Source organism: Nocardioides hwasunensis, from assembly GCF_014779665.1.
Lineage (GTDB): Bacteria > Actinomycetota > Actinomycetes > Propionibacteriales > Nocardioidaceae > Nocardioides > Nocardioides hwasunensis.
The window spans coordinates 169763-227433 of record NZ_JACXYY010000004.1 but is presented as its reverse complement, the minus strand read 5'-3'; the positions used below and the strand labels follow the sequence as shown (position 1 = coordinate 227433).

Sequence of the window (57671 nt, the reverse complement as noted above, 5' to 3'; positions counted from 1 at the left end):
CACCGGCCGACCTCACCGACGAGCCGGCCGTGCTGGCCGGCGCTGCGCGCGAGCACCTGCGGGAGAAGTTCCTGCGCGCCAAGGTCGCCGTGAGCGGTGCCAACTTCGCCGTCGCCGACACCGGCACGCTGGTCGTCGTCGAGTCCGAGGGCAACGGCCGGATGTGCCTGACGCTGCCCGAGGTGCTGGTCAGCGTGGTCGGCATCGAGAAGGTCGTCGCGACCTGGGGCGACCTCGACCCGATGCTCCGGCTGCTGCCGCGCTCGTCCACCGGCGAGCGGATGAATCCCTACACCTCGACGTGGTCGGGCGTGACGCCGGGCGACGGCCCGCAGGAGGTGCACGTCGTCCTGCTCGACAACGGCCGCACCCGTGCGCTCGCCGACGACGTCGGTCGCCAGGCGCTGCGGTGCATCCGCTGCTCGGCCTGCCTCAACGTCTGCCCGGTCTACGAGCGGGTCGGCGGGCACGCCTACGGATCGGTCTACCCCGGCCCGATCGGGGCGATCCTCAACCCGCTGCTCAACGGGGTCTCCGACGAGCAGACCGCTTCGCTGCCGTATGCCTCCTCGCTGTGCGGCGCCTGCTTCGAGGTCTGCCCGGTCCGGATCGACATCCCGTCCGTGCTGGTCGACCAGCGTGCCCAGGTCGTCGACTCCCACCGCGGCGACCGGATCCCGAAGGCCGAGGCCGTCGCGATGAAGGCCGCGGCCTGGACGTTCTCCGACGCGAGGCGTCTCGGCCTGGCCGAGCGCGCCTCCGGTCTCGCCGGCCGCGTCATGGGCCGCTTCTCCCGTACGACGCTGCCCGGCGGTCGCACCGCCGCCGGCCGCCTGCCCGGCCCCGCCGCCGGGTGGACCGGGGCCCGCGACCTGCCCGCCCCGCCGAAGGAGTCCTTCCGCGAGTGGTGGGCCCGGACCGACGGCGGCACCCACGACGACCAGGACGAGTCCGGCACCACGAAGGGTGGTGGCTCATGAGCGCCCGCGACGACATCCTCGGTCGCGTCCGTGCGGCCCTCGCCGACGTGTCACCGGCCGTCTCCGTGCCCGCCGCACCGCGGGCGCCGGACCGCGGCGACCTCGTCGCGCTCTTCGACGAGCGCATCGCCGACTACCGGGCCGTCGTCACCCGTTGCACCCGGACCGGGCTCGAGGAGGCCGTCGCTGCGGCGCTGGGCGGGGCGCGCGCGGTCGTACCTCCCGGTCTCGGGCTCGAGGTGGCTGGAGCAGTCGTCGACGACGGCCTCTCGGCCGCCGAGCTCGACGCGATCGACGCGGTGATCACCCGGGCCGCCGTCGGCATCGCCGAGACCGGCACGATCGTGCTGGACCACCAGCCCGACCAGGGCCGACGGGCGATCAGCCTCGTGCCCGACCTGCACGTCTGCATCGTCGACGCGAGCCAGGTCGTGGCCGACGTGCCCGACGCGATCGCCCTCCTCGACCCGGCCCGGCCGCTGACCTGGATCAGTGGACCCTCGGCGACGAGCGACATCGAGCTCGACCGCGTCGAGGGCGTCCACGGCCCCCGCACCCTCCACGTGCTTCTCGTCGAGTGACCGTGGTGTTCGGATCGGACCTTTGTGGTGACCGCGTCAGCATGAGAAGGGTGCCGGTCGTCGGGCCGTGGCCGAAGCCGGTCATCTCGTCGGCACCTCTGGCGTGATGCTGGTCACTCCTCCTAGGTTTGTGAAACGTTCAAATCACCACAGACCCGTTGGAGGACGAACGATGATGGCACTTCACAGGTTGCGACACATGACGATGGCTGCGCTCGTGGGAGCGGTGGTGGCCACGGCGGGCGCGGTCGTCCCGTCCGACGCGAGCAGCCCTCCGGCAGCCCCGTCCGCGACGAGCGCGCCCTTCCTGGAGGCGCTCGACCTCCTGGTCGACGGGCGGACGAACCCCCTCGGCAACGACACCGCGAAGCCCAGCCTGAGCTGGCGTCTCGACTCCGACGCCCAGGGCGCCCGCCAGTCGGCCTACCGTGTCGTCGTCACCACCGACGCCTCCGACCTCGGCTCCGGTCCCTACCTCTGGGACAGCGGCCGGATCGAGAGCAACGAGTCCGTCGGCATCCCCTACGACGGCCCGGCGCTGCGACCGGCCACGCGCTACCACTGGGCCGTCCAGGTGTGGGACGGGGCCGGCCAGGCCTCCGGCTGGAGCGAGCCCGGCTGGTGGGAGACCGGACTGCTCGACGGAGACTGGGGCGGCTCCGAGTGGATCAGCCCGGACACCGCGGGAGCGCTCACGTGGGACGACTTCACTGTCGGCGTCGACTTCACGATCCGCAGTGGGGCGGCCGGACTGCTGCTCCGCGCCAAGGACGCCGACAACCTCTACATGTGGCAGGTCAGCACCGCCGTCGACGCGAACAAGGTCGTGCTGCGCCCCCACGTACGCGTGAACGGCCAGTTCCGCAATCTCGGTGAGGTCGACCTCGCCCCGACGCTGACCCCGACCAACGTGGCCGGCGAGCACCACCTCGAGGTCCGGGTCGAGGGGGACAGCTTCACCACGTTCATCGACGGGACCCAGGTCGACCAGAGGACGGACACGAGCCTGAGCGGCGCCGGCACCCTCGGCATCCGCCACGACCGCACGAACAACCAGGACGAGCGCGCGACCTACGACAACCTGGTCGTCGAGGCCCTCGACGGTGAGGAGCTTTACAGCGAGGACTTCTCGACCGCACCGGTGGCCGCCTTCCCGACCCTCCCGGTCGTCGACGGACAGCTCGCGCCAGGAGGCGGTCTCACGCTGATGTCCCGTACGCCGGAGGCGCCGCTGCTGCGCCACGACTTCACGCTGGCCAAGAAGGTCGCCAGCGCTCGCGCCTACGTCTACGGCCTCGGTCTCTACGAGCTCAGCCTCAACGGCAAGGTGGCGGACGACCGCAGGCTGACCCCGACCAGCGGTCAGTACGAGAACAACCTGTTCTACGACACCTACGACGTCACCGAGGCCGTGCGGCAGGGGGACAACGCGGTCGGCCTCACCCTCGCGAACGGCTACGGGTCGCGCTACAACGGCTACGCCTGGCGCTACCTGGGGGACAAGAAGGCGCGGATGCTGCTGGAGGTCACCTACGACGACGGCAGCACCGAGACGGTCGCCACCTCCGCCGACTGGACCTGGTCGACCGGCGCCGTGGTCGCCAACGACATGTACGACGGCGAGGTGTACGACGCCCGCGCCGAGCACACCGGGTGGGACACCGCCGGCTACGACGAGGCCGCCTGGCTGCCGGTCACGCAGGTCGACGGCCCGGCCGCCCCACTCGTCGCCAACCCCGGCCCGGACCGACGCGTCGTCGACACGCTGCGCCCGGTCTCCGTCACGAAGGTCGCCGACGGCGTCTTCGTCTTCGACCTCGGCCAGAACATCTCCGGCTGGACGCGGCTGCGGGTCCAGGGGTCGGCCGGCACGGCCGTCACCATGCGCACCGCCGAGGAGGTCCACGGCGACGGTCGGCTCGACACCCGCACGAACCGGAGTGCCAAGGCCACCGACACCTACGTCCTGAAGGGCGGTGGCCCCGAGAGCTGGGAGCCGCGGTTCGTCTACCACGGCTTCCGCTACGTCGAGGTGACCGGATACCCGGGCACCCCGACCCTCGCCGACCTCGACGGGCGAGTCGTCCAGGCCGACGTGGCGTCGACCGGGATGTTCGAGTCCTCCGACGCCCTGTTGAACAAGATCTGGGAGAACAACCGCTGGGCGATCCGCAACAACTCGATGAGCACGCCGACCGACACCCCGGTCCGCGACGAGCGCACGCCCCCGGCCATGGACGTCCAGGCCTACAAGGACGCGGCCGTGCGTGACTTCGACATGGGCCCGTTCTACGCCAAGTACCTCCTCGACCTGCCGCCCGGCGTCGGACTGCCGCAGGACGCGCACAAGTCGCAGTACCCCGACATGGCGGGTGGCCAGGTCTCCCTTGCGTGGACGCTCTACGAGCAGTACGGCGACCTCGCCACCCTGCGCCACAACTACCCCGCGATGAAGGCTTTCGTCGACCGCAACGTGGCCGACTTCCCGGGCTACGTGTGGACCGCCGACACCGGGCTGGGTGACTGGTGTCCGCCCGTGCACGGCGACCAGGCCAACGGCGGCATGGGTGGGCCGGGTGCTGGCGCATGCGGCAGCGAGACTCAGATCGTCAACACGGCTCTGTGGTTCGTCCAGGCGCAGGACACCGCCAAGGCGGCCGAGGTCCTCGGCAGATCTGCGGACGCCGCACACTTCGCCGAGGTCGCCGACCGGGTGCGAGACGCGTTCAACGACCGATTCCTCAACGCCGCCGGTGACACCTACGGCAGCGGGCGGATGACCACGAGCGTCCTGCCGCTCGCGTTCGGCATGGTTCCCGACAAGTTCCTCGAGCCGGTCGGCGACAAGCTCGTGCGCACGATCATGGAGGACAACGGCGGACACCTCGACACCGGCATCTTCGGCACCCGGCACCTCTTCGACGCCCTCCAGGCCATCGATCGCGTCGACGTGGCGATGACTGTGCTCGGCAAGCGCAGCTATCCGAGCTTCGGCTTCATGATCGACAACGGCGCGACCACGCCTTGGGAGCAGTGGATGTACGACGCGGGGATGATCACCCACGACCACGCCATGTTCGCCGGGATCAGCTCCTCGCTCTACACGGGGCTGGGCGGGATCACCTCCGACACGTCGGCGTACGCGGCGGTCACGATCTCGCCCGAGGTGCCGAAGGCCCTGGAATGGGTCAGGGTCGAGCAGGACACCGTGCGCGGCACGGTCGGCTCGTCGTGGCGACGCACCGACGACGGACTGGTCCTCGACGTGAGGGTCCCGGCCAACACCACCGCGACGGTGGAGGTCCCGACGCTGGGACGCGACCTCGGTGACGTGACGGCGCCGGACGGTGCGGTGGCGCAGGGCGAGACCGACGGCCGCGCGGTCTTCACAGTGGGCTCCGGAGACTACCGCTTCGTCGTCGGGTCGAAGGTCGGCCCTGACCCCGAGCCGACTCCCGAGCCGACGCCGGGACCGACACCTCCCACGACTCCACCGACGACGCCACCGACGACTCCGCCCACGACCAACCCGACCCCGGCGTCGCCGGTGGTGGAGCCGAAGGTGTCGGTCAGGTCGAAGGTCCGGGCGGGCACGAAGCTGCGGATCCGGGTGCGTGACCTGCTGGTGAACAAGGTCCGCATCACGCTCGGTGGCAAGAAGCTGGGCACGGCGAAGGTGAAGGACGGGCGCATCTCGGTCAGCCGCAAGGTGCCGAAGCGACTCAGCGGCAAGACGGTGCTGCGGATCCTGGACCGCAGGGGTGAGGTGATCGCCCGGGCCACGGTCCGCGTGGTGAAGAAGCGCTAGCCGGCGCCCGTCGCCAGCTGACGCAGGACACAGGGGCCGTGCCGGGTGGCACGGCCCCTTCCTGTGCAACCGATGGCCGCTTCCGGTCATCTGGTCTCCAGCCGTTGTGAGCGTCGTCACGCCGTCATAGGTTGCTCGGGCTGGAACGTTTCAAGACGTCGCCGGCACCTCGACCGCCGACTCTGGAGAAGCCGTGCCCGTGACCGCACCACGTCCTGCTCGTCCCCGTCCCACAGCTGTCCTCACGGCCCTCGCCGTCCTGCTCGCCGGGCTCACCGGCGTCAGCCTCTCGCTCCCGGTCGCGGCGAGCGCCGCCGGGGCCGTGTCCCTCACCGACCTCGAGGTCGAGCGCAAGGCCACCCCGATCGGCATCGACCTCGAGCGCCCGCGCTTCGGCTGGGTGATCGAGTCCGAGACGCGCGGCGTGGTGCAGGAGTCCTACCGCGTCCGGGTCGCCACCGAGGCCGAGGGCCTCGACGGCGAGCTCGTGTGGGACAGCGGCACGGTCCAGGACCCGCGGTCCTTCGACGTCGAGTACGACGGTCCCGCACTGGCCTCGACCACGGGCTACGTCTGGGACGTGCAGGTCGTGACCAACGCCGGCACGGCGCGCGACGCGAGTGAGTTCCGCACCGGATTCGTCGACCAGGCCGACTGGGACGGCGCTGCCTGGATCGGGGCACCACCTGTCGACCCCTCGGCCGGCTGGACCGACTACACCGCCGAGTTCGAGTTCTCCATCCAGCAGCACGCTCTCGGTGTCTTCATCCGTGCCAACGGCCTCAACAACGCGCTGATGTACCAGGTCTCCACGACCGGCTCCACCCCGACTCTCCGGCCGCACACCCGTGTCAACGGCGGCTACGCGCTGCTGCAGGAGGTGCCGATCTCCTCGATCAGCAAGGCCGACCTGCTCACCGGCAAGCACACCCTCACGATGACCGTCAGCCCCGGCGCGGACAACACCCGGGTCCGGGTCGTCACCCTGCTCGACGGGACGCAGATCGACACCCGCGAGGTCACCGGCGCCGCCGCCATGCAGCGTGGTGTCGTCGGCTTCCGGTCCAACACGCACGCGGGCACCAACGAGCAGTTCACGGTCTTCGGGGCCACCGTCACCCGCGCCGACGGCACCGTCCTGCTCGACACCGACTTCTCCGACGGCAACCCCTTCGAGGGCGGGACGCTGGTCGGCCAGGAGCTGCGCTTCACCAGCTCCACCGAGACCCTGCTGAAGGGCCCGGACCAGCCGGCCCCGCTCATGCGCAAGGAGTTCTCGGTCTCCCAGCCGGTCGCCCACGCCACCCACTACGTCGCCGCCGGCGGCTATGCCGACGTGACCCTCAACGGCGAGCGGATCAGCGACGACACCCTCTCTCCGGGCTTCACCGACTACGACGACACCGTGCAGTACGTCGGCACCGACGTCACCGACCAGGTCATGCAGGGCGACAACGTGCTCGGCATGGAGCTGGGCCGCGGCTTCTACGGCATGCTGGGCGGCAACGTCTGGAACTGGCAGAGCCCGCCGTGGCACGGCGAGCCGCGCGCCCGCGGCGTCCTCGTGATCGAGTACGCCGACGGCACGACCGAGCGCGTCGTCACCGACGACAGCTGGACCACCCGCGGCGGCCCGACCCGCCTCGACGACCTCTATGCCGGGGAGCGCTACGACGCCCGCTACGAGGTCGACGACTGGGACACCGCGGCGTACGACGACTCCGACTGGGACGCAGCGGCCGTGGTCGACGCCCCGAAGGGCGAGCTGGTCAACCAGCGCCAGCAGCCGATCCGGGTCACCCGCGAGCTGAAGCCGGTCGGGATCACCGAGCCCGTCGACGGCGTCTACGTCGTGAAGTTCCCCAACGTCATCGCCGGTCGCACGAAGGTCACCGTCCAGGGCCCCGAGGGCACCACCATCAAGACGGCGCACGCCGAGAAGCTGCGCGCCGACGGCCGGGTCAACCTCGACAACAACGGCGGCTTCCAGCTCGGCTTCCAGACCGACTCCTTCACGCTGGCCGGCACCGGCGCGCCCGAGACGTTCGAGCCGCGCTTCTCCTACAAGGGCTTCCAGTACGTCGAGGTCACCGGCTGGCCCGGCGACCAGGCGCCGCCGCTGAGCGCCTTCACCGCCGAGTGGCTGCACACCGACGCGGAGCAGACCGGTGATTTCGAGAGCTCCAGCGACATCATGAACCGCACCCACGACATCGTGGTGAACACGCTCTACAACAACATCCACGGCATCCCGACCGACACCCCGATGTTCGAGAAGAACGGCTGGACCGGCGACGCCGCCGTCGGTGCCGAGATGTTCATGATGAACCTCGACACCCACGAGCTCTTCGCCAAGTGGATGCGCGACCTCGACGAGACCCGCGAGGGCAACGGTGCCCCGATGGTCATCGCGCCGAGCTCGGGCAACTGGGGCGTCTGGGGTCCCTCGCAGCCGTGGCACGCGGCGTACGTCATGACGCCGTGGTGGCTCTACCAGTACGGCGGCGACGAGCGCGTGATGACCGAGCTCTACGACAACATGAAGAAGTACGTCGACCTCGAGTACGGCCGGCGCCAGCCCGACGGGCTCGTCATCAGCAACCGGCTCGGCGACTGGGTGAGCCCGGAGGCCAGCCCCGGCGGCGGTCACGCACCCGGCGAGGACCAGCGTGTGGAGGGCAGTGCCTACCTCTACCTGATGCTCGACTCGATGGCTCGCACGGCGAGGCACCTGGGCAAGACCGCGGACGCCACTGAGTTCACGACCCGTGCGGGCGTGGTGAAGGACGCCTTCAACGCCGCCTACCTCGACGGTGACCGCTACCGCGGCGCAGGCCAGGACGGCAACCGCTTCCGCCAGGTGCACAGCGTGCTCGCGCTCGCCTTCGGCCTGACGCCCGACGAGGAGACAGAGGAGGCCGTCGCGGCCCGCCTCGCCGCCGACGTCGAGCAGCGCGGCTACCACCTCGACACCGGCACCCTCGGCACGAAGTACCTGCTGCCGGTGCTGACCGAGCACGGCTACGCCGACGTCGCGGTGAGGCTCGCCGAGCAGACGACGTACCCGAGCTGGGGCTTCAAGCTGGCCAACGGCGCCACCACCGTGTGGGAGCACTGGTCGCTCGAGTCGCGTTCGTTGGGCCACTACTTCCTCGGCACCGTCGACGACTGGTTCTACCACTACGCAGCCGGCATCCGGCCGTCCGTCGACGAGGGCTTCCGGCGGGTCACCATCGAGCCGGCGACGACCGAGCAGATGGACTCTGCGAAGGCGACCGTGGCCACCCCCTACGGTCCGGTCACCTCGGACTGGCGCACCCGCGGGCGTGCCCTCGAGCTGAAGGCGCGCGTGCCGGTCGGCAGCACCGCGACGGTGCGGCTGCCGCTGGGCGAGGCCACCTCGGTCGAGGAGGTCCTCGAGGGCGGCGCACCCGTCACGGACGTCGACGGTGTCGAGGGCGTCGAGATCATCGACGGCGTGGCCGTGGTGACGGTCGGGTCCGGGTCGTACGACTTCCGGGTGCAGCCCGACGCCGACCCCGAGCGCGACTTGTGGCTGACGCTCGCTCCGCTGACCGAGCCCGTCGTCCGCGGGCAGCAGGCCACCGGCAGCATCGCGGTCACCAACTGGGGCGGCGCACCCGTCACCGGTCTGAGGGCCACGGTGGACGCAGGCGACCTGACGATCACCGGTGACCTGCAGGTCGCCGAGCTGGCGCCCGCCGCCTCGACGGAGCTCCGCTTCGACGCGGCGGTCCCGCACGACGCCCGTCTCGGCGCTCGCGAGGTGACGGTCGTGCTGACCTTCGCCAGCGGTGGACAGGACTACGAGGTCACCGAGACCACCACGTGGGCCGAGATCGTCGCCGGCGTCGCGGTCGACGGCGTCTCGGGATCGGTCACCGACCCGCGCGGCAAGCTCGTCCCGGTCGACGTCGTGCTCCGCAACGAGGGCACCCAGGCGCAGACCGGCCAGGTCCGGGCCACCGTCCCGGCGGGCTGGCCGACACCTCCGACCGGGCCGCCGCTGACCCTCGAGCCGGGGGAGACCCGCACGGTGACGACCCGGCTGCGGGTGCCGCACCGCATCGTGGAGGGCGACCAGCAGGTCGGCGCCCAGCTCGTGCAGGGCGACCAGGTCCTGGCCCGCGGCCGAGGCACGCTGACGGTCGCGCTCACCACCCCGCCGACCACCTTCACCGACCACGTCGACTTCGGTGACCCGACATCCGAGAACGCACACGACCTGCAGGCCCACCCGCGCAGCGGCATCAACAGCGAGGCCGGACTCACCCGTCGCTATGCCAACTCCCTCTATCCCGGCTCGTGGTTCTCCGCGGAGCTCGACGTGCCGAAGGGCGAGCCGTTCGGGATCCGGATGCGCGAGACCTTCGACGGGGCGCGCACCAAGGAGATGAACCTGTACGTCGACGACGTGCCGGTCGGTCGCTACACGGTCGAGCGCGCCCAGGGTGGCCTCGGCTGGCTCGCGCACGACCTCCTGGTCGACTCCCCGGCGGCCCTCGCGGCCACCGCGGACGGCACGGCCCGGATCAAGATCGAGTTCCCGACCGATGCCACCGACTACGACCCGTCGGTCGCCGACCTGTGGGTCGTGCCCGGGGTCACGAAGGACACCGCGGCTCCGGTCGTCGGTGCTCGCACCCGTGGCACGGCCGGCTCCGGCGACTGGTTCACCAGCCCGGTGCAGGTCGAGATCGACGCGATCGACGACGACGACGAGCAGCCACGGGTCGAGGTGCAGGACGGCGCCGGCTGGGCGTCGTACGTCGCCCCGGTCGAGCTGGCCGACGACGGCGAGCACACCGTGACCTACCGCGCCGCCGACGCGTCCGGCAACGTCACCGAGCCGGCCTCGGTGGACGTGAAGGTCGACCAGACGGCACCTGTCACGGTGTCCGAGGTCGTCGCACCCGCGACCGCCGCGGCGGCGGCCCAGGTGCGCCTGACCGCGACCGACGCCACCAGCGGTGTCGCCACGACCATGGTCAAGGTCGACGCGGGTGAGTGGCAGCCGGCGACCGGACCCGTCACGCTCCCGAGCCGGGGCGCGCACGCCGTCGCGTGGTTCTCCGTCGACGTCGCGGGCAACGCCGAGGCCGTCCGGCACGCCCAGGTGGCGACCCTGCCGACGGACGGGGGCCAGCAGCAGCTCGTGGCCCTGGCACCGCCGCAGGTCAGCGGCACCGCGGAGATCGGGCGGAAGCTGCGCGCCACGGGAGGCTCCTGGAGCCGAGCCGACGTCACCGTGGCCCACCAGTGGCTGCGCGACGGACAGCCGATCCCGGGCGCGACGGAGTCGACGTACCGCGTGGTGAAGCGCGACCGGAGGTCGCGGCTGTCGGTGCGGGTGACCGCGACGGCAGGGACCCTGCGTGCGGAGTCGAGCTCCCTGCGGACCGACCGGGTGCGCAAGGCCACCACGAAGGTCGGGGTCCGCGTGCTCGACAAGAAGGTGACCGGCCGCTCCGTGCGGCTGCGGATCGATCTGTCGGCCGCCGGTGTGAAGCCTCGCGGGAAGGTCGTCGTCCGAGTCGGTGGCAAGCGGGTCGCTCGGGTCAAGGCACGCGGCACGACCACGGTGCGGGTGCCGATCGGACGCGGTGCCACGCACCGGGTGACCGTCGTCTACCAGGGCTCGCAGCGGGCCGCCCGGGCCACGGCGAAGGTCGTGGTGCGCCGGCGCTGACCGTCAGCGTCGCCTCGCGGCGCCAGCCCGGTGCGCGGCTGGTGCGGTGTCGGTCCGCCACGCCAGACTGGGCCCATGCGGGCTCGGGATCGTGGTGACCAGGCGGGCGCGATGGCGCCGCGGCCGGTGGCGCAGCAGCCCCGCCGGTTCTACGACGGCGGCACCCTGCCGCGCGAGGGCGCCCCGGGCGAGCCGCCGGACCCCGGCGCCGACCCGCGCATCGTGCTCGAGCGACACGCCGAGGACGGCGTCGAGCTCTTCGAGCTGGAGCGCCGACTGGCCTACGACGACCGCCATGTCGGCGAGCTGCTCGTGCCGTCGACCCCGGAGTTCCGCACCGACCTGACCTCGGTGCCCGCCCTCTTCACCTGGCTGGTGCCGAAGACCGGAGCGCACCTGCCGGCCGCCCTGCTCCACGACGCGCTGGTCGCCGGGCGCGACGACCCGGCGTCCTACGTCTCCACCGAGGGCCGCGAGGTCGACCGCGTGACGGCCGACCGGATCTTCCGCGACGCGATGGCCGACACCGGCACCGGCGTGATCCGCCGGTGGATCGTGTGGACGGCCGTCACGGTCGCGACCATCTTCGTCGGCCGTCCGGTGCCGTGGACGCCGGCGAGGCAGTGGTCCTACCGCGCCGCGGCGGCCTTGACCATCGCGGCCGTCGTCTACCTCGGCTACAGCGCGACGTCCGACCTCCTCGACCGCTCGTGGTGGCTCGCGGTCGACGTGCCGTGGATGGGCGAGCGGCCGTTCCTGGTGGAGCTGGTCGGCGGGCTCGCCGGCGCGATCGTCGTCCCCCTCGCGCTGAGCCTGCTGTGGGGCCGGCTGCGCATGGCGGGCGCGATCGCCGGGGTGATGCTCGCCGTGCTGCTCCACGTGACGGTCGCGCTGGCGGTGATCGCCGGCACCTACGTCGCGCTCGAGCGGCTCGCGCGAAGGTCTCCCGTCGCTGCCTGGGTGGTCGCGGCTGCGGTGGTGGCCGGTGCGCTGGCGACCTTCGGGCTGCTCAGCCTCCGCTGAGGCCGACCTGCGCCCGCCACCGGCCGGCGACGGTGGGCAGCCCTACCGTCGATATCTGAGGACGCCACGTACGGATCTGACCACGGATCTCATTCACCACGTCCTCAGATATCTCGGACCTGACGCCGGACAGAGACGGCTCCCTGGAGTTCAGCGCAGGGAGTACGTCGCCAGCGAGACGCCGACGTAGTGGGCCACGAAGGCCAGCACCGTGAAGGAGTGGAAGACCTCGTGGAAGCCGAACCAGCGCGGTGAGGGGTTGGGCCGCTTGAGCCCGTAGACGACGCCGCCCACCGTGTAGAGGATGCCGCCGGCCGCGACGAGCACCAGGGTGGCGATCGCGATGCCGGAGCTGAACTTGTCGGCCCCGTCGACGAACTGCGGGATGAAGAACACCGCGGCCCAGCCGAGAGCGAGATACATCGGCGTGTAGAGCCAACGCGGTGCGTCGGTCCAGAACACGCGGAACACCACGCCTGCGATGGCGGCGCCCCACACGAGCAGCAGCAGCGTCGTACGCGCGGATCCGTGCAGGAAGAGCAGGGCGTACGGCGTGTAGGTGCCGGCGATCAGCACGAAGATGTTGGCGTGGTCGAAGCGACGCAGGAACGCCCACGTGCGAGGCGACCAGGTGCCGCGGTGGTAGATCGCGGAGACGGTGAAGACCAGCAGCGCCGAGAGCGCGAAGGCGGCCGAGCCGACACGCGTGGAGGCCGTCGGCGACAGGGCGACCAGGACGACTCCGGCAGCCAGGGCGAGCGGCGCGGTGCAGGCGTGGAGCCAGCCGCGGAGCTTGGGCTTCACCTCGGCCATCTTGTCGGCCATGAGCTCACCGGCACGCTCGACGGCGTGCTCGGCCCGCTCGACGGCGTGCTCGACGCGGTCGCGGGGCGTCATGACCAGCTCTCCATGGCCCGAATCTACCCGTGCCCAGGTGACGCGCGCAGTCGTTGCGTCGGAGAGCCGCCTCACCCGGCGCTACCATCGGCAGGTGGTCAACGTGAAGGACGCCGTACGACGGGTGCTCTACCCGGCCTACGAGTCCCGGGTGGTGAAGTTCCTCCCGTCCGACCGCATCCCCCAGCACGTCGGAGTGATGCTCGACGGCAACCGGCGCTGGGCCAAGGCCGTCGGCGCCAACACCTCGGCCGGCTACCAGGCGGGCGCCGACAACATCCGCCCGATGCTCGGCTGGTGCGAGGAGGTGGGGGTCGAGGTGGTCACCCTGTGGCTGCTCTCCAGCGACAACCTCACCAACCGGCCGGCGGAGGAGCTCACCGGCCTGCTGACGATCATCGAGGGCGCCGTCGAGTCGCTCGCGGAGGCCGGTCGCTGGCGCATCCACCCCGTGGGCGCGCTCGACCTGCTCCCGCCGGAGACCGCCGAGCGCCTCAAGGCGGCCGAGGAGGCCACCCGCCACATCGACGGGATCCTGGTCAATGTCGCGGTCGGCTACGGCGGCCGTCGCGAGATCGCGGACGCCGTCCGCGCCCTGCTGGCCGACCACGCCACCAAGGGCACCTCGCTCGAGGAGCTCGCCGACCTGATCGACGTCGAGCACATCGCCGAGCACCTCTACACCAAGGGCCAGCCCGACCCCGACCTGGTGATCCGCACCTCGGGGGAGCAGCGGCTCGGCGGCTTCCTGCTGTGGCAGTCGGCGAACTCGGAGTTCTACTTCTGCGAGGCGTTGTGGCCCGATTTCCGCCGGGTCGACTTCCTGCGCGCGATCCGTGCGTACGCCGCCCGCGAGCGCCGCTTCGGCGGCTGAGCAAACGTCATCTGGTCGTCACCTCGCGTTCGGGCGTGTCGCCCCGGATCGCCCCGGATCGCGGCGTACTTTCGCGATATCGGCAGGTGGGGAAGCCAGCCGAACCGGGAGGCAGCCTTGAGCACTCAGATGGGAGCTCTCCGGTCCGTTGAATGACATCGGGCCGGGGCGAGGAGTGCGCGCGCCGACCCGCAGCAAGGGGTAGTCGTGGCCAGCAGCAAGACCTCATCCCGCAGCTCCGTCAGCAGCCGTCAGACCTATGTCCTGGACACCAGCGTCCTGCTGGCCGACCCCGGTGCGATCAAACGCTTCGCCGAGCACGAGGTCGTGCTCCCGGTCGTGGTGATCACCGAGCTCGAGGGCAAGCGGCACCACCCGGAGCTCGGGTTCTTCGCCCGCTCGGCGCTGCGTGCGCTCGACGAGCTGCGGATCGTCAACGGTCGTCTCGACGAGCCGGTGCCGATCGGCGTGGAGGGCGGGACCGTCCGGGTCGAACTCAACCACACGGACGCCGCGTCGCTGCCGTCCGGCTTCCGGCTCGGCGACAACGACACCCGCATCCTGGCCGTGGCCCGCAACCTGGCCAACGAGGGCCACCGGGTCACCCTGGTGTCCAAGGACCTGCCGATGCGGATCAAGGCGTCCGCCGTCGGCCTCGACGCCCAGGAGTACCGCGCCGAGGCCATCAGCAGCTCCGACACCGGCTACACCGGCATGGCCGAGCTCGAGGTGGCCGCCGCCGACCTCGACGAGCTCTACGAGGACGGGGTGATGGACCTCGCCGAGGCGCGCGACCTGCCGTGCCACAACGGGCTCGTGCTGCTCTCCGACAGGGGTACGGCGCTGGGCCGCGTGGGGGCGGACAAGCGCGTGCACCTCGTCCGCGGGGACCGCGACGCGTTCGGGATCCACGGTCGGTCGGCCGAGCAGCGGATCGCGCTCGAGATGCTGCTCGACCCCGAGGTCGGCATCGTCTCGCTGGGCGGTCGCGCGGGCACCGGCAAGTCCGCGATGGCGCTGTGCGCGGGCCTCGAGGCCGTGATGGAGCGCCGCCAGCACAAGAAGGTCGTGGTCTTCCGTCCGCTGTTCGCCGTCGGCGGCCAGGAGCTCGGCTACCTGCCCGGCTCGGAGAACGAGAAGATGTCCCCCTGGGCCCAGGCGGTCTTCGACACCCTCGGTGCGCTGGTCTCGCGTGACGTGGTCGACGAGGTGATGGACCGCGGGATGCTCGAGGTGCTCCCGCTCACCCACATCCGCGGTCGCTCGCTCCACGACGCCTTCGTCATCGTCGACGAGGCGCAGTCCCTCGAGCGCAACGTGCTGCTCACCGTGCTCTCGCGCATCGGCGCGAACTCCAAGGTGGTGCTGACCCACGACGTCGCCCAGCGCGACAACCTCCGGGTCGGCCGCCACGACGGCATCGTCGCGGTGGTGGAGAAGCTCAAGGGCCACCCGCTCTTCGCCCACGTCACGCTCACCCGCTCCGAGCGCTCGCCGATCGCGGCCCTGGTCACCGAGATGCTGGAGGACGTCACCCTGTGACCCCGACCGGCTGACCCCGATCGCGCTGTAACGCCGGGTTGGTGCCTCTACCCACCCTGCTGCAACGGGGTGGGTAGAGCACCCAACCCGGCGTTACAGCGGCGTGGCGTGGTCGACATGGCGCGGTGAGACTGGGGCGAAATGAGCCTGCCGAGGCACGTGTGGCTGCTGTGACGAAATGGACACACCGAATCCTGGCGTTCGGTTTGCGTGCCTCTCGACCCTCATGCATGGTGGCTCGTGACCGATTCGTGATCTTGGTCGTGAGCAGGGTCGGGGGACCTGGCTCCGTCGCCGACGAGATCGACCGGTCGTCCCGCGTGCCCGCACCGCCGAGGCGCGCGCGTCCCCCGTCCTCGACCCCCGTGAGCACCCCTGTGTCGAAGTCCGACAAGTACGTCCCCAAGCACCGCGCCCCTGGCAAGCACAAGGCCCGGCGCGTCCCCCACCGCGCCCTCCGCACGGGTGTCACCCTCACCGGGCTGGCAGCCGCCGCGACCGGCGTGAGCGTCGCCGGTGGCATCCTCGGCCACGACCCCGCCGCGCTGAACCCCGCCGCGGCCGACGTGAGCTCGACCTCTCCCTCGGCGAGCAACGGAGCGAGCGACGAAGCGAGCGACGGGTCGACCGGGTCGTCGCCGACGATGAGCGCCGCCGAGCTCGAGCAGCGCCAGCAGCGCCAGGCCGTGTCGCGCTCCGCCCGCCGCACCGACGCCACCAAGGCCACGACGCTCACGATGTCCGCCGGCTCGGCGGTCACGAGGTCGGAGAAGCTCTCCGAGGGCGAGCCGCGCGACATCGCGCGGGCCCTGCTGCCGGTCTACGGCTTCTCCTCCGACCAGTTCTCCTGCCTCGACTCGCTCTACGTCAGCGAGTCCGGGTGGCGGGTCGACGCCGACAACCCCACCTCGTCGGCCTACGGCATCCCGCAGGCACTGACCGAGCTGCACGAGCTCCCGGCCGACTACATGACCTCGGCCGAGTCGCAGATCCGCTGGGGCCTGGAGTACATCCAGGACACCTACGGCACCCCCTGCAGCGCGTGGAGCTTCAAGCAGGCACGCGGCTGGTACTGAGCCACGACGCCACAGTGGGCAGGAGGCTCGTCGCCTCCCGCCCACCGTGGGTGCTGCTGTGCGTGGCTACCTCAGGCGCACCGTCCTCGACGGAGCCTTGCTGGAGGCATAGCTCCCGGTCGCGGAGTAGCTCGCCCGGACGCTCACCTTCCGCGCCTTCTTGCCCTTCGTGCCCTTCGCCTTGACCGGCACCGAGACCACGACCCGGCCCGAGGCGGGCACGCTCACCGTGCGGGTCGCCTTGACCCCGCCCCGGAGCACCACGCGCACCGTCCCGGTGACCGGCGCGCCGGGCACCGCACCCGCCACGGTCACCGTGACCCGGACCCGCTTGCCGCGCTTCTTCGAGGCCGCCTTCAGCGTCGTGGTCGTCGCCTTCGCCGTGACGGCGTACGGCGCCGAGCTGGCGGCGGACTGCTCCGCGTCGGCCGAGCCGAGGTAGCGGGCCGAGACCACGTAGGAGCCGGCCGGCAGCATGCCCGGCAGGGCGTACGACGCACGCCCGGCCCCGTCGAGCGGCACCGACACGGTCGTCGCACCGATCGTCATGGCGACCTCACCCCCGCCCACGGCGCCCCCGACCACGACGTCGGCCGTCGCCGCGGGCGAGCCGAAGACGCTCGAGGCGCTGCTGAGGGTGACGACCGTGGTCGGCGTGGCCTTGGCGAGCGTGAACGCCACCGGCGCGGACTCCGACGCTGTCGTCACCGCGGACTGGGCGAACGTGGCGGTGAGGGTGTGCGCGCCGGCACCGAGGCCGCCCGGCACGGTCAGCGTGGCGACCCCGTCGACGGTGGCGGCCGTGCCCAGCACGGTCGCGCCGTCGGCGAAGGTGACCGTGCCGCCGGTGTCGCCACCGGCCACCGTGGCCGTCATCCTGACCGTCTGCCGGAGAGCCGGCGCCTCGGGCGAGATCGCCAGCGTCGTCGTGCTGGCGTCCCGGATGCCGAGGCCACCCGAGGTGACCCGGGTCGTGCCCGCAGCCGTCGCGGTGACCGCGAGCGCGCCACGAGGCGCCTCGGTGGGCACCACCAGGTCGGCGGTCGCGGTCCCGGCGGCGTCGGCGAGCGACGTCACCGACTCCACCCCGGCCGCCGAGAAGGTGACGGCCTCGCCGGCGCGGAAGCCGGCCGAGGACACGCTGGCGGTCGTCCCGGGGGGCGTGGTCGCGGGGACCGTCACCGAGCCGCCGCCGAGCACGCTGTCCAGCTCGGCGCAGGCCGGACCGGGGGTGCCGAACTCCGGCAGCCGGGCGGGTGTGGTCGGCGGGGTGCCGCTGGGCAGCAGCTCGTCGTCCTCACGGATCCGCATGAACACGATGGCCTGCTGGCCCTGCACCGCTCCCGAGACGTTGATGATGCTGGCCTTCACGCTCGTCACGGCGGTGGTGCTGGCGGCGGTGTCGCCCTGCACGGCGGCGGTGACGACCTGGCACGTCTCGCCGGGAGCGAAGGTGACCTTCTCCATGGTCGCGCCCGCCCGGCTCGTGGTCGCGCCGAGGAGCGAGACCCACCCGGTGACGGGGACCGTCGCGGGCTTGTCGAGGTAGGCCGCCAGCTCGACGGTGCCCGGGGCCGATCCCTCGTCGACGCCGGGGGCGTAGACGTTCACGACCGGCTCGGTCCGGTTGCTCGCCCGCCCGACCGACGAGCTCTCGAAGGCCAGGTCGGAGAGATAGGCGCCACCCGTGGCCACGGCGTCGGCACCCTGCGCGGCCGTGAAGCGGACCTCGCGGATGTCACTCGTGTCCAGGCCCGCGGCCGCGAGGTCGGCCACCGGGACGTTGACCTGCTGCAGCACGACCTTCTTCAGGGTGCTCGTCGCCGCGGTGCTCGACGAGGTCGGCATCCGCACCAGCGCGAGCGGGTTCAGCGCGGACACCAGCGAGCTCCAGGTCTGGCTCCGGCCGTCGACGACGGTCAGGGTCAGGTCGGTGCCGGTCACGACCGTCTCGTCGGCGGCCAGCTTGACCGACAGTCGCTCGAAGGTGCCGGCGTCACGCCTGCCCGCCGGCACGGAGACCCGGACCGCGCCGGTGCCGCTCGTCCAGGTCATCCGGGTGACGGGGGTGGCCGGCACGTTGCCGCCGTTGGACGCGGGCGTCCAGTGCGGCAGCTGCGAGCTCGCCATCGTCGTGGTGCACGCCGCCAGGTCCTGGGGCGTGGTGCGGGCGTTCATGCTGGCGCACGGGTTGGCGGTCGCCGTCCCGAAGGTCCGCACCAGCGACGACGACCGCTCGAAGGTCGCGATCGTCGCCCGCGAGCCCGACGGCGCGGTGGCGGTCGTGCGCACGTCCTCGCCGCCGAGCGCGTCGGGGACCGAGCCGGTGCCGTCGAACATCGGCAGGAACTGGCGCTCGTCGCCGAGCGTGAGGCGGAACCACGCGGTCATGTACGCCGTGCCCTGGGCGTACTGCTCCGCCGGCGTCATCCGGATCGAGGTCGCGGACACCGAGGGGTCCGTGCCGCACGTGGGCTCGGTACGCCGCGCGGTGCTGTTGCTCCAGTCGTCGCTGACGCTGTAGGCGTACTCGCCCGGCGTCCAGACCGTGTTGTAGAAGTTGTGGTTCGCGCCCATCACCCAGGTGCCCGAGCGCAGCGCGTCGTCGCCGTACGCATAGCGCGAGTCGTCGAGCATGTGCTGGCCCTGCTGGTTGGAGACGTCGCCGTCGCAGTAGGGGAGGATCACGTTCATCGGGACGTTGGGCACGGTCATCCGGCCGAAGTCGACCGGCGCCAGCGGCAGGATCGACTCGATGTTCCACGGGTTCGGCAGGGCCTGGTTGAGGGTCGCCGCCGAGGTGACGCCCTCGCCGCCGCGTGAGTGGCCCATCATGCCGATCGTGCTGAGGTCGAAGCGACCGACCAGCGTCGCCGGCGTGATGGTGTCGAGCGCGGGGGCGCCGTTGACGAAGCCCGGTGCGCGCAGGGCGTAGGACGACGATCCCTCGGTCAGCGCCTGCGCCAGGGAGACGTCACGGCCGGTGAACGCGTCGTAGTAGCTGACCACCTCGCCGGCGTTGGCCTTCTTCAGCATGGTCAGGGTGTCGAGCAGCAGCTGGCCACGGGCCTGCGCGCCCTGGTCGGCGGCGAGCTCGTTGTCGTTGGAGTTGACCGCGTTGGCGGAGATCGAGACGACGGCGTAGCCCCGGCTCGCCAGCGCACGAGCGGTGCCGTCGTAGCCGGCGTAGCTCGGGATCGACATGCGACCGGTGTCGTACGGCGCCTCCGCCGGGCCCGGAGCCGCCGTGCAGGGCCACCGCGCAGGGTTGGCGGGTGTGCCGGTGACGGCGGTGTAGCAGGAGGTGTGACGACCGTGCAGCAGGAGCACGGTCGGCCGCGCCCCGCCGGTCGTCGGGAGGTAGACCTTGCCCTCCATCTCCCCCCGCACGCCACCGATGGCCGCCAGCGGGATCGCCTGGTCGCCGAACTTGTAGATCGACTCGGTCCACTCGAAGCTGCCCGGCGCGCTCGGGTCGACGTCCAGCGGGTCGGCCGCGGCCGCAGCGTCGGGGACCGTGACCGCGCGGGACGGAGTGCCCTCGCCCTCGGGTGCCTGGCTGGCCCAGCCTGCCTCGGCGGACGTCGCGGTGAGGACCGCCGAGTCGGTGGTGAACGTGCTGATCGAGCGACCGTCGGCCGACTGGGTGGCCAGACCGAGGGTCTCGCCGTCGACGACCACCGTCGGGGCGTCCGACTTCATCGGAAGCGCGCGGTCGAGGTCGACGGTGACGAGGTAGCCACCGGGGGCCCGGGTCACGGCCCAGCCGTCGCCCGAGACCGCGGCGCCGGCGGGTTCGGCGGATGCCGGTGCCGCCACGAGGGCGGCGAGGGGGGTGACGAGGAGGACGGCTGACAGGCCGAGTCCTGCTCGACGTGAGGGGGTGAGACGCACGTGCAACTCCTGGGGAGTCAGGTCGTCACGGCTCGCGGCTGCAGTGGCGCGAAGCCGGGAGCGAAGGGGTGGTTGTCGAGAGGCTCGAAACCTAGGGAGGCGTCTTTACGGCCGCGTTTCGTCCCGTTCACGGCCGCGTCACAAGAACGCCGCCTGCATGACGATCTCGGTCCACGCCGACTCCGGACGAGGTCGTTCCGTGGGCTCAGCAGCGCGGATTCGACGTCTCTGCGGTGAATCTTGAAGGTTCACCCATCGGTGGTCTAGTCGCGGGGTACGGGTGTCGGCGAACCGTGTCCGCGCGGCCACCAGTGGGGCCACGATGGGCTCATCGCCGTGCGCGCCTCGCGCGCACCGGCGGTGCGAATCGACCGGGGGGTCGAAGAGGTGCGTCCCGCTCGTCATGACACAGGGGTCGACGGGCGGGTCGCACCTCGTGCCGGGCAAGCCCGCCGCCGCGCGTACACGTGTCCGCGAAGTCGCCCTTCGGCGGACGTTTCGAGGGCGACAGCTCGGACACGTGTGGTCGATCCGGTTGGGCGCGCCATCCCCGGCGTACACGTGTCCGCGAAGTCGCCCTTCGGCGGACGTTTCGAGGGCGACAGCTCGGACACGTGTGGTCGATCCGGTTGGCCGGGCCCGCGCCATCCCCGGCGTACACGTGTCCGCGAAGTCGCCCTTCGGTGGACGTTTCGAGGGCGACATCTCGGACACGTGTGGGACGCGCCGTCTCCACCTGTCCACGGGACATCGCCCAGCGGAAGGCGAGGTCGAGCCGGGCTCACCGGGCCGGCGGCACCTCGATGGACATCACGCAGTTCTTCATGCCCTTGGGGCGGTCGTAGGCGAAGCCGACCCGCTCGTACATGCTGCGCGTGCCGTTGTAGAGCCATGACGACGAGGTCTTCTTCGTGACGTGGGTCAGGTCGTGGGGGTAGCCCTCGACGGTCCCGCCGCCGGCGGCCGCGATGAGCTCGAGCGCCCCGCGGAGCGCGACCTCGGCCAGGCCCTCCCGGCGTCGCGCCTTGTCGACCCGGATGCAGGTGACCCGGTAGTCGGGGTCGGTGTCCTTCTCGGCGTCGTACTGCTTGCGGTGGTGGATGTCGGGCAGCTCGACCGGGGTGCCGTACTCCGCCCAGGCCACGGCCTGCTCGCCGTCCATGACCAGGGCCGCGTGCGCGATGCCCTCCTCGACCATCGTCTTCTTGAACGCCCGGTTGCCCTCCGGGCCGGGCACGTGGTCCTCGCGCTCGGCGTGGAACGCGACGCACCAGCAGCCTCCGAAGAGGCCGCCCATGCGTTCGTTGAGGTCGGCGAACACGTCCCAGGTCTCGGAGGTGAGCGCCCTGATCTCGTACGTCCTCCCGGTGCCGGCAACGCTCTCGGTGCTCATGGACCGACCGTACGACCACTTCCGGACGAGGGGCTACCGGAACGTGCGGCTCATCTGGCCTCGAAGACCGTGACGTGTCCGGGGTAGGTGCGGGGGCCGTCGAAGTGCGGGAGCACGAGGCCCTCGCCGTGGGTGTCGAGGTAGGCCTGGGCGCTGGCGTGGTCGGGGAAGACCGCGCGGGTCTCGAGGTCCTGGGTGCGGACGTCGCTGAACTTGCGGGAGAGGGTGAACTCGCCGTTCTCGCTCGAGAAGCTCTTCGCCCGGACCCTTCCGCCTGCCTCGCGCAGCAGGTCGGCGAGGTTGTCGTCGCCGTTGGTGACCGCGACGAAGGTCCCCCCGGGACGCAGCACCCGGCGCACCTCGTTGAGCCCGCGGTCGAGGTCGCGCACGTGGTAGAGCATCCAGCCCGCGTAGACGACGTCGAAGGAGTCGTCCTCGAACGGGAGGTAGCAGATGTCGCCTTGGCGGGCGTCGATCCCGCGGGCGGCGGTCAGCTCGACGAAGCGCTCGGAGAGGTCGATCGCGACGAGCGTGACGCCGGGCAGCGCGTTGATCCGCTCGGCCATGACGCCGGTGCCGCAGCCAACCTCGAGCACGTCGGAGTCACCGGTCATCGCCCGGTCGATCGCCTTGAACGCCTCGTTCGACGGGTCGCGGCCGTCGTCGGTCGGGTGCCAGACCGAGCGACGCGTCTCCAGCCTGCCCTCGTCGGCGTACTGCTCGCGCACGTGGTCGGGATCGCTGAGGTCGCTCATGCGCGCCCGGTCATCGAGTCGACGTCGAGCGCCGCGTCGAGCTCGTCCTCGGTGAGCTCGCCGCGCTCGACGAATCCCATCGCGAGCACGGTGTCGCGGATCGTCGTGCCCTCGGCGAGCGACTGCTTGGCCACCTTGGCCGCGGCCTCGTAGCCGATGTGGGCGTTGAGCGGGGTCACGACGGAGGGCGACGACTCGGCGTAGCGCCGCATCCGCTCGGTGTCGGCGGTGATCCCGTCGACGCACCGCTCGGCCAGCAGCGCTGTCGAGGTGGACAGGACGTGGATCGACTCCAGCAGCGCGTGCGCCAGCACCGGCATCTGGACGTTGAGCTCGAACGTGCCGGACGCGCCGGCCCAGGCGATGGTGGCGTCGTTGCCGACGACCCGCGCACACACCATGAGGGTCGCCTCGGGCAGCACCGGATTGACCTTGCCGGGCATGATGCTCGACCCCGGCTGGAGGTCGGGGAGGTGGATCTCTGCCAGGCCGGCGGTCGGGCCCGACGACATCCAGCGCAGGTCGTTGCAGACCTTCGTCAGGCCGACCGCGATCGTGCGCAGCACGCCGGAGAGCTCGACGAGCGAGTCGCGCGTGCCCTGCGCCTCGAAGTGGTCGCGGGCCTCGGTGAACGGCTGGCCGGTGCGCTCGGCCAGCGCGGTGATGGCCTTCTCGGCGAAGGAGTTGGGGGTGTTGATGCCGGTGCCGACGGCGGTGCCGCCCAGCGGCAGCTCGCGGACCCGGGGCAGGACCGCCTCGAGCCGCTCGACGCCGAGCCGCAGCGTGGCGGCGTACGCACCCATCTCCTGGCCCAGGGTCACCGGCGTCGCGTCCATCAGGTGCGTCCGTCCGGCCTTGACCGTGTCGGCGAACTCGCTCGCCTTGCCCTCGAACGACGTGGCGAGCCGGTCGAGCGCGGGGACGAGGTCGTCGACCACGGCGAGCGTCGCCGCCACGTGGATGCTGGTCGGGAAGGTGTCGTTGCTGCTCTGCGAGGCGTTGACGTCGTCGTTGGGGTGGACCTCGACGCCCGCCCGGGCGGCGAGCGTCGCGATGACCTCGTTGGCGTTCATGTTGGAGCTGGTGCCGGAGCCGGTCTGGAAGACGTCGAGGGGGAACTCGCCGTCGTGCCTGCCGGCCACGATCGCGTCGGCGGCCGAGACGATCGCCTCGGACTGCTCGTCCGTGATCACCTCGAGCGCCCGGTTGGCGATGGCGGCGGCCGCCTTGACGTGGGCCATGGCCTGGACGTGCCGCGGCTGGAGCGTGAGGCCGCTGATCGGGAAGTTGTCGATCGCCCGCTGGGTCTGCGCCCGCCACAGTGCGTCGCGTGGCACCTCGACCTCGCCCATGGAGTCGTGCTCGGTGCGTGTCTGGCTCATGCGCTCCACGCTAGTCGTTGACAGATAGGTAACTGATCAGTTACCAATAGGGCATGGACCCGTTCGTCGCTCTCGCCGACCCGGTCCGTCGCGACCTCGTGGTCCGGCTGGCGGGTGGTCCGGCCCGTGTGGTCGACCTGGCCGCCGAGCACCCGATCAGCCGTCCGGCGATCAGTCGGCACCTGCGCCTGCTCGCCGAGGCCGGGCTGGTGACGGCGGATGACCTCGGTCGTGAGCGGCACTACCGGCTCGAGCGTGCCGGGCTGCAGCCGGTCGCCGACCTGCTGGTGGCGCTGCGCGAGACCCCGGTGCCGCCGATCGCCGACGCCGACTTCGACGGCCTCGACCTCGAGGTGCGGCGCACCGGTCGCGACCGTCGTAGCAGCGCCTCGTCCCACCCATCCCCATCCGCTGCCCAGGAGGACACCGCATGAGCACCACACCCACGCCCGCCCCGATGACCGGCCGCAGGGCCGAGCGGGACGGGGAGAGCCTGCTCGTGATCGAGCGGCAGCTCCGCGCGCCGATCGACGACGTCTGGGCCGCGTGCACCGACCCGGTGCGGATGCAGCGCTGGATCGGCACGTGGAGCGGCGATCCGGCCTCCGGGTCGATCTCGTTCCGGATGACGGCCGAGGGCGAGGACGTGGAGGCCGAGGAGATGGACGTGCTGGCCTGCGACCCGCCCCACCGGTTCGTGGTGCGGGGTCGCGAGCCGCAGGCCTTCACCGAGGACGGCTCGGGGGAGAGGATCCACTGGGAGATGGAGCTGGAGCTGAGCGAGACCGACGGCCTCACCTCGCTCCGGTTCGTCCAGGTGCTCGCGCCCGGCGAGACGGGACGCGAGATGGTGGCCAGCGTGGGACCCGGCTGGGACTACTACCTCGACCGCCTGGTCGCCGCGGTCGCGGGCGGTGACGTCGACGCCGTCGACTGGGAGGTCTACGCGCCCGGCTCGGCCTACTACCGGGAGCACTTCGCCTGAGCGCGTCCCCGCACGGCGTTGCGGCTTGGTTGGTCGACCACCGGCTGGGGAGAGTGGGGCCATGCGGTCAGTGCGTCTCGGGGTCGGTCTCGCCATGTCCGTCGTGCTGGTGGGTGCGGCATCAGCCTGCTCCGTGCTGGGCGGAGACGACGCGGATCCGGCGGGTGACCTCGCCGACGACCTCGCCCTGTCGCTCTCGGCGCACACGCTCGGCGAGGTGCCGCTGGCCGACGAGGCTGCGCGCGCGTCCTTCGCCGAGCTGGTCGCGCCGCTCGACGAGGTGCCGGTCGCGGTCTCCGTCGCCGGTCTGGAGGAGTCCGAGGAGGAGGGGTGGGCCGAGGCCCGGCTCGCCTGGCGCTGGGAGGTCTCGGAGAGCGCCACCTGGGCCTACGAGACGACGGTGCGCCTCGCCCCGGTCGACGAGGTGTGGCAGGTCGAGTGGTCGCCCGAGGCCCTCGCGCCCGACCTCGCCGACGGCGACACGATCGGGATCCGCACCCTCGCCCCGACCCGCGGCGACATCGTCGGCGCCGACGGCGCGGTGCTGGTCACCGAGCGACCGGTGCTGCGCTACGGGCTGGACAAGACCAAGGTCGAGGGCCAGCAGGTGGTCCGGAGCGCACGCCGCATCGCGCGCATCCTCGACGTCGACGTGGCGTCGTACGTCGACCGCGCGAAGGCCATGGGCCCGGCGGCCTATGTCGAGGCGCTCGTGCTGCGCGAGGACGACGCGCTCGACGTGCTGCCCGCCTTCCGCGAGGTCCCCGGGGCGCTGGCCGTGCGCGACACGATGCCGCTCGCGCCGACGCGCGAGTTCGCCGCGGCGCTGCTCGGTCGCGTCGGCCCGGCGACCGCCGAGATCGTCGATGAGTCCGACGGCGCGGTCGTCGCCGGCGACGAGGTCGGCCTCTCCGGCCTGCAGGCCCGCTACGACGAGCAGCTGCGCGGCACGCCCGGGACCGCAGTGGTCGCCCGCGACGCCGACGACCAGCTGCGCACGCTCTTCGAGGAGCCCGCGACGGACGGCGCCGACCTGGTGACCACGCTCGACCCGGCGCTGCAGGACAAGGCGGAGAGCGCCCTGGCCACGCTCGGCGCGAACGCGCCGGCCAGCGCACTCGTGGCGATCCGGCCGTCCGACGGGGCGGTCCTCGCCACCGCCAACGGCGCGGGCAACGCGGGCGCCGACCTCGCCGACACCGGACGCTATGCACCCGGCTCCACGTTCAAGGTGGTCAGCTCGCTCGCGCTCCTGCGCAACGGGATGAAGCCCGGCGACCGGGTGTCCTGCCCCGCGACCACCGTCGTCGACGGCCGCTCCTTCAAGAACTACGACGACTACCCGGCGTCCTCGATCGGCGACATCACCCTCACCCAGGCCGTCGCGCAGTCGTGCAACACCGCCTTCATCTCACAAGCCGACGGGCTCGGCGACGGAGCCCTCGCTGCCGCCGCCCAGGCGCTCGGGCTCGGCACCGACCACGACCTCGGCTTCCCGGTCTACCTCGGTCAGGTGCCGCCGCCGCAGACCGAGACGGGCGCCGCGGCAGACCTGATCGGCCAGGGGACGGTGCTCGCCAGCCCGTTCGCGATGGCCACCGTCGCGGCCTCGGTCTCCGCCGGACGCACCGTGCTGCCCACGCTGCTGCCCGAGCACCCGGTCGAGCAGACGCCGATCGACGTGCCGCTGACCGAGGGGGAGGCGGGGACCCTCCGCGGCCTCATGAAGGCGGTCGTCGACACCGGGTCCGGGCGGTTCCTGCTCGACGTGCCCGGTGTGACGGGGGCCAAGACCGGCACGGCCGAGCACGGCGAGCCCGACGCCTCGGGCAGCCTGCCGACGCACGCCTGGATGATCGCGACCCGCGGCGACCTCGCGGTGGCGGTGTTCGTCGAGACGGGGGTCTCGGGGTCGCAGACGGCCGGGCCCGTGCTGGAGTCGTTCCTTCGCTGACGGCTCAGCGTCGCGCGAGGTAGAGGAAGTACTGCTCGGGACGGTCCTGCAGCAGCACGTCGTGGGCCTGCTCCTGCGCGGTGCCGAAGATCTCCTGCATCGCGGCCAGCAGCTCGGGGGCGGCGTTGGCCGACCACACCACCAGCACGCCGCCGGGGCTGAGCAGGTCGCGGCACCGGCCGAGGAACTCGTGCTCGTAGACCGCCTCGTTGGCCGCGTGCACGAGGTAGCCCGGGCCGTTGTCGACGTCGAGCAGCACCAGGTCGTAGGTCGAGCGTGCCTCGGCGATCGCCATCGCGATGTCGGCGTTGACCACCGTCGCGCGGGTGTCGGCGAGCAGTCCCGGTCCGTGCGGGACGGTGCCGTCGCGCATCCACTGGATGAGCGGCTCCTCGATCTCCACCACGACCGCGCGCTCGACGCGGGCGTCGGCCAGCACCCGCTGGAGCGTGAAGCCGAGACCCAGCCCCCCGATCAGCACCGAGGTGGGCTCCTCGACCAGCTCGAGCGCCTGCGCGGCGAGCTCGATCTCGCTCGTGGTCTCGAGGGTGTCCATCACGAACACCCCGTTGACCCTCAGCTCGAGCACGTCGGCCGCGCCGTCGGACGTACGCCGTCGCAGCACCACGTCACCGCGCTCGGTCTCGGCCCGGGCGATCTCCACGCTGTCGGTCGTGCTGTCCACGAGACCATCCAACCGCGTGGTCGCCGCGCGGTGCGACCGGGAGGGTCGATGGAGCGCACGGCTCGGGCGCAGGCCGTCCAGGGTCTGTCGAACGTAGCCGCGTCGTCCGGCCTGCTGCAGACGCGCCCGCAGGGGCCTCTGCGTTGCTACCGTGAGCCGGTGTACACCGTCAGCCGCGCCGCCGAGCTCACCGGGGTGCCGTCGGGGACGCTCCGCAAGTGGGAGCAGCGCTACGGAGTGGTCGCCCCGCGGCGCACTCCCGGCAACTACCGGATGTACGACGACGAGGCAGTGCGTCGCCTCACCGTCATGCGGAGCCTGGTCGAGGCGGGGTGGACCGCGCGGGAGGCCGCGCGCCACGTCACCGAGGATGCCGCCGCTGCCGCGGTCGAGCTCCCGCGGCCGGGCGAGAGCGTCCCGGCCGTCCGGACCGATGAGCTGATCGCCTGCGCGCAGGACTTCGACGTCCCCCGCCTCGAGCGCTGCCTCACCGAGGCCTTCGCCCGGCACGACGTCGTCTCGGTGGTCGACGAGTGGCTGCTCCCGTCACTCGTCGAGCTCGGTCGCGCCTGGCAGCGCGGCCTCGTGTCGGTCGCGGGGGAGCACTTCGTCTCCGCAGCCGTGCACCGCCGGCTGGCGCAGTCCTTCCAGACCATGTCCTCGGCCCCGAGCGGCGGACCGCGGGTCGTCGTCGGCCTGGCGCGCGGTTCCCACCACGAGCTGGGCGTGCTCGCCTTTGCGATGGTGCTGCGCTCGCGCGGGGTCGCCGTGACGTACCTCGGACGTGACCTTCCGATCGAGGCGTGGGTGGGCACGGTCCGGCTGATCTCGCCCGAGGCTGTCGTGCTCGCCGTCCCGACCCTCGAGGACCTGCCCGCCGTGCGCGAGGCCGCCGGCGCCCTCGCCCCGTTGACCACCGTGCTGGTGGGTGGGGCACACCAGGACTCGGTCGAGGGAGCCGAGCCCCTCGGTCACCGCGCCGGTGCCGCTGCGGACGCGCTCGCCACGCGCCTCGGCGCCGTCAGCTGACGTCGTCGGTCACTGCAGCGCGGACTCGCGCGGCGCCTCGGTGGCCGGTGCGTCGCAGCCGGAACCCTGCCACGTCCGGTCACCCGCCAGCCGCAGCTGGCAGCTGTCGGTCACCGGCGGGTCGGCCGTGGCGGTCGGCCCGACGAGTGCCGCGCCGAGCGCGGCCACCGTCATCGCCGCGATGCCGGCCGAGCGCAGCAGGAGTCCGGCGCGGGGGTGGTCCAAGTCGATGGGCTGACGTGTCGCCACGAGGGGCCTCCTGATCGATGTCCACAGTTTGTCCACCGTTGTGGACGAACAGGACTGTAGAGACCTGTACACAGTTTGTCCACTGTGGGGGTACCCTTGCGGACGTGTACACGGCCAGTCGCGCAGCGGAGCTCACCGGGGTCCCGCGCGAGACCTTGCGCAAGTGGGAGCAGCGCTACGGCGTGGTGTCTCCCGCTCGCAGCGAGGGCAACTACCGGCTCTACGACGACGACGCGGTGCGTCGGCTGTCGGTGATGCGCGACCTGGTCGACGCCGGGTGGTCGCCGCGGGAGGCGGCGCGGCGGGTGATGGACGAGCCGGTGGGGAGCGCCAGCTCGGCGGCGCGTGGTCCCCAGGGGCTGGACTCCCCGCTCGCGCGCCTCGACGAGCTGGCGGCGTGTGGTCAGGACTTCGACGTGATGCGCCTGGAGAGCCTGCTCGACAAGGCGTTCGCGCAGGCCGAGCTCGACCTCGTCGTGGACGAGTGGCTGATGCCCTCGCTGGTCCGGCTGGGCGAGGCGTGGCAGCGCGGGGACGTGACGGTCGCGGGCGAGCACTTCGTCAGCGCTGCGGTGCTGCGCCGGCTCGCGCAGACCTTCCACCAGCTCCCGCACCCGCCCCCGGGCGCCCCTCACGCGATCGTCGGGCTCGCGCGCGGGTCGCGTCACGAGCTCGGCGTGATGGCCTTCGCGGCGGTGCTGCGCAGCCGAGGCGTCCTGGTGACCTACCTGGGCGCCGACCTGCCGGTGGAGTCGTGGATCGACACGGCGCGCGCTCTCCAGCCCGCTGCCGTCGTCCTCGGCGTGCCCACCGTCGACGACCTCCCGGCCGTCCGCGAGGCGGTGGACGCCCTGTCGAGCGTGACGACCGTGCTCGTGGGCGGTGCGCACCAGCGGCGGGTCCGCGGTGCGGAGCCGCTGGGTCACCAGGCGGGTCAGGCGGCTGCGGGTCTCGCCGAACGGCTCGGGTCCGCCTGAGGTCGACTCACTCGGCCGACCGCACCCGGATCCCGGCCCCGGTGAGCGAGCTCAGCGGGACCGTCACCGCGCCGGAGGGGTCGGTGAAGAAGTCGTTGCCCTTGTCGTCGACGACGATGAAGGCGGGGAAGTCCTCGACCTCGATCTTCCACACCGCCTCCATGCCGAGCTCCTCGTACTCCACGACCTCGACGGAGGTGATGCAGTCCTGGGCGAGCCGGGCGGCGGGGCCGCCGATGGAGCCGAGGTAGAACCCGCCGTGGGTGCCGCAGGCCTCGGTGACCTGCTGCGAGCGGTTGCCCTTGGCGAGCATGACCATCGACCCGCCGGCGGCCTGGAACTGCTCGACGTAGGAGTCCATGCGGCCCGCGGTCGTCGGGCCGAACGAGCCGGACGCCATGCCCTCGGGGGTCTTGGCCGGGCCGGCGTAGTAGACCGGGTGGTTCCTGAGGTAGTCGGGCATCTCCTCGCCGGCGTCGAGGCGCTCCTTGATCTTGGCGTGCGCGATGTCGCGTGCCACGACGAGCGGGCCGGTGAGCGAGAGCCGTGTCTTGACCGGGTGCTGCGAGAGCTCGGCGAGGATGTCCGGCATCGGCTGGTTGAGGTCGACCTGCACGACCGCACCGCCCGCGATGTCGTCGGCGATGCCGGCGTCGGGCATGTAGTGGGCGGGGTCGGTCTCGAGCTGCTCGAGGAAGACGCCCTCGGGCGTGATCTTGCCGAGCGCCTGCCGGTCGGCCGAGCAGGAGACGGCGATCGCGACCGGGCACGAGGCGCCGTGGCGGGGGAGCCGGACGACGCGGACGTCGTGGCAGAAGTACTTCCCGCCGAACTGCGCGCCGATGCCGAAGGACTGGGTGAGCTCGAAGACCCGGGCCTCGAGCTCGGTGTCGCGGATGCCGTGGGCGGCCATCGAGCCCTCGGTCGGGAGGTCGTCGAGGTAGTGCGCCGAGGCGTACTTCGCGGTCTTGAGGGCGAACTCCGCGCTGGTGCCGCCGATGACGACGGCGAGGTGGTACGGCGGGCACGCGGCGGTGCCGAGCGAGCGGATCTTCTCGTCGAGGAACTCCATGAGCCGCGTCGGGTTGAGGACCGCCTTGGTCTCCTGGAACAGGAAGGACTTGTTGGCCGAGCCGCCGCCCTTGGCCATGAAGAGGAACTTGTACTCCGGGACGTCCTTCGCGGGCGTGGAGTAGAGCTCGATCTGAGCCGGCAGGTTGGTGCCGGTGTTCTTCTCCTCGAACGTCGTTATCGGCGCGAGCTGGGAGTAGCGCAGGTTGAGCCGGGTGTAGGCGTCGTACACGCCGCGGCTGATCGCCTCGCCGTCGTCGACGCCGGTCAGCACGCCCTCGGACTTCTTGCCCATCACGATCGCGGTGCCGGTGTCCTGACACATCGGGAGCACGCCGCCGGCGGAGATGTTGACGTTCTTGAGCAGGTCCAGCGCCACGAAGCGATCGTTGCCCGAAGCCTCGGGGTCGTCGATGATCTTGCGCAGCTGGGCGAGGTGGCCGGGGCGGAGGTAGTGGCTGATGTCGTGCATCGCCTCCTCCGTCAGCCGCCGGATCGCCTCGGGCTCGACCTTCAAGAACGTGCGTCCGTCGACCTCCACGGTCGAGACGCCCTCGGTCGTCACGAGCCGGTAGGGGGTCTCGGGCTCGCCGTTGGAGCCAGCAGTGGGCAGGAGGTCCGAGTAGAGGAAGTCAGCGCTCACGAGTGCTGAGCGTACGCCGAGGCGACGACGAGGCCGACGAGGGCTCGGGCGGCCGCGCCCGCCCCCGAACTTCACCAGTCGTATCCACGACGGTCACTCGGGAGTAGCGTCCGGTCCGGCGGGACCTACGAGGCTCCGCCCGGCACCCCCGCCGTTCTCGGATCAGCACCCCTGGAGGTCACGTTGAACACCCGCAAGACACTCGCCTCGCTCGCGGCGATGGCGACCCTGGTCGTCGCCGCCGGCTGTGCCGCACCCGAGAAGAAGGCCGACACCACCACCGAGGGCGGGGTCGACTCGGCCACCGCCACGTCCGCCGAGGACTTCGGTGGCATGGACGAGCTCGTCAAGGCAGCGCAGGACGAGGGCGAGCTCAACGTCATCGCCCTCCCGCCGGACTGGGCCAACTACGCCGAGGTCATCTCGACCTTCGAGGACACCTACGACATCGAGGTGAACTCCGCGCAGCCCGACGCCGCCTCGCAGGACGAGATCAACGCCGCCAACGACCTCAAGGGCACCGATCGTGCACCGGACGTGTTCGACCTCGGCCAGTCGGTCGCGCTGGCCAACACCGACATGTTCGCTCCCTACAAGGTCGAGACGTTCGACGAGATCCCCGACGACTTCAAGGACGCCGACGGCACCTGGGTCAACGACTACGGCGGCTACATGTCCATCGGCTACGACTCGTCCGTCGTCCCCGACGTCACCTCGCTGGCCGACCTGATGAAGCCCGAGTTCAAGGGCAAGGTCGCGCTGAACGGCGACCCGACGCAGGCCGGCGCCGCGTTCAGCGGCGTGATGATGGCGGCCATCGCCAACGGTGGGTCCGCCGACGACATCGCCCCCGGCGTGGACTTCTTCGCCGAGCTCAAGAAGGCCGGCAACTTCCTCACCGTGGACCCCGACTCCGGCACCATCGAGCAGGGCACCACCCCGGTCGTCATCGACTGGGACTACCTCGGTGCGGCCGCTGCGGCCAACGTCGACACCTGGAAGACCGTCGTCCCCGAGGAGGCCGTCGTCGCGGGCTACTACTTCCAGGCGATCAACGCCGACGCGCCGCACCCGGCCGCCGCGCGCCTGTGGCAGGAGTTCCTCTACAGCGACGAGGGCCAGAACCTCTGGCTCAAGGGCGGCGCCCGGCCGGTCCGCGGCGACGCGATGGCCGAGGCCGGCACGATCGACGCCGAGCTCTGGGACGCGCTGCCCGAGGTCACCGGCGACCCGGTGATCCCGACCGACGAGCAGACCACGAAGGCCGGGGAGTACCTCGCTGCCAACTGGTCGAAGGCGATCCGCTGAGCACGACAGCCACGAGCGCAGGGACGGGTCGACGGCTCTCCGTCGGCCCGTCCCTCGCCCTCCTCCCGTTCCTGCTGTTCGTCCTGGTCTTCCTGGTCGTCCCGACGGTCACCGTCGTGGTCGGTGCCTTCCAGGACGTCGACGGTCGCCCGACCCTCGGCAACCTCGACGCGCTCACCAGCGAGGCCGCACTGACCGCGCTGAAGGGATCGTTGATCCTCTCCGCGTCCACGGCGGTCATCGGCGCCCTGCTCGGTGCGCTGCTGTCGTACCTGATCGTCTCGCTGCCGACCACCAGCCTCCTGCGGCGCACGACGCTCGCGATCAGCGGCGTGCTGGCCCAGTTCGGCGGTGTCGTGCTCGCCTTCGCGTGGATCGCCACGATCGGCCCGGTGGGTGTGATCACCAAGGCCGTCGACGCGGCGGTGGGCCTCGATCTCTACGGCTCCGGCTGGCTCTTCGGCTTGCCCGGCCTGGTCGTCGTCTACTGCTACTTCCAGATCCCGCTGATGGTCATCGTCTTCGCCCCCGCCTTCGAGGGCCTGCGTCCCCAGTGGCGTGAGGCGGCGGTCAACCTCGGTGCCTCGACCTGGACCTACTGGCGTCACGTCGCGATCCCGCTGCTGACACCGGCCTTCCTCGGCGCGACGCTGCTGCTCTTCGCCAACGCGTTCGCGGCCTACGCCACCGCGGCCGTGCTGGTCAGCCAGGGTCAGCCGATCGTGCCGCTGCTCATCCGCCAGGCCATCACCAGCGAGGTCCTGCTCGGCCAGGCCAACGTCGGCTTCGCGCTGGCTCTCGAGATGATCGTCGTGGTGACGATCGTGATGATCGGCTACAACGTGCTGCTCAAGCGGACCTCGAGGTGGATGAGGTGACGCCGACCCGTGGTTTCACGGCGCTCCGCGCCACCCTGCTCCTGGTCTTCGCGGCCTACTTCTTCGTGCCGCTGCTGGCGATGTTCGACTTCTCGACCCAGCGCCGCGGCAGCGCAGAGGGACGCACGTGGGACAACTGGCAGCTGATGATCTCCGACGAGGACCTCCGCTCCTCGATCCTCGCGTCGCTGCTGCTCGCGCTGTTCACGGTCGTGCTGATGGTCGCGCTGCTCGTGCCCACCATGGTGTGGGTGCGGCTGCGGGTCCCGGGGGCGAGACGGCTCATCGAGTTCCTGTGCCTCCTGCCGCTGACCATCCCCGCGCTGGTGATCGTGGTGGGCATCAGCAACGTCTACTCCTGGGTGACCTACCTGCTCGGCGACTCCCCGCTGGTCCTCACCTTCGCCTACGTCGTCCTCGTGCTGCCCTACTCGTACCGGGCGATCGACTCGGCCCTCTCCGCGATCGACGTCGCCACGCTCGCGGAGGCCGCCCGTTCCCTCGGCGCCGGCTGGCCCACCGTCATCCTGCGCATCGTCATGCCCAACATCACCGGCGGCATCCTGGGGGCCGCCTTCATCTCGGTCGCGCTGGTGATGGGGGAGTACGTCTTCGCGTCCCTGCTGCACTTCGACACCCTGCCGGTGGCGATGGCCGCGCTCAACAAGAGCGACACTCCCGCAGCCATGGCGGCCGCGCTCGCCTCGATGATCTTCGTCGTCCTGCTGCTCATGGCGCTCACGCTCCTGAGCCGGGACCGCCACAAGCAAGGAGCCTCTTCATGACCGACGTCAGCGCCGAGCGGGGTCTCGCGGTCGAGCTGTCCGACCTGACGCGCGTGTACGGCGAGGTGCGGGCCCTCGACGGGCTCACCCTCCGCCTCGAGCCCGGTGAGCTGGTCTGCCTGCTCGGCCCCTCGGGCTGCGGCAAGACGACGGCCCTGCGCATCCTCGCCGGCCTCGACCACCCGACCAGCGGCACGGTGTCGGTGGGCGGGAAGGACCTCACCCGGGTGCCGGCCAACAAGCGCGACATGGGGATGGTGTTCCAGGCCTACAGCCTGTTCCCCCACATGACGGTGATCGACAACGTCGCCTTCGGCCTCAAGCTGCGTGGCAGGAGCGGCGCGTCGAGGCGCACCCGCGCGGGCGACATGCTCGACCTCGTGGGCCTGGGCCAGCACGCCGACCGCTACGCCCACCAGCTCTCCGGTGGCCAGCAGCAACGCGTCGCCCTGGCCCGCGCGCTCGCCATCGAGCCGTCCGTGCTGCTCCTCGACGAGCCGCTCTCCGCGCTCGACGCCAAGGTCCGGGTCCAGCTCCGCGACGAGATCCGGCGGGTGCAGATCGAGGTCGGCACGACGACCCTGTTCGTCACCCACGACCAGGAGGAGGCGCTCGCCGTCGCCGACCGGGTCGGGGTGATGAACGCGGGCCGGCTCGAGCAGCTGGCGCCTCCGGCCGAGCTCTACTCCTCGCCGGCCAGCCAGTTCGTCGGCGAGTTCGTCGGCCTCAGCAACCGGATCCCGGCCGAGGTGCAGGGTGGCTCGGCCACGGTGCTGGGACAGGCCGTCCCGGTGCTGGCGGGCTCGGGCACGGGCTCGGGCCACGCTCTGGTGCGCCCGGAGGCGCTCTCGGTCGTCGCGGACGAGTCGGGCCACGCCACGGTCACGACCGTGCAGTTCCTCGGTCCGCTGTCGCGGGTCACCTGCACCCTCGTCGACGGCACCGACGTGGTCGCCCAGCTCGCCAGCTCGGAGGCGCTGCGGCTCGAGCCCGGCCTGCGCGTACGCCTCGAGGTGGCGCCGTCGCCCGTCCTGGTGGTCGCCTGACTCAGGCCGTGGGCCGGTCCGGCTCGGCCCCGCCCTCGCCCGCCTCGCGCTGCTTCTGCTCGCGTGCCCTGCGTCGCTGCTCCTCGGCGCGCTCGCGCACCTTCTTGAGGAACTCCTCGTCGGCCGCGGCGTCCGCGGCCGCGAAGCGCCCCGGTCGGTCGTACTCCGGGAAGGCGCTCGCGCTGCGCTCGTGGGGCCCGGTGCGGCGGGCGATGCGGACCGGACGACCGGCAGCGAGCCAGGCGATCGACCCCACGAACGGGAAGAACAGGATCAGCACGATCCACCACACGCGCGACAGGTTGCGCACCTCGTCCTCGCGGCTGGAGATCGCCTCCACCGCGCAGTAGATGCTCAGCACGAGTGGGACGAGGAAGAACAGCAGTCGAAGCATCGAGACCCCCGCAGGTCGGCCCGACCGGGGCCGCGGACGGCGAGCCCGACCCGCCGCCGCGGCAGCGTAGCGCGGGATCGTCGTACGAGGACGGACCTCGCGAATTTGCACCATCAGACCAAGAGTGCAAAAATGCACTACATGCCCGATAGTGCAAACAAGCGTCGTGGTCGACGCGGGACCGAGCTTCGCATCGTCGATGCCGCGCAGGGTCTTGCCGACGAACGCGGCAGCATCGACGGCTTCACGATGGACGAGCTCGCGGACGTCGCCGACGTCTCGCGCCGCACCCTGTTCAACTACTTCCCGAGCAAGGTCGACGCGATCCTCGGACCCGAGCTCGACCTCACCTCCGCACCCCTCGACGTCTTCCGGTCGGGAGGGCCGCACGGCGACCTGATCGACGACCTCCAGGCGCTGGTGCTGGCGCTGCTCGAGACGGAGGACGTCGACCCGGCCGCGATCCAGCGCTTCGACCGCATCGTGCACGCCAACCCGGCCCTGCTGGTCCACCTCAAGGAACGCATGCGGCGGCTCGCGGCCAACCTCGTCGAGGCCGCCGTCCAGCGGCCCGGGGGCGACCTGCAGGCGCGCGACGTCCAGGTCGCGGTCGCCGTGCTCGGCAGCGTCTGCGAGGTCGCCGTCACCGCGTTCGCCGACGACCCCGAGCAGGACTTCGCCCAGCTCATCGTCGACGGCATCGCCACGGTCCGCCGCCTCTTCGGCTGATCCCACGCACCACCCGCCCGATCCAACGCACGCACCACTCAACGGGGGAAACCTTCCATGGCACGTCTGCTCCACCGCCTCGGCCGTACGGCCTACCGGCGCTGGTACGTCTTCATCGCCGCCTGGCTCGTCGCCCTGGTCGCGGTCGGCTTCACCGCCACCGCGATCAGCAAGCCGATGACCGACGCCTTCTCGATCCCGGGCATCCCGTCGGAGAAGGCCGCCGACCTGCAGGCCGAGCTCTTCCCGGGCTCGGTCGACGCCTTCGACCAGGCCGGCATCACGGTCGTCGTCGCCGCGCCCGAGGGGCACACTCTCGCCGAGGAGCCGTACGCCGGCCAGGTGAGCGACCTCGTCGCCGAGCTGGCCGACCTCCCGCAGGCGCCGGCCGCCGACACGATCCTCGACCCGGTGACCGCGGCCGAGGCCCAGGAGCAGCAGATGGTCGACGCCGTCGTCGACGGCGGGGGCGACGAGGCACAGGCGCGGGAGAACTTCGCCGCGCTGTCACCGCTGTCCGAGGACGGACGGATCGGCACGATCACCTACGCTCTCGACGTCGACCAGGTCACCGACGTCGAGCCCACCACGGTCGAGGCGATCAAGGAGGCCGTCGCCGGCGCGAACGCCGATGGCCTCACCGCCGAGGTCAACGGCTCCGGGCTCCTCGCGCAGCTGGAGGGCGGGTCCTCCGAGCTGATCGGCATCGGTGTCGCGGTCGTCGTGCTGCTCATCGTCTTCGGCTCCGTCGTCGCGGCGGGGATCCCGATCATCACCGCGCTCATCGGCCTCGGCACCGGCCTGCTCGGCGTCGTCGGTGCGACCGCCTTCGTCGACATCGGCTCGAGCACGCCGATCCTGGCGAGCATGATCGGGCTGGCGGTCGGCATCGACTACGCACTCTTCATCCTCGCCCGCTACCGCAGCGAGCTCGACCACACCGACGACCGCGCGGAGGCGATGGGCATCGCCACCGGCACCGCCGGCTCGGCCGTCGTCTTCGCCGGCCTGACCGTGCTCATCGCGCTCTCGGCCCTGTCGGTCGTCGGCATCCCGTTCCTGACGAGCATGGGGCTCGCGGCCGCCGGCACCGTCCTGGTCGCCGTCCTGGTCGCGCTCACCCTGCTCCCCGCGGTCCTCGGCATGCTGAAGTCGAAGGCCTTCGGCGGTCGGGTCCGCCGCTACCGCCCGCAGCGCGACGAGAAGGGCCGGGTGCTCAACAACGGCGTCCGCTGGTCCCGCCTCGTCGGCCGGGCCCCGATCGCCGCGATCCTGCTCGTCGTCGTCGGCCTCGGCGCGCTCGCCGTACCCGTCGCGAACCTGCACCTGGCCTTCCCGGCCGACTCCACCGCGTCACCGGAGACCACCCAGCGTCGGGCCGCGGACCTGGTCGCCGAGGGCTTCGGCCCCGGTCGCCAGGGCCCGCTCGTGGTCGTCGTCGACGCTCGTGACGTGGCCGCGGACGACCGCGGCGCGGCGTTCGGTGAGGTCGTCGACTGGGCCGCCGGCATGGAGGGCGTGGTCAACGCGCAGGTCGTCGCCACCAACGAGGAGGGCACCGGTGCGCAGGTGATGATCACGCCCGCCACGGGGGCGGACGAGGTCGCCACCGAGGACCTGCTGCACGAGCTGCGCGACGGCCAGTCCGCCGTCGAGTCCGAGACCGGCACCACGACCGGTGTCACCGGCATCACCGCGATCCAGGCCGACGTCTCGGAGAAGCTCGCCGACGCCCTGCCGGTCTACCTCGCCGTCGTCATCGGGCTCGCGTTCCTGCTCCTGATGCTGGTCTTCCGCTCGATCCTGGTGCCGCTCACCGCCACCCTCGGCTTCCTGCTGTCCGTGCTCGCCACGCTCGGCGCGACGGTGCTGGTCTTCCAGGAGGGCATGTTCGGGATCGTCGAGGGCGCGCCGCTGGTGTCGTTCATGCCGATCTTCCTGATCGGCGTGGTCTTCGGCCTGGCGATGGACTACCAGGTCTTCCTCGTCACCCGGATCCGTGAGGCGCACGTCCACGGTGCGTCCACCCGCGAGGCCGTCGTCGACGGCTTCCGCAACTCCGCGCGCGTCGTCTCGGCCGCGGCGATCATCATGACCTCGGTCTTCGCCGCCTTCATGCTCACCGACGAGCCGATCATCAAGTCGATGGGCTTCGCGCTCGCCGTCGCGGTGCTCTTCGACGCCTTCATCGTGCGGATGGTGCTCATCCCGGCCCTGCTCTACCTGATGGGTGAGAAGGCCTGGTGGCTGCCGAGGTGGCTCGACCGACTGATGCCGACGATCGACGTCGAGGGCGAGTCGCTCGACCGCGGCCACGTCTCGGACCAGTGGCGCGAGAAGCAGCCCGAGCTGGTCGGCTGAGACCGCACCTGCGCGCACGTCATGGCGGGTTGTCGCTCCGGCGGCCGCCCACCATGACGTCGTGGGCTACCTCCAGGGAGCCACGAGGGCGGTCAGGTCGGGAGCGAGCTCCTTCATCAGCAGCGGGCCGAACGTCACCCGGTGGACGCCCATCACCTGCAGGTCCTCGAGGGAGCCGGCGGGGGAGCCGGAGCGCGGGTTGGCGGTGACGTTGACCGGTCCGTCGAGGCGCTCGAGGATCGCCTGCAGGGTCGCGGCGTCGGGGACCCGCACCGGATAGCTGCTCCGCGAGCCGGCCGCCTCGCACGCCGTCATCCGTGCGAGCACCTCGGCGAGCGGGTCCTCGAACTGGCCGTCCTTCATGAACACGTCCGTGCGGGCGTTGATCACCAGGTCGACCCCGGCCGCGTCGGCGGCCTGGCGGATGCCGCCGATGTAGTCGGCGTGCTCGGCGACCTCGCGCAGCCGCCCGCCCTCGGAGTGCACGGTGTCCTCGATGTTGATGCCGACCGCGCCGGCCTCGAGCAGGCGCTCGACCAGCTCGGCGGGTGCGGTGCCGTAGCCGGACTCCATGTCGGCGCTGACCGGGACGTCCGGCACGGCCGCACAGACACGTCGTACGCCGTCGAGGGCGTCGTCGATCGTCATGCCCTCGTTGTCGGACTGCCCGCGGGAGTCGGCGAGCGGGTGGCTGCCGACGGTCAGGGCCCGGAAGCCGGCCTCGGCGACGACGCCGGCGGACCAGGCGTCCCACACGGTCGGAAGGACCAGCGTGGTGCCGGTGTGGTGGAGGTCGAGGAGGGTGGTGGCACGAGTGGCGATGTCCATGCTCCGAGGCTGCCACGCCACTGGTCGCGGGCATAGGGCCGGACCGACAGGTGTTGCGGATGACATGGAGGTCCTCGACTCGCTCGTCATCGGCGCCGGACAGGCCGGTCTCGCGGCGTCGTACTTCCTGCGCGAGCGTCGCATCGACCACGTCGTGCTCGACGCCAACCCCCAGGCCGGCGGGGCCTGGCAGCACCGCTGGGCGTCACTGACCATGGCCGACGTGCACGGCGTGGCCGACCTGCCCGGCTCGCCGGCACCGACCCGCTCGGGTGCGGCGGCCAACGTCGCCGTGCCCGACTACTTCGAGGGCTACGAGCGCTGGCACCACCTGCCCGTCCTCCGACCGGTGCGCGTCGACCGCGTCGAGAGCGAGGGCGACCTGCTCGCCGTCCACGCCGACGACCGCTCCTGGTGGACCCGGACGCTGATCAACGCCAGCGGCACCTGGACCCGACCGTTCGTGCCGTTCTATCCCGGCATCTCCTCGTTCGGCGGCGAGCAGGTGCACACCGCGCACTACCCGGGCGCGGAGCACTTCCGTGGCAAGCGGGTGCTCGTGGTCGGTGGCGGTGCCTCGGCCGTCCAGTTCCTCGGCGAGCTCGCGCCGGTGACCGACACCCTCTGGGTGACCCGGCGTCCGCCGGTCTGGCGCGAGGAGCTCGACGCCGACGCCGGACTGGCCGCGGTCACCGCGGTCGAGGAGCGCGTACGCCGCGGGCTCCCGCCGGCGAGCGTGGTCAGCGTCACCGGGCTGGCGCTGCGGCCGCAGGAGCAGGAGGCGGCCCGGCTCGGCGCCTACGACCGGCTGCCGATGTTCGACCGGATCGAGGTCGACGGGGTGCGGTGGTCCTCCGGCCGCGACGATCGCTTCGAGCGGGTCGACGCGATCCTCTGGGCGACCGGCTTCCGACCGGCGGTCGACCACCTCGGGCCGCTCGGCCTGCGGACCTCTGAGGGCGGCATCGCGCTCGTCCCGGTGCGCGGCAACGTGCAGGGCGCCACCACGACGGTGGTCGACCCGCGGGTGCAGCTCGTGGGTTACGGACCCTCGGCGAGCACCATCGGCGCCTCGCGCGCCGGACGACAGGCGGCGCTCGCCGTCTCGCGACTCCTGGCAGCCGACCGCGAGGACGCAGCGGGCTGACGCCCGTCATGGGTGCAGCGGCCCGCGGCTGGATATGGTGAGCGGCATGGGGGAGATCGAGAACCGCCCGCACGACCCGTCGCAGATGCGCATCTCCGACGCCGACCGCCAGCGCGTCGCCGACGTGCTCCGGGACGCTGCGGGGGAGGGCCGCATCGACCTCGACGAGCTCGAGGAGCGCCTCGAGCTGACCTGGCAGGCCAAGACCTACGGCGAGCTCGTGCCGATCACGCTCGACCTCCAGGCGACCGGACCGGTGGCCCCACCGGCCGCGTCGCCCGTGCGCCGTCCGCACCCGCACGTGCCCGCGGTCGGCCACGCGTCCTCGACCGCGATCATGGGTGAGACCAAGCGTCAGGGCCTCTGGTCGGTGCCCGAGCACCACAGCGCCTTCGCCCTGATGGGCTCGGTCGTCATCGACCTGCGGCAGGCGCAGCTGGAGTCCCAGCACACCCAGATCAACGCCAGCTCGATCATGGGCGAGGTGAAGATCATCGTCCCGGCCCACGTGCACGTGGTCGTCGACGGGACGCCGATCATGGGCGAGTTCACCCAGCAGAAGGACAAGGTCGAGGCCGACCTCGGACCCGACTCACCCGTCGTGCGCGTGCGGGGGATGGCGCTGATGGGCTCGGTCAACGTCCAGCGCCAGCCGGCCCCGGGCACGCCGAAGAAGTTCCTCGGCTCCTACTGAGCTCCTCGAGGCACCTGCGGCACGAGGCCCCGGAAGCATCGCTCCCGGGGCCTCGTGGTTCCGCGCCGACCTGCGGGGCCGGACAGGTGGTGGCTAGACGGCGTCTTGCTCCTCGCCGATCTCCTCGGCCTTCGCCATGGCGTTGCCCCCGGGGATGATGCCGGCGTTGTCGGCGTCCATCGTGAGGTTCTCGCCCGTGGCGGGGTCGAACAGGTGGATCTTGCGGGCGTCGACCCAGATGGTCGCCTCGTCACCCTCGCTGACGCGGCTCGCACCGTCGAGGGAGACCACGAGCTGGGTGCGCAGCGACTCCCCGTCGAGGTCCTTCTCGAGCTGGGCGAGCTGCTCGCGCACCTCGGTCGGCGCCTCGAACGGGATGTAGGCGTAGGCCTCGTTGCCCAACCACTCCACGACGTCGACCTTGGCCTTGAAGGTGGCCTCGTCGGTCACCTTGTCCTTGTCGACGACGTCGGCGTCCTCGAAGTGGTCGGGCCGGATGCCCGCGATGAGCAGGCCCTTGCCCTGGGCCTTGGCGGCCTTGTCCTCGGGGATGGTCACCGTGCCGAACGGGAGCTCGACCTGGTTGCCCTTGACGTTGGCCGGCAGGAAGTTCATCGGCGGCGAGCCGATGAAGCCGGCGACGAAGAGGTTGGCCGGGTTCTCGTAGAGCTCACGCGGGGTGGCGTGCTGCTGGAGCACGCCTCGCTTCAGCACCGCGACGCGGTCGCCCAGCGTCATCGCCTCGGTCTGGTCGTGGGTGACGTAGACCGTGGTGATGCCCAGCCGCTTCTGCAGGCGCGAGATCTCGGTGCGCATCTGGCCGCGGAGCTTGGCGTCGAGGTTGGAGAGCGGCTCGTCGAAGAGGAACGCCTCGGCGTCGCGCACGATCGCGCGACCCATGGCGACGCGCTGGCGCTGGCCACCCGACAGGTTGCCGGGCTTGCGCTCGAGGTGCTCGTCGAGCTCCAGCGTCTTCGACGCCTCGCGCACCTTCTCGTCGATCTCCGACTCGGGCTTGCCCGCCAGCCGCAGCGGGAACGCGATGTTCTCGTAGACGGTCAGGTGGGGGTAGAGCGCGTAGTTCTGGAAGACCATCGACAGGTTGCGCTCGCGAGGTGCGAGGTCGTTGACCTTCTTGCCGCCGATGACCATGTCGCCGCCGGTGATGTCCTCCAGCCCCACGATCATCCGCAGCAGCGTCGACTTCCCGCAGCCCGAGGGGCCGACGAGGATGAGGAACTCGCCCTCCTCCACGTCGATGCTCACGTCGTTGACGGCGGGGAACCCGTCGCCGTACTGCTTGACGATGTTCTTCATCTGAATGCCAGCCATGAGCTGATCACCCCTTCACTGCGCCGGAGGTGAGGCCGGCGACGATCTTGCGCTGGAACAGCAGGACAATGACGATGATCGGAATCGTCGAGACGACGGCTCCAGCGGCCAGCAGCGACGCCGGCCGGTTGAACGGGTCGGACCCCACGAAGAACGACAGGGCCGCCGGGATCGGTCTGGCGTTCTCCGTCGACGTCAGCGAGATGCCGAAGACGAAGTCGTTCCACGCGAAGAAGAACGTCAGGATCGCCGCGGTGAACACGCCGGGTGCGGCGAGCGGGACGATCACCTTGCGGAAGGCCTGCCACGACGTGGCGCCGTCGACCTGGGCGGCCTGCTCCATCTCCCACGGGATCTCGCGGAAGAAGGCGGACAGGGTCCAGATCGCGAGCGGCAGCGTGAAGGACATGTAGGGGATGATCAGGCCCGGCCAGGTGTCGTAGATGCCGAAGGTGCGCCACATGTCGAACAGCGGCCCGACCAGCGACACGACCGGGAACATCGCGATGACGAGGGCGAGCGTGAGCACGAACCTCTTCCCCGCGAACTCCAGCCGCGCGATGGCGTACGCCGCCAGGGTGGCGATGATGACCGACAGTCCCGTCGCGATCAGCGAGATCCCGATGGAGTTGAAGATCGCCCGGCGGAACTGCTCGTCGGCGAGCACGTCGGCGTAGTTCTGCCAGCCCGCGCCGCCGCCCGAGGACGGGAGGAAGCCCGGGCTGCCGTTGGTGATGGCCTCCTGGCTCTTGAACGACAGCGACACGATCCACGCCACGGGCAGCAGGCACCACAGCAGGATGAGGATGGCGCCGATCACGACGCCGATGCGGTTCTTGGTGCTCATCTCAGCCCTCCTGCCGTGCGGCGGCCAGGTCGACGCGGAAGATCTTCACGATCAAGAAGGCGATCAGCAGCACCGAGAGGAACAGCAGCACCGAGAGCGCCGACCCGATCCCGAGCTGGAACTGCTCGATGACTTGTCGGTAGGTGAGGAACGAGACCGACTCGGTGCCCTGGGCACCGGCCGTCATCACGAAGATGTTGTCGAAGATGCGGTAGGCGTCGAGGGCGCGGAAGAGCACCGCGACCATGATCGCCGAGCGCATGTTGGGCAGGATCACCTTCCACAGCCGCTGCCACCAGGTGGCACCGTCGACCTTCGCGGCCTCGAGCATGTCCTCCGAGACCTGTGCCAGACCGGCGAGGAGCAGCAGGGACATGAACGGCGTGGTCTTCCAGATCTCGGAGACCATGATCGCGATGATGCCGCTGCTGTACTGGCCGAACCAGTTGAAGTCGTCGCCGATGAAGGGCAGCCAGCCGTTGACGAAGCCGTTGGAGTTGCTGAACGCGAACTGCCAGGCGAAGCCGGAGACGACGGTGATGATGCCGTAGGGGATCAGGATCGAGGTCCGGATGACGCCGCGGGCGAAGATCACCCGGTGCATCACCATCGCGAAGATGAAGCCGATGACCAGCTCGATCGCGACCGTGACCACCATGATCAGCACGGTGTTGGCGGTGTCGCGCCAGAACAGGCTGTCGGTCAGCGCGGTGACGTAGTTGGACAGACCGATGAACTTGCGCTCGTCGGGCGCGGTGAGCGAGTAGTTGAACAGGCTGAGGTAGAGCGCCCGCAGCATCGGGAACGCGGTCACCAGCAGCATCAGGAAGATGGCCGGGGCCACCAGCCTGATGCCGAGGCTGTTCTCGGCCCGCGAACGGTCGCTCACGTCCGCGCGCTTGCCCCGCTTGACGTCCGGGGCGACGGTCGTCGCAGTCACAGGAGCCTCTTTCCTGCCAGGACCTGGCTGAGGAACTCGGCCGACTTCTGCGGGGTCGAGTCCGGGTTCACCGAGGTCGGGGAGTGCCAGACCGACTGCACGGCGCTGGAGATCTGGCTGTAGAACGGGCTCTTGGGCCGCGCCCCGCCCTCGTCGACGCTGGTGCGGTAGAGCTCGAGGAGGTCCTCGGGGAAGTCACCGGTGGCGGCGACCTTCTCGTAGGCCGAGTTGGTCGACGGCATCAGCCCGTCGTTGACCGCCAGGTCGACCTGCGCCTCGGTGGAGGTGATGCACTGCGCCGCCTCCATCGCCCAGTCGGGGTGCTCGGAGTAGGCGCCGACCCCGATGTCGATGCCACCGATCGGGGGCTTGGACTCCTCGCCCGCGACGGTCTGCGGGTAGCGCGCCCACCCGAGGTCCTCGAACTCCTGCTCGTCGGCCGGGCCGCCCGGCTTGCCGACCAGGCCCTTGTAGTTGGCGTAGACGAAGGTCCAGTTGACCATGAACTCACCGGGGCCGCTGGCCGGGAACATCTGCCCGAGGCTGGTGCCCTCGTTGGAGACGGTGAAGTCGGGCTGCTTGGCATTGCTGTCCGCGAGCTTCTGGATGACCGCGGCCGCGTCCTTGCCGGCCTGGCTGTCCAGGTCGACCTTGGCGTCTCGACCCGCCTCGGTGTCGCTGACGATGTCACCGCCGGCGCCCTGCATCAGGGCGTTGATCCACACGACGTAGGCCTCGTACTTGTTGGCCTGCACGCCGACCGTGCCGCCCTCCTTGTCGGCCGCGTCGATGACCTGGTCCCAGGTCACCGGCTGGCTCATGTCGAGGCCGGCGGCCTCGGCCAGCGACTTGCGGTACCAGAGGACCTGGGTGTTGGCCCACAGCGGGAGCGCGTAGACGCCGTCGTCCCACGTGACCGTGTCGGCGGCACCCTCGAGGTAGTCGCCGCCGTCGGTGATGTCGGAGGCGACGTCGTCGGCCACCTTCTGCAGCCACCCGGCGTTGGCGAACTCGGCCACGAAGACCGGGTCGAGGTTCATCAGGTCGGTGGAGGAGTCGCCGGCCGCCAGTCGTCGCGCGAGCTGGGTGCGCTGGTCGGTGGCGCTGGCCGGCAACAGCTGGACCGCGATGTCGTACTGGTCGGTGCTGCACTCCTCGGCGTACGTGCGGAAGGTGTCGACCCCGTCGGGGTTCACGTACCAGTTGAGCGTCGGTGTGTCGTCGCCTCCACCGCAGGCGGACAACAGGCTTCCTGCAAGGGCGAGAGCGGCCACCGAACCGGCGATCCGCCTTCCCCCTGGGCGACCGCGTGGTCGGGTCGATCGTGATGTCATGCGCCCCTCCTATGTATGACGTCGATCACTGGTCTATCGGCAACGGCTAGGGTTTGGCAACCGACCCCCGCCTTAGGAATGAGCCACCGAGATGACCCCCTCGTGAGTCGCTGGTTTGCGCCCGGACGCATCAACCTGATCGGCGAGCACACCGACTACAACGACGGCTTCGTGCTGCCGATGGCGCTGGCGATGGGGTGCACGACGACGGTGTCCGCGCCCGCCTCGGGATGGTCGGTCGGCTCGGCCCAGCAGCCGGGTGCCGAGGTCCGCGTGACGCCCTCGGGGATGTCCGGTCGCGACGAGGTGCCCGGGTGGGCGACGTACGCCCTCGGGGCCCTGTGGCTGCTCCACGACGACGGCGTCGACGTGCCGCCCCTGCGGATCGACCTCGACTCCGACGTCCCCACGGGGGCAGGGCTCTCGTCGTCGGCGGCGCTGGTGTGCTCGGTGGTCTGCGCGCTCGACGAGCACCTCGGCCTGGATCTCGGGGCCGCCGGACTGCTCGACCTGAGCCGTCGGGTGGAGAACGACGCGGTCGGTGCCCCGACCGGCGGGATGGACCAGCTCGCCAGCCTGCGCGGCGAGGCCGGGCACGCGCTGTTCTGCGACATGCGCGACCTGACGTCGCGCTCGGTGCCCTTCGATCCCGCCGCGTCGGGGCTGAGCCTGCTCGTCGCCGACACCAACGCCCCGCACCGCCACGCGGACGGCGAGTACGCCGCGCGCCGCGCCGGCTGCGAGGAGGCCGCGCGACGGCTCGGGGTGCCCGCACTGCGCGACGTCGCCGGGGCCGACCTCGAGGCCGCCCTGGCGCGCCTCGAGGACGAGGAGCTCCGGCGCTACGTCCGTCATGTCGTCACCGAGGACGACCGGGTGGTCTCCGCGGTCGAGGTGCTGAGCGCCGGGCGACTCGAGGACCTCGGGCCGCTGCTCACCGACTCCCACGCCTCGATGCGCGACGACTTCCGGATCACCGTGCCGGAGGTGGACAGCGCGGTCGAGGCGTTCGTGGGGGCCGGTGCGCTCGGCGCCCGGATGACCGGCGGTGGCTTCGGCGGCTGCGTGATCGCGTTGGTGCCCGACGCAGATGTCGACGCCGCGCGCGAGGGCGTACGCCGTGCTGCCGCCGAGGCCGGGCACCCCGAGCCGACGCTCTTCACGGCCACCGCCGAGCCCGGGGCTCGGCGCCTCTGACCCGCTTGTCGGGCTCAGGCCCGGTCGGCGGTGCGCCTGATGGCGGCCACGAAGTCGTCGAACAGCGCGGACGGCAGGTCGTGGCCCATCCCGTCGACCGTCACCAGCTCCGCGCCGGGGATCGCGGCGGCGGTCGAGCGGCCACCGCTGACGTGCACCATCTTGTCGGCGGTGCCGTGGATGACGAGCGAGGGGACCTGCAGGCGGCGCAGGCGCGGAGTGCGGTCCGGCTGGGTCAGGATCGCCAGCATCTGGCGCATCATCCCGTTGGCGCTGTAGCCCCGGTCGAAGGTCTCGCCCGCGCGCTCGACCAGCCGCTCGGGCGGCGTCGGCCAGGCGATCGAGCCGATGACGTTCCAGAACGCCACGCTGGTCTCGACGTAGGACTCCCGGCCCGGCTTGCGCGGGGCGAGGAGCGCCGGGATGATCCGCGGGTCCTGCCAGCCGACCGTCCGACGCCCGGTCGTGGACATGATGCTGGTCAGCGAGCGCACCCGGCTCGGGTGCTCGACGGCGACCGTCTGGACGATCATGCCGCCCATCGAGATCCCCGCGACGTGCGCGGACTCCCAGCCGAGGTGGTCCATCAGGGCCACGGCGTCGCCGGCCAGGTCGCTCATCGAGTACGGCGCGGTGGCGCGGCGCCCGCCGAACGCGCGGACGATCTGGCCGCGGGTCACCCGCGCCTGGATGCGCGTCGAGCGACCCGAGTCACGGTTGTCGTAGCGCACGACGTGGAACCCTGCCCCGGCCAGCATCCGGCAGAGGTCGGCGTCCCACCAGGTCATCGGGCCGCCGAGCCCCATCACCAGCAGCAGAGGGTCTCCGTCGGGGTCGCCGAAGGTCTGGTAGCACAGCTCGACCTCACCGCCCACGGGCGCGAACAGCTCCTCGGAGACGACGGGCGCCTCGGTGGGGCGGCGTGACGACGACATGGCCCCAGTGAACACGACGTCATCCCCAAAACAACGCAAAGTGACTGACATCCCCCGTTCGCAGGGGCCTTCGGGCTAGGTTCGGTCGTTGTGACGCAGCGCACAGTGGCGACGTTCCTGACGCCCGAGGGCTTCTCGCAGCCCTCGGTGGTCGGCGTGCTGCGCGAGGGCCGCGTCGTCTCGGAGGCCGGTCGCTACGCCGTCCACGCGCTCGGTGCCCGCCGTCGTACGCCCTACGCCTCCCACGCGCCCCGGTTCAGCGAGCCGGTGCTGCTGGTCCCGGGCTTCGCCGCCGGTGACTCGTCACTGGCCCCGATGAGCCGCGCGCTCAGGCGCGAGGGCTTCCGCACCTACCGAGCGGACATCCGGGCCAACGTGGGCTGCACGGTGGCCGCCTCCGGGCAGCTCGAGGAGCGCCTCGAGGAGATCTCGCTGCGGCGCGGCTCGCGGGTGCGGATCGTCGGGCACAGCCTCGGCGGGATGCTGGCCCGCGGTCTGGCCGCGCGGCGTCCGGACCTGGTCGCCGGGATCGTGACAATGGGAAGCCCGATGCTGGCACCGGGTGCGCACCACGTCTCGCTGGCCCGCACCGTCGACCTGCTGGTCCGGCTCAACCGTGCCGGGATGCGCCACCTGATGGCGGAGGACTGCGTGGCGGGTCTCTGCGCGCGGGCGAGCCTCGACCAGGCGCGTGCGCCGCTCTCCGACGACGTCGACTTCACCGCTGTCTTCTCCCGCCGCGACGGCATCGTCGACTGGCGTGCGTGCATCGACCCGGTCGCCACGGCCGTGGAGGTGCGCTCCTCGCACGTCGGCATGGCCTTCGATCCCGCGGTCCTCGCCGCGGTCTCGGCCGCCCTCCGCCCGCGGGCGGCGACGTCAGTTGTCGAAGTCGATCGTGGAGAGAGCGCGTAGCTTCGAGAGGTGGTGCTCGGCGGTGATCGAGCGCACCGTCCCGCTGCGCGAGCGCATCACCAGCGAGTGCGTCGTCACGCCGTCGCCTCGGTAGCGCACGCCCCGCATCAGCTCGCCGTCGGTGATGCCGGTGGCCACGAAGAAGGCGTCGTCGCCGGTGACCAGGTCGTCGGTGCCGAGCACGAAGTCGGCGTCGAGGTTGTGACCCGCGTCGAGGGCGCGCTGCCGCTCGTCGTCGTCCTGCGGCCAGAGCTTGCCCTGGATCTTGCCGCCGATGGACTTCATCGCGCAGGCGGCGATGATGCCCTCCGGGGTGCCGCCGACGCCGAGCATCAGGTCGATGCCGGTGTCGGGGCGGGCGGCCATGATCGCGCCGGCCACGTCGCCGTCGGTGATGTACTTGATGCGGGCCCCGGTCTCGCGGATGTCCTCCACGAGCTGGGCGTGGCGCGGCCGGTCGAGCACCACGACGGTGACGTCGTGGATGGAGATCGCCTTGGCCTTGGCCACCCGCGCGATGTTCTCCTTCACCGGCAGCCGGATGTCGACCACGTCGGCGGCCTCGGGGCCGGTGGCGAGCTTGTCCATGTAGAACACCGCGCTCGGGTCGTACATCGTGCCGCGCGGCGAGACGGCCAGCACGGCGATGGCGTTGTTCATGCCCTTGGCGGTCAGGGTGGTGCCGTCGATCGGGTCGACCGCGACGTCGCACTCGGGTCCGGTGCCGTCGCCGACCTCCTCGCCGTTGAAGAGCATCGGCGCGTTGTCCTTCTCGCCCTCGCCGATGACGACGGTGCCCCTCATGCCGATCGTGGAGATCATCTCGCGCATCGCCTCGACGGCGACGCCGTCGGCGTCGTTCTTGTCGCCGCGACCCACCCAGCGGCCGGCAGCCATGGCGGCGGCCTCGGTGACCCGCACCAGCTCGAGGGCGAGGTTGCGGTCGGGCTTCGGTGCGGCGGCGCTCATGGCGCACAGGCTAGCGGCCGGTGCCGCCCGCCCCGGCACGCGCTCCGTAGCGGCTGACGGCGGTCGCCTTGGTCGAGAGCCAGACCTCGGCGCCCGGCACCAGGCCGAGCTCGGTCGCGGCTGCGGGAGTCACGTCGGCGAGCAGGTCGGGGGAGGCGTGCACCAGCAGTCGTACGGCGTCTCCGTGCGGCGCGAGGGTGGCGATCGGGCCGTGCCAGCGCAACCGGGTGGACCCCTCCGGCTCGGTGCGTGAGACCACGACGGCGTCGGGGGTGAACGCCATCAGGTCGTCGCCGTCGGCGACCAGGTTGAGCCCGACGAGGCGGGCCACGTGGGCCGTCCGCGGCTCGGCCGCGACCTCGGCCGGCGGGCCGACCTGGGCGACCTGGCCCTCGTCGAGGACCAGCACCCGGTCGGCGAGCGTGAGCGCGTCGATGGCGTCGTGCGTGACGAGCAGCGCGATGCCCGGGAAGTCGCGCAGGTGCTGGCCGAGCTCGATGCGCAGCGCCATCTGCACCGAGACGTCGAGGCCGGTGAAGGGCTCGTCGAGGAGCAGCACGTCGGGGTCGGTGGCCAGTGCGCGGGCGATGGCCACGCGCTGGGCCTGGCCGCCGGACAGCTCGCGCGGGCGGCGCTCGGCGAGGTCACCGATGCGGAAGCGCTCCAGCCACTCGCGCGCGACGGCCCCGGCGGCCGCCTTCGACTCGCCGCGGGCGCGCAGCCCGAAGGCGACGTTGTCGACCGCGGAGAGGTGGGGGAACAGCAGCTGCCCCTGGAAGACCAGCCCCACGCGCCGCTCGCGCACCGGGGTCGCGAGCAGGTCGGTGTCGCCGAGCCGCGCGTGACCGGTCACGTCGACCAGGCCGGCGACGGCGTGCAGCAGGCTGCTCTTGCCGGCGCCGTTGGGGCCGATGATGGCCATCACCTCGCCCGGCGCGGCGGTGAAGGCGGCGCGGACGCGACCGGCGACGTCGAGGTCGGCCACCAGCGAGGAGCCCAGCGGCGTCCTCACGGCGTACCGAGCCAGTGGTCGCGCAGCGCGACGAGCACGCCGATGGAGACCACGAGCATGACGAGGCTCAGGGACAGAGCGGCGTCCGCGTCGGACTGCCGGGCGACGTAGATGAGGGTGGGCATCGTCTGGGTGCGGCCGGGGTAGTTGCCGTTGAAGGTGATGGTCGCGCCGAACTCCCCGAGCGAGCGGGCCCAGCCGAGCACGGTGCCGGCGATGACGCCGGGCAGCGCGAGCGGCACGGTGACCCGGCGGAAGGTCGTCCAGCGGGTCGCGCCGAGCGTCGCGGCCGCCTCGTCGAACCTCGGGTCGGCCGAGCGGAGCGCTCCCTCGATGGCGATCACCACGAACGGCATGGAGACGAAGACGTGCGCCAGCACGACGCCGTACGCCGTGAAGGGGAACGCGAAGCCGGTCCACTCGAGCAGCGGCGCGCCGATGACCCCCGTGCGGCCGAACGCGCTGCGCAGCGCGACACCCGCGACGACGGGGGGCAGGACGAGCGGCACCGTGACGAGCGCGCGCAGGGCGCCGCGGCCCCGGAAGTCGACGCGGGCCAGCAGCCACGCCAGCGGCAGTCCGAGCAGCAGGCAGAGCACGATGGCCACCGTCGAGGTGACGAGCGACAGGCGCAGCGCCTCGAGCGCCACCTGCGAGGTCAGGTGGCCAGGCAGGGCCTGCCAGTTGGTGGCCGCGACCATCGCCACCAGCGGGACGAGCAGCAGCAGGGTGGCGAGCGCCGCCGGCACCATCAGCAGCGCGGGTGGCCTGCCCAGCCGGTCGCGGGTGGTGCGAGCCCTCACGGGCTGCCGAAACCTGCGTCGGCCAGGATCTTCTGGCCCTCCTCCGACGTCACCCACGTCACCCAGTCTGCCGCGAGGTCGGCGTTCTCGGCCTGCTCCAGCGACGTCACGTAGTAGGAGGTGAGCTCGTCCTCCGCGCCCGGGATCTCGATGGCCTCCACGTCGTCGCCCGCGGCCACGGCGTCGGTGGAGTAGACCAGACCGGCGTCCGCCTCGCCGGAGATCACCTTGTCGAGGGTGGCGCGCACGTCCTCCTCGAGGCTGGCCGGCTCGGCGGTGATGTCGTTGTCCTCGAGCACGGCGAGGGCGACCTTGCCGCAGGGCACCTCGTCGGCGCAGCGCACCCAGGTCGCGCCGTCGAGGTCGTCGAGCGACTCGATGCCGGCCGGGTTGCCCCTCGGCACGACGATGGTGAGCACGTTGGTCGCGAAGGTCTCGACGTCACCGGTGACACTGGCGTCCTCGGCGATCTGCATCGAGGTCTCGTCGGCGGTGGCCAGGATGTCGCCCGGAGCACCGTCGACCGCCTGCTCGGCGAGGTCGGTGCTGGATCCGAAGGAGACGGAGACGTCCGCGCCGTGCTCCTCCTCGAACGGCGTCGCGAGCTGGGCGAACACGTCGGTCAGCGAGGCCGCTGCGAGCACGGTCAGGCTGCCGCCGGTGTCACCGCCACCGGCGCTGCTGTCGTCCGACGCCGTCCCCGAGTCGTCGCTCCCGCAGGCCGCGAGGGGGAGGAGCAGGCTGAGCATGACGGCCGGGAGCCACTGCTTGCGGGGACGGGACTTCATGACGGGACCTCCACGACGACGTTGGTTGACTTCACACTGGCGATGGCTCGTACGCCCGGCTCGAGGCCGAGCTCGTCCGCCGCGTCGCTGCTCATCAGCGACACGACGCGGTAGGGGCCGCAGATCATCTCGACCTGGGCCATCACCTCGTCGCGCTTGACCCGGGTGACGATCCCGCTCATGCGGTTGCGCGCGCTGACCGTGCTGGCCTTGGTGCGGTCGCGCTCGGCGACCTCGCCCGACTCGGCGAGCTGCTCGGCGAGCTCTGCGAGGTCGACCCCCGACACGGTCGTACGACCGTCGAGGTGCTGGGCCGCGATCCGGCCGGCGTCGACCCAGCGGCGCAGGGTGTCGTCGCTGACCGCGAGGATCTCGGCCGCCTCCGCGATTCGGTAGGTGATCACGCGGGAAGTATGCCGCACCTACGGGTCTCTGTGCGCTCCCGGTGCCGCTCGTGCGGTTCTCCGGCTGATTATCGCCAGCCGCTGTAACGCCGGGTTAGGTGCTCTACCCACCCCGCTGCAGCAGGGTGGGTAGAGCACCTAACCCGGCGTTACAGCGCTGGGTGTCGGCTGGGAGGATGGCGGGCGTGAGTGAGCAGCCGAGTCGTTACACCCGCTCGTTCAGCGGCATGACCGGCGCCCTGATCGTCACCGTCGTCGCGGTGCTGGCCTTCGTGGCCTGGCGCGGGCTGTTCCGCGGTGACGTCGACGACACCCCCACGCCGGTCGACTGGCAGGCGAGCGTCACCCTCGCCGAGAACGCAGACATGCAGGTCGTGCACCCCCGCGAGCTGCCGGCCGGATGGACGGCTACCAGCGTCGACCTGGTCGCGGTCGGGGACCAGCGATGGGGCCTCGGCGTGCTCACCGACGAGGGGAAGTTCGTCGGCATCCGCCAGGAGGACACCTCCGTCGACGACCTCGTCGAGCGCTACGTCGACGAGAAGGCCGATGCCGGTGACGACGCCACCGTGCCCTCGGAGATCACCGACACCTGGCAGACCTGGTCGGACGCCGGGGGCGACCACGGGTTCTCCACCGAGCTCGGCGACGACGCGGTCCTGGTCTACGGTTCGGCGCCCGTCGCGGACATCGAGACCTTCATCGGGCTGCTGACGCGCTGATCCCGTCGCCCCGCTCCGCGCGCTGATCCCGGCGCCCCGCTCGTGGCGGTGAGTGAGACACGTTTCGCGGGGTGATTTCCTGCGTCACTCACCGCTGGGTCGGACTCGCGCGTTCGAGCGGTGAGTGAGACATGCTCCCGGCGCCGAGAACCTGCGTCACTCACCGCCCGCGCGGCAGTGATCAGTCGGCGGGCTCGGTGCCCATCGCGTCGTCGAGGCGCTTGCGGGCGCCGTCGAGCCACGCCTGGCAGACCTTGGCCAGCGCCTCGCCGCGCTCCCAGAGCGCGAGCGACTCCTCGAGGGTGGTGCCTCCGGCCTCGAGGGTGCGGACCACCTCGACGAGCTCCTCGCGGGCCTCCTCGTAGCTGAGCCGGTCGGGCGTGGGCTGGTCCGGGGCGGCGTCACTCATCGGGGTCCTCCTCGGCGGTGCCGACTGTGGTGGGGCTGGCTGCTTCGATGCGATCAGTGGTGGCGTGGACGCGACCGTCCGCCACCCGGACGGAGACCGCGGCCCCGACGGTGGCTTGCGCGACCGAGGTGACGACGTGCCCGTCGGCGTCCTGGAGGACGGCGTAGCCACGCTGGAGCGTGGCCAGCGGGGAGAGCGACTGCGCGCGTGCGCGCTGGTGGCCGATGTCGTCGGCGGCCCGGTCGAGGCGGTGGGAGAGCGTACGTCGAGCGCGCGTCAGCAGGTCGTCGAGCTCGTCGGACCTCGCGGAGAGCAGGTTGCGCGGGTCGGCCATCGCCGGCCGCGAGCGGACCTGCACCAGCCACTCCTCCTCGCGCGCGATGCGCTGGGTGATGACCTGACGCAGCCGGTCGCGGGCCCACGTCACGCCGTGGGCCTCCTCGGCCATGTCGGGGACGACCAGCTTGGCGGCGTCGGTCGGGGTGGAGGCGCGTACGTCGGCGACGAGGTCGAGCAGCGGCTGGTCGGGCTCGTGGCCGATCGCGGAGACCACGGGCGTACGCAGGCCGTGGACGGCGCGGATCAGCGCCTCGTCGGAGAAGGGGAGCAGGTCCTCGATCGATCCACCTCCGCGGGCGACGACGATGACGTCGACGTCCGGGTGGTGCTCGAGCCGCTCGAGCGCCCCGATGACCTCGGCGGCCGAGCGCTGCCCCTGCATGGCGGCGTACGCCACCTCGAACCGCACGGCGGGCCAGCGACGGCGGGCGTTCTCCAGGACGTCGCGCTCCGCGGCGCTGTTGGGGGCGGTGACCAGGCCGACACAGCCGGGGAGGAAGGGCAGGTCGCGCTTGAGCTCGGGCGCGAAGAGCCCCTCGGCGGCGAGCAGCTGTCGGCGTCGTTCGAGCCGGGCGAGCAGCTCGCCGAGACCGACCATCTTGATCTCGCGGGCGGCCAGCGAGAACGAGCCCCGGTTGGCGTAGAAGGTGGGCCGGGCGTGCACGACGACGCTGGCGCCCTCGACGAGGGGAGGGTTCATCGAGTCGAAGAGCGAGCGGGCGCAGGTGAGGGTGACCGAGATGTCGGCCACGGTGTCGCGCAGCGTCATGAAGACGGTCTGCATCCCCGGGCGCCGGTTGACCTGCGCGATCTGGCCCTCGACCCAGACGCCGCCGAGCCGGTCGATCCACTGCGAGACCGCGTTGGCGACGGCCCGCACCGGTGCCGGGGACTCGGCCGTGGCGTCGCGGAGGGAGGGCACGCGGCGAGGATAGGCGAGAGGACGGACAGAGGCGGCCGTGGACTGGGAGTGGCGGGCACGGCCGGCCCGTAGACTCGCACCCATGACGACCGACCTCGGCCTGCCCCCGGTGCTCGACCCGGAGACCGCGAAGAACGTGCTGCTGGCGGCGCCGCGCGGCTACTGCGCCGGCGTCGACCGCGCCGTGATCACCGTGGAGAAGGCCCTCGACCTCTACGGCTCGCCGGTCTACGTCCGCAAGCAGATCGTGCACAACAAGCACGTGGTGGCCAACCTCGAGTCGCGCGGCGCGATCTTCGTCGAGGAGCTCGACGAGGTGCCCGAGGGCCAGACGGTCGTCTTCTCCGCCCATGGCGTCAGCCCCGCGGTGCACTCCCAGGCCGCCGAGCGCGGCCTCAAGACCATCGACGCCACCTGCCCGCTCGTGACGAAGGTCCACCACGAGGCCCGGCGCTTCGCGAGCGACGACTACGACATCCTGCTCATCGGCCACGAGGGCCACGAGGAGGTCGAGGGCACCGCCGGCGAGGCGCCCGAGCACATCCAGCTCGTCCAGAGCCCCGCCGACGTCGCGGGCATCGTCGTGCGCGACCCGGCGAGGGTCGCCTGGCTCTCGCAGACGACGCTCAGCGTCGACGAGACGCTGGAGACGGTCGCCGCGATCCGGGAGAAGTTCCCGCTGCTGCTCGACCCGCCCAGCGACGACATCTGCTACGCCACCCAGAACCGCCAGCTCGCCATCAAGGAGATCTCCGAGAGCGCCGACCTCGTGATCGTCGTCGGCTCGCGCAACTCCTCGAACTCGGTCCGGCTCGTCGAGGTCGCGCTCGAGGCGGGCGCGAAGGCGTCCTACCTCGTCGACGACCACACCGAGATCGACGAGGCCTGGCTCGACGGCGTCGCGACCGTGTCGGTCACCTCGGGCGCCTCCGTCCCGGAGGACCTGGTCGAGGGCGTGCTCGCCTTCCTCGCCGAGCGCGGCTTCCCCGACGCGAAGGCGGTCCACTCCGCCGAGGAGTCCCTGATCTTCGCGCTGCCTCCCGAGCTGCGGCGCGACCTGCGGGCCGCGCAGAAGGCGTGAGGACGGGTCATGGCGCGCTTCGTCGACATCCACCCCGACAACCCCCAGCCGCGACTGGTCACCCAGGTCGTCGACGCGCTGCGCAACGACGAGCTCATCGCCTATCCGACCGACTCCGGCTACGCCCTCGGGGCGCAGCTCGGCAACCGCGACGGACGCGACCGGATCCTCAAGATCCGCGAGCTCGACGACCGCCACCACTTCACGCTGATGTGCAAGGACTTCTCCCAGCTCGGGCAGTTCGTCCACGTCGCGAACTCGTCGTTCCGGGCGATCAAGGCCGCCACGCCAGGGCCCTACACGTTCATCCTCCCCGCCACCGGCGAGGTGCCGAAGCGGCTGATGCACCCCAAGAAGCGCACGGTCGGCGTCCGGATCCCCGAGCACCCACTGGTCTGCGCCTTGCTCGAAGAGCTGGGGGAGCCGATCCTCACCAGCACGCTCATCCTGCCCGGTGAGACCGAGGCGCGGACCATGGGCTGGGAGATCAAGGAGGACCTGGACCACGTCGTGGACGTCGTCGTGGAGTCCGGCGAGGTGACCGCCGAACCGACGACGGTCATCGACTGGTCCGAGGACGAGCCGGTCGTCGTACGCCGCGGAGCCGGCGACGCGTCGCGCTTCGAGGACTGAGGCGCCTCGTCCGCTGCCACCCTGGCGGCGTACGACATCTGGTTCCGCCGGTGTGATGTCGCGCGCCGCCACCTTGGGCTGTTCGGGCCACCTTCGAGCGCCTCGCTGAGGTGGTGGCGGCGGATGGCGTGCTGGCGAGGTCGTGGCGTGCGATGTGCTGCCACCATGGCGGGCCGGGGAGCCCCTGAACGACGCGAGCGTCAGGCCGAGCGGCCGAGCTCGTGGCCGAGCTCGGTGGCCATGCCGGCCTCGCCCTCGTGGTGCAGCCGCCAGACCAGCCACCCCAGGCAGAGGGCGTAGCCGACGAACAGGGCGAGACCGTGGGTGGCGACCCCCGAGACGACCGCCTGGAGGACGCTGTCGCCACGGTCGGCGACGACGTCGCGGTCGACGAGGGAGACGAAGAGGAAG

General features: G+C 71.5%; 49 protein-coding genes (2 of these 49 running past the window's edge). 26 read left to right on the top strand and 23 right to left on the bottom strand.

Translation table 11 applies throughout. The features are described 5' to 3' along the window. The 5 genes from IEZ25_RS11005 to IEZ25_RS10985 form a co-directional block, all read left to right on the top strand. Positions 1–980, top strand: the 3' portion of a protein-coding gene (locus tag IEZ25_RS11005) for a lactate utilization protein B (protein ID WP_191199470.1). It extends 541 nt beyond the left edge of the window; the window shows 980 of its 1521 coding nt (coding positions 542–1521); the start codon falls outside the window, past its left edge; its stop codon occupies positions 978–980. Next, positions 977–1561 (top strand): LutC/YkgG family protein, encoded by a 585-nt coding sequence (locus tag IEZ25_RS11000; protein ID WP_191199469.1) that lies wholly within the window; start codon positions 977–979, stop codon positions 1559–1561. The genes IEZ25_RS11005 and IEZ25_RS11000 overlap by 4 nt, the downstream gene beginning before the upstream one ends. A 199-nt stretch (positions 1562–1760) precedes the next feature. Continuing rightward, a complete protein-coding gene (locus tag IEZ25_RS10995; protein WP_224748846.1) occupies positions 1761–5369 on the top strand; it encodes an alpha-L-rhamnosidase in 3609 nt (1202 codons plus the stop codon). Between the two features lie 199 nt (positions 5370–5568). Beyond that, a complete protein-coding gene (locus IEZ25_RS10990) occupies positions 5569–11079 on the top strand; it encodes a family 78 glycoside hydrolase catalytic domain (RefSeq protein ID WP_191199468.1) in 5511 nt (1836 codons plus the stop codon). A gap of 75 nt (positions 11080–11154) precedes the next feature. Then, entirely contained in the window at positions 11155–12102 is a 948-nt protein-coding gene (locus IEZ25_RS10985) for a DUF1353 domain-containing protein (protein WP_191199467.1), read from the top strand. A 150-nt stretch (positions 12103–12252) separates the two neighbouring features. On the opposite strand, the gene trhA is transcribed toward IEZ25_RS10985, so the two are convergent. Continuing rightward, entirely contained in the window at positions 12253–12999 is a 747-nt protein-coding gene (gene trhA / locus IEZ25_RS10980) for a PAQR family membrane homeostasis protein TrhA (protein WP_191199466.1), read from the bottom strand. A 94-nt stretch (positions 13000–13093) separates the two neighbouring features. Here trhA and IEZ25_RS10975 point away from each other — a divergent pair, with 94 nt between their 5' ends. From IEZ25_RS10975 to IEZ25_RS10965, 3 genes are all read left to right on the top strand, one after another. Further along, on the top strand, positions 13094–13873 hold the full coding sequence (locus IEZ25_RS10975) for an isoprenyl transferase (RefSeq protein WP_318152176.1): 780 nt from the start codon (positions 13094–13096) through the stop codon (positions 13871–13873). Between the two features lie 207 nt (positions 13874–14080). Further along, the gene (locus IEZ25_RS10970; protein ID WP_191199464.1) at positions 14081–15415 is read left to right on the top strand and encodes a PhoH family protein; all 1335 of its coding nucleotides are present in this window, start codon (positions 14081–14083) and stop codon (positions 15413–15415) included. Positions 15416–15780: 365 nt separating this feature from the next. Continuing rightward, on the top strand, positions 15781–16491 hold the full coding sequence (locus IEZ25_RS10965; RefSeq protein ID WP_191199463.1) for an aggregation-promoting factor C-terminal-like domain-containing protein: 711 nt from the start codon (positions 15781–15783) through the stop codon (positions 16489–16491). A gap of 66 nt (positions 16492–16557) precedes the next feature. Here the strand turns inward: IEZ25_RS10965 and IEZ25_RS22240 are convergent, their stop codons facing one another. The 4 genes from IEZ25_RS22240 to IEZ25_RS10945 form a co-directional block, all read right to left on the bottom strand. Beyond that, entirely contained in the window at positions 16558–20385 is a 3828-nt protein-coding gene (locus IEZ25_RS22240) for an Ig-like domain-containing protein (RefSeq protein ID WP_191199462.1), read from the bottom strand. A gap of 781 nt (positions 20386–21166) precedes the next feature. After that, entirely contained in the window at positions 21167–21778 is a 612-nt protein-coding gene (locus IEZ25_RS10955) for a GNAT family N-acetyltransferase (RefSeq protein WP_191199461.1), read from the bottom strand. Between the two features lie 50 nt (positions 21779–21828). Next, positions 21829–22533, bottom strand: coding sequence for a class I SAM-dependent methyltransferase (locus tag IEZ25_RS10950; RefSeq protein ID WP_191199460.1), 705 nt, complete (start codon positions 22531–22533; stop codon positions 21829–21831). Next, entirely contained in the window at positions 22530–23915 is a 1386-nt protein-coding gene (locus IEZ25_RS10945) for a class II fumarate hydratase (protein WP_191199459.1), read from the bottom strand. The genes IEZ25_RS10950 and IEZ25_RS10945 overlap by 4 nt, the downstream gene beginning before the upstream one ends. Positions 23916–23968: 53 nt before the next feature. Here IEZ25_RS10945 and IEZ25_RS10940 point away from each other — a divergent pair, with 53 nt between their 5' ends. From IEZ25_RS10940 to IEZ25_RS10930, 3 genes are all read left to right on the top strand, one after another. Continuing rightward, positions 23969–24349 (top strand): ArsR/SmtB family transcription factor, encoded by a 381-nt coding sequence (locus IEZ25_RS10940; RefSeq protein WP_191199458.1) that lies wholly within the window; start codon positions 23969–23971, stop codon positions 24347–24349. After that, complete coding sequence (locus tag IEZ25_RS10935; protein WP_191199457.1) at positions 24346–24900, top strand: SRPBCC family protein; 555 nt, start codon at positions 24346–24348, stop codon at positions 24898–24900. Before IEZ25_RS10940 ends, IEZ25_RS10935 begins: the two co-directional genes overlap by 4 nt. Before the next feature lie 61 nt (positions 24901–24961). Further along, positions 24962–26854 (top strand): penicillin-binding transpeptidase domain-containing protein, encoded by a 1893-nt coding sequence (locus IEZ25_RS10930; protein WP_191199456.1) that lies wholly within the window; start codon positions 24962–24964, stop codon positions 26852–26854. A gap of 4 nt (positions 26855–26858) precedes the next feature. On the opposite strand, the gene IEZ25_RS10925 is transcribed toward IEZ25_RS10930, so the two are convergent. Further along, a complete protein-coding gene (locus IEZ25_RS10925) occupies positions 26859–27539 on the bottom strand; it encodes a spermidine synthase (protein WP_191199455.1) in 681 nt (226 codons plus the stop codon). Between the two features lie 159 nt (positions 27540–27698). Here IEZ25_RS10925 and IEZ25_RS10920 point away from each other — a divergent pair, with 159 nt between their 5' ends. Continuing rightward, on the top strand, positions 27699–28568 hold the full coding sequence (locus tag IEZ25_RS10920; RefSeq protein WP_191199454.1) for a MerR family transcriptional regulator: 870 nt from the start codon (positions 27699–27701) through the stop codon (positions 28566–28568). A 9-nt stretch (positions 28569–28577) separates the two neighbouring features. On the opposite strand, the gene IEZ25_RS10915 is transcribed toward IEZ25_RS10920, so the two are convergent. Further along, on the bottom strand, positions 28578–28793 hold the full coding sequence (locus IEZ25_RS10915) for a hypothetical protein (protein WP_191199453.1): 216 nt from the start codon (positions 28791–28793) through the stop codon (positions 28578–28580). Positions 28794–28921: 128 nt separating this feature from the next. Between IEZ25_RS10915 and IEZ25_RS10910 the strand changes: the two genes are divergently transcribed. After that, positions 28922–29794 carry a MerR family transcriptional regulator gene (locus tag IEZ25_RS10910; RefSeq protein WP_191199452.1) on the top strand — a complete coding sequence of 291 codons (873 nt, stop codon included), beginning with the start codon at positions 28922–28924 and terminating at the stop codon, positions 29792–29794. Between the two features lie 7 nt (positions 29795–29801). Here the strand turns inward: IEZ25_RS10910 and IEZ25_RS10905 are convergent, their stop codons facing one another. Beyond that, complete coding sequence (locus tag IEZ25_RS10905; RefSeq protein ID WP_318152175.1) at positions 29802–31508, bottom strand: fumarate hydratase; 1707 nt, start codon at positions 31506–31508, stop codon at positions 29802–29804. A 183-nt stretch (positions 31509–31691) separates the two neighbouring features. Here IEZ25_RS10905 and IEZ25_RS10900 point away from each other — a divergent pair, with 183 nt between their 5' ends. The 4 genes from IEZ25_RS10900 to IEZ25_RS10885 all read left to right on the top strand — a co-directional run bounded on the left by IEZ25_RS10900 (position 31692) and on the right by IEZ25_RS10885 (position 35525). Next, entirely contained in the window at positions 31692–32816 is a 1125-nt protein-coding gene (locus IEZ25_RS10900) for an ABC transporter substrate-binding protein (RefSeq protein ID WP_224748843.1), read from the top strand. Between the two features lie 116 nt (positions 32817–32932). Beyond that, a complete protein-coding gene (locus IEZ25_RS10895; protein ID WP_318152174.1) occupies positions 32933–33694 on the top strand; it encodes an ABC transporter permease in 762 nt (253 codons plus the stop codon). Next, on the top strand, positions 33691–34479 hold the full coding sequence (locus IEZ25_RS10890) for an ABC transporter permease (protein ID WP_318152173.1): 789 nt from the start codon (positions 33691–33693) through the stop codon (positions 34477–34479). The genes IEZ25_RS10895 and IEZ25_RS10890 overlap by 4 nt, the downstream gene beginning before the upstream one ends. Continuing rightward, complete coding sequence (locus IEZ25_RS10885; RefSeq protein ID WP_191199450.1) at positions 34476–35525, top strand: ABC transporter ATP-binding protein; 1050 nt, start codon at positions 34476–34478, stop codon at positions 35523–35525. The genes IEZ25_RS10890 and IEZ25_RS10885 overlap by 4 nt, the downstream gene beginning before the upstream one ends. Before the next feature lies 1 nt (position 35526). On the opposite strand, the gene IEZ25_RS10880 is transcribed toward IEZ25_RS10885, so the two are convergent. After that, the gene (locus tag IEZ25_RS10880) at positions 35527–35919 is read right to left on the bottom strand and encodes a PLD nuclease N-terminal domain-containing protein (protein WP_191199449.1); all 393 of its coding nucleotides are present in this window, start codon (positions 35917–35919) and stop codon (positions 35527–35529) included. A 141-nt stretch (positions 35920–36060) separates the two neighbouring features. On the opposite strand from IEZ25_RS10880, the gene IEZ25_RS10875 reads away from it, so the two are divergent. Beyond that, a complete protein-coding gene (locus tag IEZ25_RS10875) occupies positions 36061–36648 on the top strand; it encodes a TetR/AcrR family transcriptional regulator (protein ID WP_191199448.1) in 588 nt (195 codons plus the stop codon). A gap of 57 nt (positions 36649–36705) precedes the next feature. Next, positions 36706–39009, top strand: a complete 2304-nt coding sequence (locus IEZ25_RS10870; protein WP_191199447.1) for an MMPL family transporter — start codon at positions 36706–36708, stop codon at positions 39007–39009. Positions 39010–39075: 66 nt separating this feature from the next. Here IEZ25_RS10870 and IEZ25_RS10865 read toward each other — a convergent pair whose 3' ends face one another. Beyond that, entirely contained in the window at positions 39076–39837 is a 762-nt protein-coding gene (locus IEZ25_RS10865) for an isocitrate lyase/PEP mutase family protein (protein ID WP_191199446.1), read from the bottom strand. Between the two features lie 64 nt (positions 39838–39901). Between IEZ25_RS10865 and IEZ25_RS10860 the strand changes: the two genes are divergently transcribed. Together IEZ25_RS10860 and IEZ25_RS10855 are read left to right on the top strand one after the other, a co-directional pair. After that, entirely contained in the window at positions 39902–40984 is a 1083-nt protein-coding gene (locus IEZ25_RS10860; RefSeq protein ID WP_191199445.1) for a flavin-containing monooxygenase, read from the top strand. A gap of 46 nt (positions 40985–41030) precedes the next feature. Beyond that, on the top strand, positions 41031–41678 hold the full coding sequence (locus IEZ25_RS10855; protein WP_191199444.1) for a DUF1707 SHOCT-like domain-containing protein: 648 nt from the start codon (positions 41031–41033) through the stop codon (positions 41676–41678). A gap of 93 nt (positions 41679–41771) precedes the next feature. Here the strand turns inward: IEZ25_RS10855 and IEZ25_RS10850 are convergent, their stop codons facing one another. From IEZ25_RS10850 to IEZ25_RS10835, 4 genes are read right to left on the bottom strand one after another with little or no spacing between them, the layout of a single operon-like run. After that, the gene (locus tag IEZ25_RS10850) at positions 41772–43010 is read right to left on the bottom strand and encodes an ABC transporter ATP-binding protein (RefSeq protein WP_191199443.1); all 1239 of its coding nucleotides are present in this window, start codon (positions 43008–43010) and stop codon (positions 41772–41774) included. A 7-nt stretch (positions 43011–43017) separates the two neighbouring features. Next, positions 43018–43857, bottom strand: coding sequence for a carbohydrate ABC transporter permease (locus IEZ25_RS10845; protein WP_191199442.1), 840 nt, complete (start codon positions 43855–43857; stop codon positions 43018–43020). Position 43858: 1 nt separating this feature from the next. Next, positions 43859–44797, bottom strand: coding sequence for a carbohydrate ABC transporter permease (locus tag IEZ25_RS10840; protein WP_318152172.1), 939 nt, complete (start codon positions 44795–44797; stop codon positions 43859–43861). Continuing rightward, positions 44794–46041 (bottom strand): extracellular solute-binding protein, encoded by a 1248-nt coding sequence (locus IEZ25_RS10835; protein WP_191199441.1) that lies wholly within the window; start codon positions 46039–46041, stop codon positions 44794–44796. The genes IEZ25_RS10840 and IEZ25_RS10835 overlap by 4 nt, the downstream gene beginning before the upstream one ends. Before the next feature lie 192 nt (positions 46042–46233). Between IEZ25_RS10835 and galK the strand changes: the two genes are divergently transcribed. Next, the gene (galK, locus tag IEZ25_RS10830) at positions 46234–47328 is read left to right on the top strand and encodes a galactokinase (RefSeq protein WP_318152171.1); all 1095 of its coding nucleotides are present in this window, start codon (positions 46234–46236) and stop codon (positions 47326–47328) included. Between the two features lie 14 nt (positions 47329–47342). Here the strand turns inward: galK and IEZ25_RS10825 are convergent, their stop codons facing one another. Continuing rightward, positions 47343–48263 (bottom strand): alpha/beta fold hydrolase, encoded by a 921-nt coding sequence (locus tag IEZ25_RS10825; RefSeq protein ID WP_191199439.1) that lies wholly within the window; start codon positions 48261–48263, stop codon positions 47343–47345. 90 nt (positions 48264–48353) lie between these two features. On the opposite strand from IEZ25_RS10825, the gene IEZ25_RS10820 reads away from it, so the two are divergent. Continuing rightward, the gene (locus tag IEZ25_RS10820) at positions 48354–49178 is read left to right on the top strand and encodes an esterase/lipase family protein (RefSeq protein ID WP_191199438.1); all 825 of its coding nucleotides are present in this window, start codon (positions 48354–48356) and stop codon (positions 49176–49178) included. Here IEZ25_RS10820 and glpX read toward each other — a convergent pair. The 5 genes from glpX to IEZ25_RS10795 are packed head-to-tail and all read right to left on the bottom strand — an operon-like array spanning position 49143 to position 53154. Next, positions 49143–50147, bottom strand: coding sequence for a class II fructose-bisphosphatase (glpX, locus tag IEZ25_RS10815; RefSeq protein WP_191199437.1), 1005 nt, complete (start codon positions 50145–50147; stop codon positions 49143–49145). The genes IEZ25_RS10820 and glpX overlap by 36 nt on opposite strands. Positions 50148–50157: 10 nt before the next feature. Further along, positions 50158–51159: a sulfate/molybdate ABC transporter ATP-binding protein gene (locus IEZ25_RS10810; protein WP_318152170.1), complete on the bottom strand. Its 1002-nt coding sequence runs from the start codon at positions 51157–51159 to the stop codon at positions 50158–50160. Beyond that, positions 51156–51962, bottom strand: a complete 807-nt coding sequence (modB, locus tag IEZ25_RS10805; protein ID WP_318152169.1) for a molybdate ABC transporter permease subunit — start codon at positions 51960–51962, stop codon at positions 51156–51158. The genes IEZ25_RS10810 and modB overlap by 4 nt, the downstream gene beginning before the upstream one ends. Beyond that, positions 51959–52750, bottom strand: a complete 792-nt coding sequence (gene modA, locus IEZ25_RS10800; protein WP_224748842.1) for a molybdate ABC transporter substrate-binding protein — start codon at positions 52748–52750, stop codon at positions 51959–51961. Before modA ends, modB begins: the two co-directional genes overlap by 4 nt. Continuing rightward, positions 52747–53154 (bottom strand): TOBE domain-containing protein, encoded by a 408-nt coding sequence (locus IEZ25_RS10795; RefSeq protein WP_191199436.1) that lies wholly within the window; start codon positions 53152–53154, stop codon positions 52747–52749. Before IEZ25_RS10795 ends, modA begins: the two co-directional genes overlap by 4 nt. 185 nt (positions 53155–53339) lie before the next feature. Here IEZ25_RS10795 and IEZ25_RS10790 point away from each other — a divergent pair, with 185 nt between their 5' ends. After that, positions 53340–53876 carry a DUF4245 domain-containing protein gene (locus IEZ25_RS10790; protein WP_191199435.1) on the top strand — a complete coding sequence of 179 codons (537 nt, stop codon included), beginning with the start codon at positions 53340–53342 and terminating at the stop codon, positions 53874–53876. A gap of 181 nt (positions 53877–54057) precedes the next feature. On the opposite strand, the gene IEZ25_RS10785 is transcribed toward IEZ25_RS10790, so the two are convergent. Further along, the gene (locus IEZ25_RS10785; RefSeq protein WP_191199434.1) at positions 54058–54285 is read right to left on the bottom strand and encodes an exodeoxyribonuclease VII small subunit; all 228 of its coding nucleotides are present in this window, start codon (positions 54283–54285) and stop codon (positions 54058–54060) included. Then, a complete protein-coding gene (xseA, locus tag IEZ25_RS10780) occupies positions 54278–55546 on the bottom strand; it encodes an exodeoxyribonuclease VII large subunit (protein ID WP_318152168.1) in 1269 nt (422 codons plus the stop codon). Before xseA ends, IEZ25_RS10785 begins: the two co-directional genes overlap by 8 nt. Positions 55547–55628: 82 nt before the next feature. On the opposite strand from xseA, the gene IEZ25_RS10775 reads away from it, so the two are divergent. Together IEZ25_RS10775 and IEZ25_RS10770 are read left to right on the top strand one after the other, a co-directional pair. Next, on the top strand, positions 55629–56627 hold the full coding sequence (locus IEZ25_RS10775) for a 4-hydroxy-3-methylbut-2-enyl diphosphate reductase (RefSeq protein ID WP_191199432.1): 999 nt from the start codon (positions 55629–55631) through the stop codon (positions 56625–56627). Positions 56628–56636: 9 nt separating this feature from the next. Then, positions 56637–57260, top strand: a complete 624-nt coding sequence (locus IEZ25_RS10770; RefSeq protein WP_191199431.1) for an L-threonylcarbamoyladenylate synthase — start codon at positions 56637–56639, stop codon at positions 57258–57260. A gap of 200 nt (positions 57261–57460) precedes the next feature. On the opposite strand, the gene IEZ25_RS10765 is transcribed toward IEZ25_RS10770, so the two are convergent. Beyond that, positions 57461–57671, bottom strand: the final stretch of a protein-coding gene (locus tag IEZ25_RS10765; protein ID WP_191199430.1) for a DUF6542 domain-containing protein. Its footprint extends 233 nt past the window's final position; the window shows 211 of its 444 coding nt (coding positions 234–444); its start codon lies beyond the right edge, outside the window; the stop codon is at positions 57461–57463.

Coding starts and splice junctions, on each gene's coding strand:
- IEZ25_RS11000 (WP_191199469.1), top strand. CDS start 977: ATGAGCGCCCGCGACGACATCCTCGGTCGCGTCCGTGCGGCCCTCGCC.
- IEZ25_RS10995 (WP_224748846.1), top strand. CDS start 1,761: ATGACGATGGCTGCGCTCGTGGGAGCGGTGGTGGCCACGGCGGGCGCG.
- IEZ25_RS10985 (WP_191199467.1), top strand. CDS start 11,155: ATGCGGGCTCGGGATCGTGGTGACCAGGCGGGCGCGATGGCGCCGCGG.
- trhA (WP_191199466.1), bottom strand. CDS start 12,999: ATGACGCCCCGCGACCGCGTCGAGCACGCCGTCGAGCGGGCCGAGCAC.
- IEZ25_RS10955 (WP_191199461.1), bottom strand. CDS start 21,778: ATGAGCACCGAGAGCGTTGCCGGCACCGGGAGGACGTACGAGATCAGG.
- IEZ25_RS10950 (WP_191199460.1), bottom strand. CDS start 22,533: ATGAGCGACCTCAGCGATCCCGACCACGTGCGCGAGCAGTACGCCGAC.
- IEZ25_RS10945 (WP_191199459.1), bottom strand. CDS start 23,915: ATGAGCCAGACACGCACCGAGCACGACTCCATGGGCGAGGTCGAGGTG.
- IEZ25_RS10940 (WP_191199458.1), top strand. CDS start 23,969: ATGGACCCGTTCGTCGCTCTCGCCGACCCGGTCCGTCGCGACCTCGTG.
- IEZ25_RS10935 (WP_191199457.1), top strand. CDS start 24,346: ATGAGCACCACACCCACGCCCGCCCCGATGACCGGCCGCAGGGCCGAG.
- IEZ25_RS10930 (WP_191199456.1), top strand. CDS start 24,962: ATGCGGTCAGTGCGTCTCGGGGTCGGTCTCGCCATGTCCGTCGTGCTG.
- IEZ25_RS10885 (WP_191199450.1), top strand. CDS start 34,476: ATGACCGACGTCAGCGCCGAGCGGGGTCTCGCGGTCGAGCTGTCCGAC.
- IEZ25_RS10880 (WP_191199449.1), bottom strand. CDS start 35,919: ATGCTTCGACTGCTGTTCTTCCTCGTCCCACTCGTGCTGAGCATCTAC.
- IEZ25_RS10875 (WP_191199448.1), top strand. CDS start 36,061: ATGCCCGATAGTGCAAACAAGCGTCGTGGTCGACGCGGGACCGAGCTT.
- IEZ25_RS10870 (WP_191199447.1), top strand. CDS start 36,706: ATGGCACGTCTGCTCCACCGCCTCGGCCGTACGGCCTACCGGCGCTGG.
- IEZ25_RS10865 (WP_191199446.1), bottom strand. CDS start 39,837: ATGGACATCGCCACTCGTGCCACCACCCTCCTCGACCTCCACCACACC.
- IEZ25_RS10860 (WP_191199445.1), top strand. CDS start 39,902: ATGGAGGTCCTCGACTCGCTCGTCATCGGCGCCGGACAGGCCGGTCTC.
- IEZ25_RS10855 (WP_191199444.1), top strand. CDS start 41,031: ATGGGGGAGATCGAGAACCGCCCGCACGACCCGTCGCAGATGCGCATC.
- IEZ25_RS10850 (WP_191199443.1), bottom strand. CDS start 43,010: ATGGCTGGCATTCAGATGAAGAACATCGTCAAGCAGTACGGCGACGGG.
- IEZ25_RS10845 (WP_191199442.1), bottom strand. CDS start 43,857: ATGAGCACCAAGAACCGCATCGGCGTCGTGATCGGCGCCATCCTCATC.
- IEZ25_RS10825 (WP_191199439.1), bottom strand. CDS start 48,263: ATGTCGTCGTCACGCCGCCCCACCGAGGCGCCCGTCGTCTCCGAGGAG.
- glpX (WP_191199437.1), bottom strand. CDS start 50,147: ATGAGCGCCGCCGCACCGAAGCCCGACCGCAACCTCGCCCTCGAGCTG.
- modA (WP_224748842.1), bottom strand. CDS start 52,750: ATGAAGTCCCGTCCCCGCAAGCAGTGGCTCCCGGCCGTCATGCTCAGC.
- IEZ25_RS10785 (WP_191199434.1), bottom strand. CDS start 54,285: ATGAGTGACGCCGCCCCGGACCAGCCCACGCCCGACCGGCTCAGCTAC.
- IEZ25_RS10775 (WP_191199432.1), top strand. CDS start 55,629: ATGACGACCGACCTCGGCCTGCCCCCGGTGCTCGACCCGGAGACCGCG.
- IEZ25_RS10770 (WP_191199431.1), top strand. CDS start 56,637: ATGGCGCGCTTCGTCGACATCCACCCCGACAACCCCCAGCCGCGACTG.